The sequence below is a fragment of the Butyrivibrio sp. AE2032 genome (assembly GCF_000702965.1).
The window spans coordinates 788,187-845,857 of sequence record NZ_JNLF01000005.1 but is presented as its reverse complement, the minus strand read 5'-3'; the positions used below and the strand labels follow the sequence as shown (position 1 = coordinate 845,857).

Here is a 57,671-nt window from a genome sequence, read left to right as displayed (position 1 = left end):
GAGCAGGCAAATCCCGGAAGCGTGGGTCATTCGATATCTGTAACGACCAGAGCACCGAGAGGACAGGAAAAAGACGGCGTCGAATACTACTTCAGGACTACGGAAGAATTCGAGCAGATGATAAAGGACGGAAAGATCGTAGAGTACGACAAGTACGTCGACAATTACTACGGAACACCGTCTGAGCCTCTGGCAGAGATGGTCGGAAAAGGACAGGACGTTCTTTTCGACATCACGATAGAAGGAAGCCTTGCGCTTAACCGCAAGTTCGATGTGGACACGGTCACGATATTCATCCTTCCCCCTTCGATGGAAGAGCTCGAGAACAGACTGAGGGGCAGAGGCACCGAGACCGAAGAGAAGATAAAGAAAAGGCTCGAGCAGGCAAGATGCGAGATAAAGCGTGCGGGTGAATTCGAATACCTGGTAACGAACGACGATCTTGAGAAGGCAGCAAGAGAGATACTTGCGATAATCACCGCTGAAAAGCTTAAGGCTTCGAAGAATATAAAAGCAGTTAAAGAACTTGAATAAAAGGAGAAGAGAGGTAAGAAAATGTTAACAGATCCTTCAATCGAGAAACTCAAAGAAAAATCTGCAAGCCCTTACGACCTTACGGTACTCGTAAGCAAGCGTGCCAGAGAACTCACAGACGGCGCACAGCCGATGATCGACGATGCCAATGCGGCAAATGTCGTATCTCTTGCATGCCGTGAAGTTGCAGCCGACAAGGTTGTAGCCGTAAAGGGCGATGTCGAGGATGAGGCAGTCATCCCGATCACAAGAGAAGAGAAGATCAGAAGAAGAGAAGAAGCCGAGAACAAGAGAAAGATGATGGAAGAAGAGAGAGCCGAGAGGATGTCTGTTGCAGGCGGCCTCAACTCCAAGGGTCTTGATGATCTCATCGATGCGCTTGCAGGCGGCGAGCCCTCTGACGAGGAATTTGTTGAAGGCGAGTCCGAGGACGAGCCCGAAGACGAGGAATAATCGCAAAGGGAGAATTAGTACAGTATGGCAGTAGAAAAAACAATGGATAAGATAGTCTCTCTTGCAAAGAACAGAGGCTTCGTATATCCCGGTTCTGACATCTACGGCGGTCTCGCAAATTCATGGGACTACGGCCCGTTAGGTGTTCAGCTTAAGAATAACGTTAAGGCAGCATGGTGGAAGAAATTCGTTCAGGAGAGTCCTTACAATGTAGGACTCGATGCTGCGATCATCATGAACCCCAAGACATGGGTAGCTTCAGGCCACGTAGGCGGATTCTCGGATCCTCTCATCGACTGCAAGCAGTGCAAGGCGCGTCAGAGAGCAGACAACCTCGTTGAGGACTGGAACAAGGAGAACGGAATCGATAACGTACCTGTTGAGGGTATGAGTCCTGAAGAGATGGTAGCTTACATCAGAGAGAAGAACATTCCCTGCCCGGTATGCGGCGGCCACAACTTCACAGACATCCGTAAGTTCAACCTCATGTTCAAGACATTCATCGGCGTTACCGAGGATTCAACTTCTGAGGTTTACTTAAGACCTGAGACGGCACAGGGTATATTTGTTAACTTCGCAAATGTTCAGCGTTCTTCCAGAAAGAAGATCCCGTTCGGCATCTGCCAGATCGGTAAGTCTTTCAGAAACGAGATCACGCCCGGCAACTTCATCTTCAGAACACGTGAGTTCGAGCAGATGGAATTGGAGTTCTTCTGCGAACCCGGCACAGACCTTGAGTGGTTTGATTACTGGAAGACATTCTGCCATGACTGGCTGATCAACCTCGGCATCAAGGAGTCTGAACTCCGTACAAGAGACCACGCTAAGGAAGAGCTCGCTTTCTATTCCAGAGCAACGACAGACTTCGAGTTTGCTTTCCCGTTCACTGACTGGGGCGAACTCTGGGGCATCGCTGACCGTACAGACTACGATCTCAAGCAGCATATGGAATTCTCAAAGCAGGATCTCACATATTTCGATCCCGCTAAGAACGAGAAGTATGTTCCTTACGTTATCGAGCCTTCGCTCGGTGCTGACCGTGTAACTCTCGCTTTCCTCTGCTCTGCTTACGACGAGGAGGAGCTCGAAGGCGGCGATGTAAGAACAGTCATGCATTTCCATCCGTTCCTCGCGCCCATCAAGATCGGTGTGCTTCCTCTTTCCGCTAAGCTCACGGACAAGGCTCAGCCCATTTTCGAGTCGCTCTCGAAAAAGTACATGTGCGAGCTCGACGACCGTCAGAGCATCGGTAAGCGCTACAGAAGACAGGACGAGATCGGTACTCCTTACTGCGTAGTTTACGATTTCGATTCTGAGACGGACGGATGCGTTACGATCAGGGAAAGAGACTCCATGAAGAATGTCGAGTACGAACCCGGAAACATCAGATTCCCGATCGACAAACTCGATGAATTTTTCTCAGATAAGTTCGATTTTTAAAGACCTTATCTGATAAAATAAACTGATAAGTTTTTAGCAGGCTAAAAAGCCTAATGAGAAACAAAATTGAAACCAATAAATGAAAGGCGGATAAAAGAATGACAAAGTACGTTTACCTGTTCACCGAAGGCAACGGAAACATGCGCGAACTCCTCGGAGGTAAGGGCGCTAACCTTGCTGAGATGACAAACATCGGTCTTCCTGTTCCTCAGGGATTCACGATCAGCACAGAGGCTTGCACAAAGTACTACGAAGACGGCCGTCAGATCAATGACGAGATCATGAGTCAGGTCATGGAGTACATCGTAAAGCTCGAAGAGATCACAGGCAAGAAGTTTGGTGATCTCGAGAACCCGCTCCTCGTATCCGTAAGATCCGGTGCAAGAGCTTCCATGCCGGGTATGATGGACACGATCCTCAACCTCGGTCTCAACGAGCAGGTTGTTGACGTTATCGCAACAAAGTCCGGAAATCCCAGATGGGCATGGGACTGCTACAGAAGATTCATCCAGATGTATTCCGACGTCGTTATGGAAGTCGGCAAGAAATATTTCGAAGAGCTCATCGACAAGATGAAGGCTGACAGAGGAGTTACACAGGACGTTGAGCTCACAGCTGACGACCTCAAGGAACTCGCTTCACAGTTCAAGGCTGAGTACAAGGCAAAGATCGGTTCCGATTTCCCTACAGATCCTAAGGAACAGCTCGTAGGCGCAATCAAGGCCGTATTCAGATCATGGGACAACCCGAGAGCAAACGTTTACAGAAGAGACAACGATATCCCTTATTCATGGGGTACGGCAGTTAACGTTCAGTCCATGGCATTCGGTAACATGGGTGACGACTGCGGTACAGGCGTTGCTTTCACACGTGACCCTGCCACAGGTGAGAAGGGCCTCTTCGGTGAGTTCCTTACAAACGCACAGGGCGAGGACGTTGTTGCAGGCGTTCGCACTCCTATGAAGATCGCTGAGATGGAGCAGAAGTTCCCTGAAGCATTCGCTCAGTTCGTAACAGTTTGCGAGACACTCGAAAAGCACTACAGAGACATGCAGGACATGGAGTTCACAGTTGAGCACGGTAAGCTCTACATGCTCCAGACAAGAAACGGTAAGAGAACAGCTCAGGCTGCCATGAAGATCGCTTGCGACCTGGTTGACGAAGGTATGAGAACACCTGAGGAAGCAGTTGCAATGATCGATCCCAGAAACCTCGACACACTCCTTCACCCTCAGTTCGATCCCGCTGCCCTCAAGGCTGCAGAAGCAATCGGTAAGGGCCTTGGCGCTTCTCCGGGAGCTGCTTGCGGTAAGATCGTATTCACAGCTGACGATGCAGTTGCTTGGCACGACAGAGGAGAGAAGGTAGTCCTCGTAAGACTCGAGACATCTCCTGAAGATATCACAGGCATGAAGGCTGCTGAGGGTATCCTCACAGTACGTGGCGGTATGACATCACACGCTGCAGTTGTTGCACGTGGTATGGGTGAGTGCTGCGTATCCGGATGCGGCGAGATCGCTATGGACGAAGCTAACAAGAAGTTCACTCTTGCTGGCAAGACATTCCAGGAAGGCGACATCATCTCCCTCGACGGTTCCACAGGTAAGATCTACGACGGCGCTATCCCTCAGGTTGACGCTGATCCTAACAATGGTTACTTCGGCCGCATCATGAAGTGGGCTGACGAGTTCAAGAGACTCGAAGTACGTACAAATGCTGATACACCTAACGATGCCAAGAAGGCTCGTGAGCTCGGTGCTGAAGGTATCGGTCTCTGCCGTACAGAGCACATGTTCTTCGGTGAAGGCAGAATCGATGCATTCCGTGAGATGATCTGCTCCGATACAGTTGAGGAGCGTGAGGCTGCTCTCGAAGTTATCCTTCCTATGCAGCAGTCCGACTTCGAAGCTCTCTATGAAGCTCTCGAGGGACATCCCGTTACTATCAGATTCCTTGACCCGCCGCTCCACGAATTCGTTCCTACAGAAGAGGCTGACATCAAGGCATTAGCTGACAAGAAGGGCAAGTCTGTTGAAGACATCAAGACATTGATCGCTTCACTCCACGAGTTCAACCCCATGATGGGTCACAGAGGATGCCGTCTCGCAGTTACATATCCTGAGATCGCAAAGATGCAGACAAGAGCAGTTATCCGCGCTGCTATCAACGTCAATGCTAAGCATCCCGATTGGAACGTAACACCTGAGATCATGATCCCTCTCGTATGCGAGATCAAGGAGCTCGTAAACGTTAAGAAGGTTGTCGTTGCAGTTGCTGACGAAGAGATCAAGGCTGCAGGCGTTGACATGGGCTACAAGGTAGGCACCATGATCGAGATCCCGAGAGCTGCTCTCACAGCTGACGAGATCGCTAAGGAAGCTGAGTTCTTCTGCTTCGGTACAAACGACCTTACACAGATGACATTCGGTTTCTCCAGAGACGACGCAGGCAAGTTCCTCACAGCTTACTATGAGTCAAAGATCTTCGAGTCCGATCCGTTCGCCAGGTTAGACCAGAACGGCGTTGGTAAGCTCATGAAGATGGCTATCGAGAACGGTAAGGCAGTACGTCCTGACCTCCACCTCGGTATCTGCGGCGAGCACGGCGGTGACCCGACATCCGTAGAGTTCTGCGATGAGATCGGCCTTGACTATGTATCCTGCTCACCTTTCCGTGTACCGATTGCAAGACTTGCTGCTGCACAGGCTGCTATAAAGCATAAGGCTTGATCGATAATTAACTTTAAGCAATAAAGCATGGAGCTATCTCAAAGTAAATGAGGTAGCTCCATTTTTTTGGAAACGTGACTGAAGTCATACACGAGGAGCCATGAAGTGGCTCATAAAAATGTAAATCTTGTTGAAAAGTGGCTCATAAAAATGTAAGATTGGAATAAAAGTGGCTCATAAAAATGTTGGCCGTCGTTGATTTCTTTGTTGGAGTGAAGCTGTTGGAGGGCTCTAATTATGTATTTGAAGCGCAAAGCAGATGAATATTTGGAGGCTTGGTATAAGAATCCGGACAGAAAGCCTCTCATTGTTAAAGGTGCGCGCCAAGTTGGAAAGACTAAAACAATTAGAGAATTTGCCGGCAAACACTACGATAGCATTATAGAAATAAACTTCTTTACACATCCGAATTATAAGGGAATAACTGAAGCGGGATATTCAGTTTCTGATATTGTTAAGATCATAACGAGGATCAATCCTGAGATTAAGATCGTACCAGGTAAGACGCTTATCTTCTTTGATGAGATTCAGAGTTTTCCTGAAATCACAACATCGCTTAAGTTTTTTAAGGAGGATGGGAGATTTGATGTTATATGTTCGGGATCACTCTTGGGGGTGAATTACAACAGAATCGACAGTATCAGCGTCGGATATAAGACTGATTATGATATGCGCTCTATGGATTTTGAAGAATTCCTTTGGGCTAAAGGTTATGGCAATGACGTAATTGGGGAGATGTTAAATCACATGGTTTCCGGAGCGGCATTCACTAGTGTTGAGAATGATCTATATTCTAATCTTTTCATCGAATTCTGTATGCTAGGCGGTATGCCGGAGATTGTTGCTTCATATATTGAGAAGGAATCTTTTGAAGGCAGTCTCGTTCTTCAAAAGCAACTGCTTAATGACTATGAGAGTGATATCCGCAAGTATTCAGAGGGATTAGATCAAGCCAGAATTGTAAGTGTTTTCAGGTCTATTCCAGCGCAACTTGCCAAAGAGAACAAGAAGTTCCAGTTCAGGAAAGTAAGAGAAGGCGGTCGTTCCAAAGACTACATGGGATGCGTAGATTGGCTTAAAGATGCGGGAATTGTAAATGTGTGCAATTGTCTGTCTTTCCCTGAGCTGCCACTAAAGGGTAACGAAGATCCAAGCAAATTTAAAGTATATATGGCTGATACGGGACTTTTGGTTGCTTCTGTTGATCCTGAAGCACAGACTGATCTAAGGGCCAATAAAAATCTAGGTATCTATAAGGGTGCTCTATATGAGAATTTCGCAGCCGAAGCTCTGGTGAAGCAAGGTTATGATTTATACTATTACAAGCGCGAGAATTCCACTTTGGAAGAGGATTTCTTTGTAAGGTCTGCTGATGATCTAATTCCTGTTGAGATCAAGTCGGGAAATGATCAGTCGAAGTCAATGAAAGAACTGATCAATAATGATAATTATCCGGATATAAAATACGGCATCAAATTTATATCCGGTAAAATAGGTATTACTGATAAGGTGAAAACATTCCCTCACTTCTGTATGTTTTTGTTAAAAAGATATATCGAAGAGACTACATGACATAATAGGCAGTAAATTGGCCCTTCAGGCTGCTGTATATCATCAGTAACTTTGATGAACCGGCTCTCTTGCCGGTTTTATTTTGTGTGACCGGAAACCATTTTTAGACAATTTCTTCCATTTGTCCTAAATGTGCAATCTGTTACGTCTAACCCGAAGCGGTTTATGCTATACTCCACGAAAGAAAATGGTTGATGGCAGCGGAAGGGAGGGCTGTTTTTGAAGATCGATCCGACAGTAAAAAAAGAGACAATATATGTATGTGTTGTCACTCTGATACTCAGCATGCTGATGGAATCGGTATTCCTGATCTTAAGGCAGTGGCATCTTACTGTTCTGCTCGGAAATCTTGTAGGAGCAGGCACAGGCATCCTTAATTTCTTCCTTCTGGGCCTGTCTGTTCAAAAAGCAGTCAAAAACGAGGAAACGAGGGCAAAAGAGATCCTTCGTGCATCCCATGCCCTGAGATACGCGCTAATGGTTATTCTTGTACTGATAGCCATACTTATCCCGTCCGTATTTAATATGTGGGCTACACTGATATCCCTGCTTTTTGCGACCATCGCTGTCTATACGAGAGCAATATTCAATAAAGATAAGAAAACCGGTACAGCTTCTGCGCCGGCTGCTGCAGATAATGCTGATAACGGAGGGGACGGGGAAGAATGAGCATAGTGTTCCTTATTCTCAGCATCCTCTCGATGGCGGCCGCCATAGCCGTTAAGGTTATGTTTGTCCCTGCATCTGACGGTATCGACATATCGGGTGCACATGTATTCTTTACCATCAAAATGCCGATACAGGATCTCCCGATAACTGAAGCACAGGTCAATTCCTGGTGTGTGATCCTTGCAGTTCTGTTCCTGTGCCTTTTTCTTACGACGGGTCTAAAGACACGTAACATATCCGTAAGGCAGATGGTCGCAGAATGGATCGTGGAGAAGGTGACAGGTCTTGTAAGGACAAACATGGGAGAATACTTTGAAGGTTTTGCTCCTTTTATAGCTGCGATCTTAGGATTATCAGGTTTTTCGAGCCTCTCATCGCTTTTGGGACTCTTCCCGCCGACATCCGACATCAATATCATCGCCGGCTGGGCAATACTGGTATTCTTCCTGATCACATACTATAAGATGAAGGCCGGCCCCTGGATCTATCTTAAGAGTTTCGGTCAGCCACAGCCTCTCCTGGCTCCTCTTAATATCATCAGTGAGGTTGCCACTCCGATATCCATGGCATTCAGACATTACGGAAATGTCTTATCCGGTTCGATAATTTCGGTGCTCATAGCAGTGGGACTCACCAAATTGTCTAACAGCCTGTTCTCATTCCTGCCGGGAGCACTTGCCGACTTCCCTTATCTGAGGATCGGTATTCCGGCTGTACTGTCGATTTATTTTGATCTGTTCTCAGGATGTCTCCAGGCGTTTATCTTCGCCATTCTTACCATGCTGTATGTGGCAGGCGGTTTCCCTGCTGAGGAATATGCCGCAAGGAAAAAGAGAAGACAGGAACGCGTTGCAGCCAAAGCCGCACGTTCACAGACCGCTGGAAAGCATGCGGATAATTAATATATAAACAACATACGGAGGTATTTAAATATGTTGGAACTTGCAATCGGAATCATCTTAGGAGGATGCGCTCTTGGTGCCGGCTGCGCCATGATTGCCGGTATCGGTCCTGGTATCGGAGAGGGACATGCAGTTGCTAAGGCCTGCGAAGCTATCGGCAGACAGCCTGAGTGCAAAGGTGATGTTACTTCAACAATGCTCATGGGATGCGCTGTTGCAGAGACAACGGGTCTTTATGCGCTCGTTATCGCCATCCTCTTGATCTTTGTTGCACCGGGAAGATTCGTGGATCTTCTCATGACTACGATCGGCGGCTGAAACGGAGTCTGACACATGCAGGATCTGGATATTATTTCAGTAAATATCTGGCATATAGTCATCTCGCTCGCCAATCTCGTAATACTCTTCCTTATACTCAAAAAGCTTCTTTTCAAGCCTGTAAAGAAGATCGTTGATAAGAGGCAGAAAGAAATCGAGTCTGAGTATAAAAAGGCTGAGAAGACGCAGGCTGAGGCTGATGCGATAAAGGCTGAATGGGAAGGTAAGATGGCAACAGCGGAAGCTGAGGCCGATAAGATCATAAGTGATGCAGTCGAACGTGCGGACAGCCGTAACGAGGTCATGCTCTATGAGTCCCGTGAGAAAGCTGATCAGATCATCCGTAAGGCAAAGGCCGATATCGAACGTGAGAGGAAAGATGCAAGAGAAACGATCAAGAAAGAGATCGTTGACGTATCTCAGACCCTTTCCGAGCAGATCATCGGACGCGAGATCAACATGGATGACCATCGTGACCTGATAGATAAAGCCATTGATAAGATAGGTGAAGAGCAGTGACTAATGTAGGAAGAGAATATGCGATCGCATTATTCGAAGCCGCCTATGAGGACGGTTCACTGGATGCTGTAAGAGAAGATCTTACAGAAATCAGAAAGCTCCTTAAAAAGGAGCCGGATTACATCTCTTTCCTGATGAATCCGGGAATCCCCAAGGAAGAGAGGCTCGATTCATTATCCGAAGCTTTCGAGGATAATGTCGAAGACCTTCTGTATTCATTCCTTGCGGTAATGGTCACAAATAACCATATGAACGAATTCTTCACTGCTGCGAAAGAATTCGAAGGGATGTATGAAGACTATAAGAAGATCAGTTTTGCCGTTATTACCAGTGCGGTCAAACTGACTGATGAGGAAAAGAGAAAGATCGTGACACGCTTAAGAAAGGTTACCGGCAAAGTCATCTCGCCCATATATAAGGTCGATGAATCGATCATCGGCGGAATTACCGTAACCTGTGACGGAAAGTTCTTTGACGGAAGCGTTGTCAGGAACCTTAAGAACATAAAGGAAGTGATATCGTAAATGACAGGAAAACCTGAAGAAATAAGCAATATCATTAAAGAGCAGATCCGCAATTACAAGACCCGTGTCGATATGGGTGAAGTCGGAACTGTTGTATTGGTCGGTGACGGCATTGCCTCCGTATACGGACTCCGCAACTGCATGTCAACAGAACTTCTGGAATTCGAAGACGGTTCAGTCGGACTAGCCCAGAATCTTGAGAATGACACTGTCTCGGTTGCGATACTTTCCGATAAGTACGATATCAGGGAAGGAACAAAGGTTAAGCGTACAGGAACGGTTCTCTCGATCCCTGTAGGCGAGAGTTTCTTAGGAAGAGTAGTAAATCCTCTGGGTGAGCCTATTGACGGCAAAGGTCCTATCTTCGGTGAAGCCAGAAGACCTGTTGAGGCTGAGGCTCCCGGCATTATCGAGAGACAGAGCGTATCAACACCTCTGCAGACCGGTATCAAAGCCATTGACTCCATGATCCCGATCGGACGCGGCCAGCGAGAGCTCATCATCGGTGACCGTCAGACAGGTAAGACCGAGATCGCAATCGATACGATAATCAATCAGAAAGACAAGAATGTCATCTGTATATACGTTGCCATTGGCCAGAAAGCTACATCAGTCGTATCCCTGGTCGCTGATCTCGTAAGAGAAGGCGCAATGGCATATACGATCGTTGTGTCTGCAACTGCCGCTGAGAGTGCACCGGTCCAGTACATAGCTCCTTATTCGGGTTGTGCCATGGCTGAGTATTTCAGAGAGCAGGGCAAAGACGTTCTCATCATTTACGATGACCTGTCAAAGCACGCTGTCGCATACAGAGCTCTGTCACTTCTTATCAGGAGACCTCCGGGAAGAGAAGCTTATCCGGGCGATGTATTCTATCTGCATTCAAGACTTCTTGAGCGTGCGGCATGTGTTTCACCGGAATTCGGCGGCGGTTCCATTACCGCGCTCCCTATTGTCGAGACACAGGCAGGTGACGTATCCGCCTATATCCCGACAAATGTTATCTCCATCACTGACGGACAGATCTTCCTTGAGACAGAGATGTTCCACAGCGGCATTATTCCTGCGATAAATCCGGGTATCTCAGTATCCAGAGTCGGAGGATCTGCGCAGGTCAAGGCTATGAAGAAGGTTTCCGGCGAGTTAAAGCTTTTGTACTCGCAGTACCGCGAACTTCAGGCTTTCGCGCAGTTCGGTTCGGATCTTGATGCTGATACACGCGCAAGACTTCATCTTGGCGAACGTATCGTGGAAGTGTTAAAGCAGGACCGTAATGCACCGGTTCCTGTCGGAGGCCAGGTTGGAATCATCTATGCGGTAATCAACGGTTATCTCAACGATGTTGCACTTGATGATATCAAGGATTATCAGGAACGTCTGTATGAGAAACTCGATCACGAGCATAAAGCCTGGATGGTAAGGATCAGCCAGGGATCCTGGACTGAAGAAGATGAAGAGGAGCTTAAGGGCGTCCTTAACAGGATGAACAGGAAATAAGACATGGGCAAGGATATAAAGTCTTTAAGGACCAGGATCAAGAGTTTTGATTCCACATTGCATCTTACGGGTGCAATGGGTCTTGTTGCTTCATCAAAGATAAAACGCGCATATGATGCCATGGCTGCCGGCCGTGAATATTCAGCTGCCATATCTGATGTTACGAAGAGACTTGCTTCATGTCCTGAATGCAGTAAGAGTCCTTATTTCGGCATTAACCGTCCCAAGCCGGAAGAAGATACTGAAGATGGTTCTGTCTCTGCAAAGAGTTTTACAAGACTTATCATAATAGCCGGTGACAGAGGACTTTGCGGCGGATATAACGCCAATATTTTCAGGACTGTAAGGGATATGGAATATGTTGACATCCATCCTGTCGGAAAGAGGGCCTTTGCGAGATACCGTCCTGAGACTGAAGAGGAACTGAACGATGATGAGGAGCCTTTATATCAGTCTTCTGAATACTATACATATGAGGAAGCCGAGGCTGAAGCAAAGCTCTGCTGCGAGGATTTCCTTGCGGGAAAGATCGACCGTGTCGGTATCGTATATAACAGATATGTGTCGATAATCAGCCAGGAACCGGACGTTTTCTGGATCCTTCCGATGGAGAGAGGAACGGAAAGATGTGTTGATACGGGTGTTTTCGAGCCGTCACCTGAGGAACTGTTCGGGAATATCGTTTTGAAGTATTTTGCAGCCAAATTATATGCACTCGTAAAAGAGAGTTTTGCGTGTGAGGTCGCTGCGAGAAGAATGGCGATGGACAGCGCTAAGAAGAATGCACAGCAGATGATCGATGATCTGACGCTTGAATATAACAGAGCCCGTCAGGGTACGATTACTCAGGAGATCACTGAGATCGTAGCCGGTGCGGGAAAGTAGGAGGTTCGTAATGGACAGTAATAAAGGAATGGTCGCGCAGGTAATGGGCCCTGTCGTGGACGTAAGGTTCGCTGAAGGGCGTCTGCCTCCGATCAACAATGCTCTCGAGATCATGATAGGCGAGAGACGTCTCGTGGTCGAGGTCGCCCAACATATAGGAGACAGTACGGCAAGATGCATCGCAATGTCTTCTACTGACGGTCTTAAGAGAGACTCCGAAGCAATCGATACAGGTAAGCCTATAAGCGTTCCTGTTGGACGTGAGACACTGGGAAGAATATTCAATGTCCTGGGTGAGCCTACTGACTTAAAGCCGGCACCGGCAAATGCTCCCCGTTGGGACATTCACAGACCTGCGCCCGAATATGCTAATCTCTCATCAAATAAAGAGATCCTCGAGACCGGAATCAAGGTTATCGACCTTTTGTGCCCTTATTCCAAAGGCGGTAAGATCGGTCTGTTCGGAGGTGCGGGAGTAGGTAAGACCGTGCTTATCATGGAACTTATCAACAATATCGCCAAAGAGCACGGCGGCCTTTCCGTTTTCACCGGTGTAGGCGAGCGTACACGTGAAGGAAATGATCTGTTCAATGAGATGAAGCAGTCAGGAGTTCTTGATAAGACCGCCCTGGTATATGGTCAGATGAATGAACCGCCGGGAGCACGAATGCGTGTTGCTCTGTCAGGCCTTACAATGGCTGAATACTTCAGAGATAACGAGGGCCAGGATGTGCTCCTGTTTATCGACAATATCTTCAGATTCACGCAGGCAGGTTCGGAGGTGTCAGCACTTCTCGGAAGAATGCCTTCAGCTGTAGGATATCAGCCAACACTCGCTAATGAGATGGGTGCTCTGCAGGAGAGGATCACCTCGACCGTAAACGGATCCATCACATCTGTCCAGGCTGTATATGTTCCTGCGGATGACCTGACCGACCCTGCGCCGGCAACGACATTCGCACATCTTGATGCCACTACGGTATTGTCCAGAAGCATCGCTTCACAGGGTATCTATCCTGCCGTTGATCCTTTGGAATCCACGAGCCGCATCCTGTCACCTGAGGTCCTTGGCAGGGATCACTATGAGACTGCAAAGGAAGTTCAGCGTATTATCCAGCGTTATACGGAACTCATGGATATCATCGCGATCATGGGTCTTGATGAGTTGTCAGATGAAGATAAGGTGCTGGTAGAACGTGCGCGTAAGATACAGAGATTCTTATCACAGCCTTTCCATGTATCCGAGAAGTTTACCGGTATCGAAGGCACATATGTGCCGCTGTCTGAGACCATCCGCGGTTTCCGCGAGATCATAGAGGGTAAGCACGATGATCTTCCCGAATCGGCATTCCTCTTCGTCGGAACGATCGATGAGGCTGTGGAAAAAGCTGCAAAAAGCGGTAAGAAGTAATGAAAACATTTGAACTCAAAGTCATAACGCCGAAGGGCGCTGTTATCGACAAACAGGTATCAGGTCTTTATCTCCGCGGCAGTGAAGGTGATCTTGCCATATTTGCAGGACACATACCTTTTGTAACAGCTGTCCGTGAAGGCAAGTGCACCATAGTCTACGATGATGCATCAGATGATACTGAAGCGGAGATCGGAGCAGGTATGCTCAATGTTACCCGTGATAATGTAACGCTTATTACCGAGACATGGAAAGCTTGAGCTGATTTTAATAAAATCCTGAAAAGAAACCTGCTAACAAAAATCAATAGCCAGTTTACAAATAAACAGATAGCAGATTTAAGCATGGCAAACAGATTTTGATATAGTCAGACTGTAATGTTAGAAGGTTTTTCACACAATTATTCTAACAATAAACGGGCCCTTCGGGACCCGTTTTCTTTTGCAATAAGATAGGGGCTATCTCTTTTGTTTTGAGACAGCCCTTGTTGGTTTATGTTAACGGTTATGTCAGACTTCGCCGACCGAACCGCTCTTGTAGATAAATTTCTCTCCGGAATGGGCAGCAGAGTAAGCCTTTGCAGATTCAAACACTGCTTTCGCCCTGTTTAACTGTTCGATGTTATCCTCATCAAGGATACTGCAGATTTCTGATATGCCCTCGTTATTGAAACGGTTAAGGCCTGAATCAAGTTTTCCTGCACCATCGCGGAGAAGGAGGATCCCTTTAGTGAATTCGGGAATGCTGTCCTGAAGAGTAACGATACCATTGTAGAGTTCCGTTGCTCCGCTGCTCAATCTGTCCGCACCGTCTGCCAACTGTACGGCACCGCTCTTAAGGGCAGAAGCACCCTGAGCACACTGGTCAACTCCGTCGGTATAGCTCTTAAGACCGATATAGAAAGTATTGTAACTGTCCAAAGATGCCTTAAGAGAGATAAGACTCTGGGCGCCTTCAGATGCTGCTGTTAACTTGGACTGTACGGTATCACTTGCCATGGCCTCGCTGATGGCTTTGTCGATCTGCTCATCGGTGTTCTTATCTATCAGTGCCTTGATCTCGTCACCGGACATCTGCTCATCAACTTTTTCCGCGATCAATGCCTGAACGGCATCGCCGGACATCTGGATATCAGTCTGTTCTGATACTGCCTGACGTATCTGTTCACTGTCTTTCTGCAGTTCCACCTGTTCGCTGATCATTGCTTTGATCTCGTCTGATTCCATCTGTTCATTTACTTTGGCATCAATAAGTGAACATATCTCCTCTGTGGCCATCTGCTGCTCTATTGCATTGTTTATCTCAGTTTTCGTGCTGTCATCCAGAGCATCGAAAGTGTCTTCGTCCAGACCTTCTGCAGCCAATACCTGAGATCTGACCTGATCTTTTACTGCAGATGTTACCTGCAGTGTGACCTGTGATCTGACAGCTGATGTAACCTGATCTGTTACTGCCGGCTCTGCCTGCTCCCAGACAGCATTTTCGACCTGTGATTCAACTTCGGCTCTAACTGCTTCGGTTACTCTTGAGGTGATATTATCTTTAACGGCACTTTCTACCAACGCATGAATCTCGGCTCTTTTTGCTTCGACTGCAGCCGTGACTTCGGATAAAGCCTGTGTATATACGGCGTTGTCATCAAGGGAAGAAATCAATGAGTTTAATTCTTCCTGATAGTTATCGATGGTGAGGTCAGGACAATCAAGACCCGCATCACGGATCTGCTTGGTTGCTGTGTCGAGCAGTGCATTGAAAACCTGTACTGCGCCGCCGACGATATCATCACTGTATGAAGATAATTCATTAAGACCTGAACTTAATGAGTCAGCGCCTGCGCTTAGATCGTTTGCGCCTTTATCAAGTTCAACGGTGCCGTTCTTTAATTCCAGTGCACCGTCCGCGAGTTTATCAGTTCCGTCTGACAGTTTGCCGCATCCGTCGTAAAGTGTGTCAAGGCCGCCGCAGAGAGCATCGGAGCCGTCGAGGAGCTGTTTCATTCCATCTGAGAGCTTATCTGCTGATCCGCTCAGTTTTTCCGTATCTATATCAACATCATCTGTAATGTCGAATTCCGAGAGAAGATCCGGCATTGCGACAGACATTGTCATATCGAGTGCAAAATCTTCCACATCAGCGGTGATCTCCACATAATCCGTGAGTTTGTCTTCTATTTCTTTGATGTTATCGTTTGAACTGTCAGGATCTATCGCATCCTTAAATCCCGGGACGGCAAGGCCTACTACAAAGAATCTGCTGCCGTCATCAGTAACCTTGCCTGAGTTTACGGTGACATTGGAGAATTTTTCCTTATCGAGAACCATTCCAGACATCATGGTGACGGGAACTGTGATCTCTTCGGTCTTACCGTTGATGCTGATATTTGTTTTGACATGGTTGTCATAATCAAAACGGATGGTAACCTTTCCGCTCTTGCCTGCAAGATCTTCAGGCTTTATCCGATTGCCGTTAAGGTAATAACTGATCTTTACGCTGACGGGGATATCGGATTCTTCGCATCCGCTGAGCTCTTTAATGTTTCCTTCAGCATCGGAGATCACATAGAATGTCTCGCTGGTATTAACGGGTTTTCCGAAGTCGCCTGAATATGCGATCGTACTTGTGCCGTATTTGGCTATCGGATCAGCATCTTTGACATCATCCGTGGTGAATGCGCATCCGGCGATGTTTGCCGACATGGTCATTACAAGTAATAATGACAATGCTTTTTTCTTATCAATATTGTTTTTCATATTAATATGCCTCCTGATGTTTAACTTTTACTTTTTTATTCATTCCCAACGTTGTCGCGCATATGACTCTGTCAAAGACATAGAGCAGCGGAGGGAGTATCAGTATTACCGCGAGGACGGAGATAACGGCACCTCTTGCCATCAGCATGCACATGCTGCTGATTATGTCTATTTCAGAGTAAACTGCTACTCCGAATGTCGCTGCGAAAAGTCCTGAACCGGATACCAGAATCGACGGGATCGAAGTATAGAGCGCGGTGTGTACTGCTGTCTTTTTATCCTGCCCTCTGATCCTCTCGTTCTTATAACGTGTCGTCATGAGGATCGCATAGTCAACGGTCGCTCCCAACTGGATGGTGCTTATGCATATCGGCGCGATGAACGGCAGGCTCTGACCAAGATAGTGGGGAAGACCTAAGTTGATGAATATCGCGAATTCGATGACGGATATAAGTATCATCGGAAGGCTTATGCTCTTTTCTGCGAATGCGATGATGATGAAGATGGCGACGATGGATATTATGTTGACGACTCTGAAGTCCTTATCGGTAGTCTCGATCATATCCTTCATGCAGGGTGCTTCACCTATAAGCATTCCGGTGGGATCGTAATGCTTTAATATCATGTTCAGATTATCTATCTGATTGTTTACCTGATCTCCGGCTACTTTATATTCGGAGTTGATAAGGAACAGTTCCCATTTATCGTTCTCGAGGACACTCTTTAAGGAGTCCGGAATAATGTCTGAAGGAACGTCAGAACCTAACAGGCTCTCGAATCCGAGTATTGTTTTGACACCGTTAACTTTTTCCATCTCACGGATCATCTCTCTCTTGGTTCCTTCATCCAGAGAAGAGTCGACCAGGATCATGTGTGTTGAAGCGATATCATACTCGTCACGGAGTTTGGAATTCGCGATAACATATTCCATGTCTTTGGGAAGGCATTCGCCCATGTCATAGTAAACTTCATTCTCCGTCTTTTTGTAACCGTAGAATGCAGGCGGGATAAGAAGCGCGAAAACAATGAGAAATACAGGGAACACCTTGATCAGGTGTCCGGCAAACTTTCGTGTGTCTGGAATAAGGGAACGGTGTGATACTTTGCTTAACGGTTTATCCAGCATCAGTATCAGAGCAGGGAGGACCGTAACGCATCCGATGACTCCTAATATGACACCCTTGGCCATGACGATGCCGAGATCGCGTCCCATCGTGAAAGTCATGAAGCATAGCGCCACAAATCCCGCAACGGTCGTAACCGAACTTCCCAATACGGAAGTCAATGTCTCATTGATAGCCTGAGCCATTGCTGCTTTGTGGTCTTGGTTCAGGGTTAACTGTTCATTGTAGCTGTGCCAGAGGAATACCGAGTAATCCATTGTTACTGCAAGCTGCAGTACGGCAGACAGCGCTTTTGTGATGTAACTTACCTCACCGAAAAAGTAATTGCTTCCGAGGTTTAAAAGTATCATCATTCCTATGGATGCCAGGAATATGAGAGGTATCAGCCAGTTATCCAGCAATAAGATCATTGCTGCAAGAGCGAGAACTACTGCAATGCCGACATATATCGGCTCTTCTTTCTCGCACAGATCCTTAAGATCTGTGACAAGGGCTGACATGCCTGCCACAAAACACTGTTTTCCGCAGATGCCGCGGATCTCACGTATGGCATCCATGGTAAGATCATCAGACGTCGATGTGTCAAAGAAGACAGCCATCATAGTTGAATTGTCTGTGTTAAAAGCGTTATAGAGTCTGTCCGGCAGCATTTCCATAGGAACTGACATGTCTGCAAAAGAATCGTACCAGACAACAGAATCAACATGATCGACCTGTTCGATCTCAGCCTTTAACCGGCTGACATCTTCAGGAGCCATGTCCTCCAATATGATCATAGAGAATGCGCCTTTACCAAAATTGGATAAGAGTTCGTTCTGGCCCTTAACTGTTTCCATGTCTTCCGGAAGGTAGTTGAGCATATCATAGTTGATACGCGTGTTTACCATACCGAGTACGGCGGGAATCATTAACAGTAATGTCAGGATCAGTACCGGGACACGGTACTTAACGATAATCTTTCCCGTTTTCATTCACGTTACTTCCTTTCTTGCGGGCATTAGCCCTTTATCGATTGGAAGTATCGTATTTATTTCATACGGAATGAATGGTCATTAGACCGTGAGTATACAAAAATCAGACATTTTGCGTTTTTTGTTCGAAAACCGGTCAGGTGTTTTTGGCTCTGTCGAGCATCATCTCGGCAACACCCGAACGGAGTTCCAGAAATCTGATGAGTCTGTCACGTTCATTGGTCTTCATGCCGCGGTTGATCCATCCCATAACTTTGCCGAAGCATTCATCTTCATAAGCGTGAAGGATTATCATGCGGTCTTCTTCTGATATATCGTCAGCTTTGAAGAGTGCTTTTCCGTATTCTGAGATAACATATTCGCATATGCGCCAGAGATGCAGCTCAAAGAGTGCTCTGTCTGCCGAACTGCAGACATGCCATATTATCTTTCTGTTCTGTTCAGCGAATTCCATGATAGCGAGCATGGCTGAATTGATTGAATCAACAGAAGGGTACCTGGCGATCAGTTCATCCGCTTTCTGTTCCACGATGTATTCTATAAGAGCCGGAATATCTTCAAAATGGTAGTAAAAAGTATTACGGTTGATATTACATTGATCAACTATGTTCTGAACGGTGATCTTGCTGACCGGTTCGTTCTCCAATAAAGTCATGAAAGCATCACAAATATATTGTTTTGTTCTGACTGCCATGATGAGCACCTCTGTTTTTTATTAATTATAATACAGAAAAAAAGTCTTATGTGTCTACTTTCAGAAATGAATCAGGACAAAATATATCACCGGTGTCTACCGGCAGAAAAAGAATTAAAGAAATATTTTTGGTGTCACTTTTATTGACAGGTACAAATCAGCTTTGTGCTTTTGACAAAACACGTCGAAAGCAATTTGTATTTTTGACAAAAATGCTTATTATTACATTGTGTTTTTGACAGCAGCCTTAACGCCGGCGGCATATATGAGAATGCGGTTGCCCAACAACTGAAAGCCTCCGGTTTTGAAATCTATTACTACAATTCCAACCGACTTGGCGAACTTCGATGCATTATAAGAAAGGCGGAAAGAGCCTTCAAGGCGGAGTTTGGAATACAGATCACCTGCCCATTCACGTATCTCGAGATTCCAGCTTTGTTCAGAGCAAAAGAGCGGCTGGCCGATCAGGTCTTTAGCTTTGATGCTCTTTTTCTTTGAAAGAGGATGGCTGTTCAGCATAACGGCGCCCCAGCGGTCAGTGGACGGAAACGGAAGATACTCGTATTTTTCTCTGTTTGAAAGCATCAGGATTATCCACAAAACGGTGAAAAGATAAAGAAGTTCGTTGAAGAGATTTCCGGGAAGTAATAATTTATCTTTTTTAATCTTCGAAAGGCATAAAAACCTGCTAACAAAAATCAATAGCCAGTTTACAAATAAACAGATAGCAGATTTAAGTATGGCAAACAGACCGGTTGATTCCGGTCTGTTTTTCTTTTATGCGACTATTGAAGTTGGACGATTAAAAATGAGTATAAGGACTGATTCCTTGCCTGATTGGTTTATTTTATTGAACTTAAACTGGCAAAATTAACTGGGCTCGCAATGGCTATTTTAAGCGGGCTCAACAACTTTACCCGGATGATATAATTATCATGTCTGAGGGAGCGATCCCTTAGAAAAACAGCAGGATAATAAACTGTTATGAAATGACCTTCGTCAAGTAGTATTTTTTCTTCATATCAATACCTTTCATCTAACAACATTTGGAAAGAGCCAATATAACAGTCTCCGACAAGTAGCCACTCTGTTATTCGTGGATTGGTTACCGACAGGCTAATGGTTTCGTCGAGAGCCTTGCTATCTAAGATCGTGGATCACCTGATCAGGTGCGCACATAGTTCGTCCGCAACTGGCTCAACCGTCATGTGTTTTTGGCTCCTTCCAAATATCGTCAGCTATGTTTCTCATTAAGCTACCCTTTCTTCAATGTTATCTGTCATCATTCCCCAAACAAAACAGGCAAGTTCTCTTGCTATGGCTGCTATCGCGACATTTTTCTTCTTTCCATGCCGTATCAACCTATAGTACTTACTGCGCATTCGGTTGTTTGCCCTATCTGCGTACGATATAACTTGAACACTGTTTCCTTGTTGGCGTTTTTTCAAGTCCTTTGATTTGTACCCGATATTACCTTTACATATTCCCCAAGCAGCTTCTACAAGAAGCCTTCGCAGATTACTGTTCCCTGCCTTGGTGATCCCAAGTCGATTTATCTTATCGGAGCTTGAATGTTCACCTGGTGCCAGACCAAGATATGCTGCATAAGCATTACCCTTTGCAAATCTTTTGAAATCTCCAGTCTCAACTATCAGAGATAATGCGACATGTGTTTTAACACCAATAAAACAACCGAGTTTCTTTACCTTATCCGCATACTTTTCCTGTGCAGCTATTTCCTCGATGCGAGTGTCGTATTTTTCTATCTTGTCAGTCAATTCAAAATATGTGGCCATATACTCATCAAGAGTTTCCTGATATAAAGGTGGCAGTTTTATTGCTGATAGCCAGTCCAAATGCATCTGAGTCCATTTACCTTGAGGATAGTAGTATCCGTGACGAAGACAGAATGCGTTTATCTGTTGCTTGATTTTTTTCAGGGCAAGTTTATGGTCATCACGCATTCGCAGGTATTCCTTCACGGAATCGTCATCTTCTGTAGGAATATACACAGGATGGTATCCGCCATACGATAGGCATTGTGCAATCATTAATGCATCTCGTTTATCTGTTTTAGTCCTCTTTCCTTGTTGGGTAAGCATCGTAGTAGGGGCCAAGATTACGCATTTGACACCTGCGGAAGTAAGCTGATTGTACAAGGTATATCCCAAGCATCCCGCTTCGTATCCGCATTCAATGTCATAGGTATCGTAAGGATCAAGTTTCTGTTTCACTTTCTCTATAAACATCAATATGTTCTTATAATCCGGTGCGACCTGAATTTTGGCATAGATCCTATCGTCAGCTCCGAATACAGGTTCCATTGCGCATAAGGTGTAATTTGTGCTGTGGACATCCATTCCTATCTTTAGTATTCTGTTCATAGTGACCTCCTTTGTATGTGGTAAATCCCATAGCTTTAGCATCAACTTTAAGCATATAGGTAAATCCACGATGCTACAAATGTGAGGTCATTTCATATTATCTAAGACAAATCGGGATCTGTAGAGACTTGAGGTTTTCCGGTGAAGAAACTGACAGAGAATATGATTCGTTGGGCTGAAAGCAAACTTGGCAGCACAGAATATGCAGGTTGGTGTCTTGCGTTTATCGAGGACTATTTGGCAATCGAAAAGTTAACAGCTCTGACCGGAGATCATCCGGAATATCTGGGCTGGGTGACGCTCAAACGTGTGTTGGATCAAAAACCATATTAGGGACGTGGCAGGGAATAAAAATCTCGTACAAGACAGTTGGGAGAAGTGGGATGCATATTGTCAAAGCAGAGGAAAATCAGATAGAAAAAATCGTAGATATGTCTGTCAGAGCTTTTGAAACAGATGTAAATGTTGGCGGAGTAAAAGGAGACTGTCCGCCTGAATTTGATTCAGTGGAATGGCATAAACAAATGGCCCGGGAAGGGCATTTGTATCAGGCAATGATAGGAAAAGATCTGGTAGGGGCAGCCATTTTATTCCAGGATGAAACAAATAACAGCGTATACATTGGCAGGATATTTATTGACAGCATCTATCATAGAAAAGGTTACGGAATTCTTTTGATGGAATGCATAGAAAAGGAATATCCATGTGCTGCTGAGTTTAATCTGGATACTCCATGTTGGAATGAGCGGACAAATGCTTTTTACAAAAGATTAGGTTATCGTATCATAAAAACTGAGGATGGATTCGTCTTTTACCGGAAAAGAAAAAGTGAACCCGATCAGGAATGCTGATAGTCTATAAAAATCATCAGTTATAAAGGCTTAACTAAACAATGATCAACAGGATGATGAAAGACAGCGGCAATAAGGCTTATATCAAGGATCTGGGACGCCTTGACCAAAGCGCATTGTCATCTGAAATAACAACGATCTCAGATGTGAGTTACATAGCTGATGATGACCCCGAACAAACGCTGGACATATATTTCCGTAACGATGGCATTGTTAAGCCGGTACTGATAGATATTCACGGCGGGGGCTTCATCTCACACGATAAGAAGATAGACGGCGTGTTTGCCAATGTGATGGCACAGAACGGCTTTGTGGTCTTTGCGCTGAATTACAGGCTGGCATATCCGGAATATACTGTTTTTGACCAGATAGAGGATATAGATAAAGCCACGCGCTGGATATATAAAAATGCTTCCTCATATGAAGGCGACGCAGGTGATCTGTACCTTGCAGGTCATTCGTCTGGCGGCGTAAATGCCGTCGCTGAAAGTTTGCTGAGTATTTCGCCGGATATGCTTTCTGATTACGGATTCGAGAAGAGGGACTATATGTATAATGGTCTGCTGCTTGATTGCGGACTTATGCATTTCTATAAGAACAGTGTTGCATATAATGGAATGCGAGGCATGGTCTTCCCGAAAAGGTATAAGAACGACGTGCGTTACAGGCATCTGGTGTTTGCGGAAAACAGCGAAATAAGCAGGCTCCCGAAGACTGTGATCATTACTAATGAGTCTGATGAATTGAAAGATATGTCACTTTATTTCGACGGGCTGTTGAAGAACAGAAATGTTGAACATATACTTTTCGAAAACGGTTCGAAAGGACATATGGGAGTGATCTTTGAGCCTAAAGCCGACGGGATGAGACTGTTAGGTGAAGTGTCGGAGTATTTGAAAGGATAGCAGTACTGTAAATCGTCAAGATAAATAACTTAGGTAAATCAGAATTTGCAGGGAGAATCATTTTGAGAAAAGGAATACACATCTTATATTTTATTACTGTCGTAACAAGTGCTTTAGTGGGACTTTGGCATTTCTTTGTTCCGTGGATGTTTCAATGGTATGATTATCTCCCGACACAATATGAGAATCTTATAGTGGGGATAGATTATACCAACTATTGTTTTTCATTGTTGCTCTTTGGATTAAGCCTTATGCTTATATTTTTAGGTAAAAGAGCGTTAGCCATGAATCGTGAAGTGATTTATTTCTATTTTTTCCTCACAGTGGTCTGGATATTCAGAGCGTGTCTTGCCAGCTTTATTGAACCATGGCCGCTGCAGCCGATCCCTGCAGCTGCGATCGGACAGTTAGTTGCTTCAGATGTATTGGCGGTAATGATGATAGTGGTTAGTGTATGTTTCATTAAAGAACTTCGACATAAATAAGCAGATTCAGTTTTGTCGTGATGTTAGGAATCAGCAGTTATTTCTTTTGAGGATACGCACGGTATCCGTCAAATAATGGAGCTGTCTCAACATTGAGTTTCACCAAAACGTCACGAAAATGCTCACTTTCGTGACGTTTATTTGTAAATGATCCAACGATTCCATTAATCTATTCTAATTGTTTGAAAAAACAGCCTTCAATTGTTATCATAAATTAAACGCGTTCAATAATAGGAGAGGCATATGAAAAAGACTTCACGGACGGGGCTTTATCTGATCCTGATCGTATTATGTGTAATCGGTGCAATAGCAGGAAGTTTCTTTGATCTTCCTGTATCGAAGGCGCTCTATTTGGGAGATTCTCTTCCTGCAAAGATAATCAGCTTTTCTACAGTCATTATCTTTTTTGAGTCATGCATTTTATTCTTGGGAGTTCTATTCAGGCAGTTGTGGGTAAGGTACAACCGGATTTCGCGCAGAGTGATCATAGGTCTGATCTTTTCTTATCTTTTCTGTTCGACTGCGACTTTGGGTGGTGCTAAGATACTGAATGATCCTTTGATTGCGGGGCGTTATTCTGATCTGGCAGGCACTTTGTGGGGCAGCTTCATCGTCGGCTCTGTATTCTGCATTACTGTCTTTTTGTTCGGATTTTTTATAAACGGCAACAGATATGATGCTGATAAGATAAAAGTACTGATCAGACTTATATTAGTCTTTACTATAGGCTTCTTGATTGCACACTATCTGAACTGCATGATCGATCGTCAGTCCTATTCATTGCTCATAGCAGAAGGAAACCTGGAAGGCTATATGCCTTGGTACAGCCTTCCTAAAGGCAGCAGGCTCCTGATGTCATTGTCAGATCTCATATCCGCACACCAAGGCTCCTTTGTCAGCAGTCATGCTTTATATGCAGTCCTGTTTATAATCATATTTCCGTCGTATTCGCTTGTGTTTCCTGCATTAAAGAAGTTTGAGAAGCATTTGATTGTGCTTGCAGGAATCATATCTGTAACAGTGATCCTGATAAGAATGTTGTCGGGAAATAATTATCTGACTGATATATCATTCGCCGCACTATACAGCTTGAAATTCTGCATGTCTTATAATGGCGTCGAAAAGACGAAAAAGGCCGGTAAATTGGCTTCGCGGTTCCATATCGTATAATGGTATGAAATATCATCAGTAATATGAATGGGGAAAAGAATGGAAAGTTGTGATTGGTGCAACCTATCTGAAAAAGACAAACAGTTCCAGGTGTACGAGGGTAGATTATGGTTTGTTTTCCTTTCAGATGAACAGGATTATATTGGACGATGCATTTTGGTATTAAAGCGACATTGCAATTCAATGTCTGAGATGACAGATGATGAATGGGAAGAACTTCGCAATCTGGTTTGTAAAGTGGAGACATGTTTAAAGGCTGTTTTAGGAGCAACGCTATTTAATTGGAGTTGCCTGATGAATGATTTCTATAAGGAGGCAGCTCCTGATCCTCATCTGCATATTCACGTAAGGCCGAGATATGATAAGCCCGTAATACTTAACGGGAGCACTTATACTGACAGCGAGTTTGGCCATCATTATGCGTTGAAAAAGAGCGGGGATATATCCCCTGAAGATAAGGAAGAAGTGTTTATTCGACTAAAAGAATGGCTGAATCGCTAAATTCCGAATATTCTTAACTACATAAACGAAGTCCCCGGAGATGTGAGCTCCGGGGACTTTATTTTTCTGTTTTTGTTTTGCTTAATGAGGAATATCCAAGTAAAATCTAAATGAAATTGCATATTCGATGGGACTGCCAAGCCCGATAGATGTATCAGTTTAGTATCGTGAAAGGAGCAAACGGTATGAATAAGCTAATAGAAGAAAAGGCAAACAGCGTTTTAAAGCTTATGGATGAAAAGAAAGAAGAGTTCAAGGATGCCAAGGAAATGAAGGAACTTATCGATTATATCGATTGCACGAGGGTTGATGTAGTACTGAGATTCCACGCAGATGATCTTGATGAGGGATGGCTTAAAGCAGTCGAAGCCGACATCAGTAGGCTCGAACGTTCGTGTAAGGGAAGGGCAGGTCTTCTGGCCCCGAAAGACCAGGAAGCTTACGACAACTTCAGGAAATTTTTCCTGGGACCGTGCGATCTTCCGCCGGAAGTGCAATAAATACAAGGCAGATAAAGGGACCTGAGATTGGTATCCCGCTTCCAGGACAGAATCCATAAAGGAAGTTATCTTACTGCTTTCAGTGAATTATACAGAGGGCTTTGGAATGAGAATTCCGGCCCTCTTTCTTTGTTATTCAACATGGCTTATCAAATGTGTTGATTAATCAACGGAACGGCTAAGCATTACTGATTGTTTGATGTAATGCCGCCAGTGATAATGAAGCCATAAAACAAAGCATTATCAACAGGAGGACTACAAAAATGAAAAACACAGATATGACTGAGCTCGATATGTTTCAGCTCGATACGGTAAACGGCGGTACTATAGGTCAGGTAACCTGTGACAGCGAACTTCTTCACAAACTTGGTCTTATGGATGAGGAGTTCCTGACCGCTGAGGTTATGTTCGACTGGACAAACTGTTCTGACAAGGTCGATAAAGCCTGGGCAAAGATCGGTATTACTTGTGACAGTTATTATAACTACAACAATTATTACTATTATCAAGGCAAGGGCATTTCCTGGAATGAAGCACAAAAGATCGCAAAAGACAAAATGATCCAGGGACCTAAGATCGGCCCTTTACACGCATGACGCAAACCACGGCTAAAATCACGGCTGCTGCCGTGGTTTTAACCTGCTTTTTGAAGTTTTGAATTCAAACCTCGGCTAAAACCCCGGTACACGCTGGGGTTTTAACCGTGCTTTTCGATAATGAAGTGTCTCAAGTCTGAGTAATGCAGCTCGGCTTTAAAATGATTCGGCAATTATTGATGCTGCTCTTTTTCGAAAATTATTCGGCAACTATGCGGCAGTGCCGAATCATTTGCCGTATTTTTCGAGCACTAACTTGGAAAAATCTTGCAAAAATAAGGCAGAGCCGAAACTCTGCCGATTTTTTTAAGCCCTGAAAATGCCATGAACACATTCCTGTGCCAATGAGCAATGCAGGCTGGCACTGTCGATTAGTAAACATTACGATGCCGAAATGTTGAATTCAGACAGATTTTCTGCAGGTAGATGTATACTGTAACAGGGGTGCATATGCGTAACGAAGACATCATTGAGATAAATAAGAATTACTGGAACGGACATGCGGATCTCTGGTTCGGAACGACCGCGCTGCCAAAGTACGGCGTCTGCTTTCCGACGGAGGATGACCTTAATCTTTTCGGTGACGTGAGCGGTGCAAAGATGCTCGAAATATGCTGCGGGAGCGGTCACTCTCTGCTCTACAACGCGGCGAGAGGCGCGGGCGAATTATGGGGCATCGATCTGTCTCAAAAACAGCTGGACAACGCCTCGAAACTTCTGGATGAAAACGGATACAGGGCAAAGCTGATATGCGCGAAGATGGAAGAGGATATAGACATCCCGAAGCAGTATTTCGACTTTGTATATTCTATCTACGGCATCGGCTGGACCACGGATCTGCAGGGAACCTTAGACAGGATCGCCTCATATCTGAAGAAGGACGGCATATTCATCTTCAGCTGGCATCACCCGCTGCATTACTGCATCGCATGGTCATGTGACGAACGGAAAGATGTCTTTGAGGATGATAAGTTCGTGATGACGAAGAGTTATTTCGATGAGTCTTATTTTACGATGCCCGTTCATGACAGCGAGATCGTCCTGCGCAACCGGAAGATGTCCACTTACATTAACGCTCTGGCTAAAGCGGGGTTCTTCATCGAGCAGTTCATTGAGGCGAGCGATACGGGAGCGGCGGATGCGGCGGACGTGAGTGATAAAAGGGTCAGAAAGGCCGGGATGCTGCCGATCTCATTCTGCATAAAAGCCAGGAAGATGTGAGATGTTATAATCTTATAAGGATGCGATCTGTTGAAGATCACGTTAGTGTTTATGGGGGATAACAGGTGCAGCAACTGATACTGCAGGCGCGGATAGGGATCTCAGGATACATCAGGATCTGACGGACTGGAGGGATAGATATGGGAAGACATTATCACAAGGCGATACCGATGAGGCCTGCTTATGATGAAAAACTCATCAGCTTTTCGTCATCTTTGGGAGATGCCATATGCAAAGGCAAGCCCATTCCTTATGCGGATAATGATGTCACATATATGCTCGATCTGCAGCATAAACGCATAAAAGAAAAGAATATCGAGATGGATTATGAAGTCTTTAAGTGGACCAATGATTCAGGTTTAGGAAATGCTTTCTTTGATGGAGAGGTCTGGTATGACGAGCATTATATAAGCACCGTGGGATTATCATTTCTCGGGATCAAAAGACGGATCAGGAAAGATGATCAGGTGATTTACCAGGATAAGCACAGGCGTGATTTTTACGCGACGATCACGAATATCATCTCAGGCTCTCAGCCTGATGACGACAGTTATGTCTGCCCGAACTGCAGTGCCGTCAGCACGATATCAGAACTGATAAACGGATGCCCTTACTGCGGAACACAGTACAAGATGGACGATCTTTTCCCGAAGATCACCGGCTATTATTTCTTCGATTCGCTCCGCTTGACAAAGAAGCAGGTGCTGATAGGCTGGCCCGTATGCACGGCTGCCTGCGCTCTTTTCGTATTGTTTTGCCGTCCTCTTATTGAATCTATTCCGGATGTCGCGGAGATCTTGCAGAGCTATTCTGATCCCGGCTATGCCGCATTCATACTCTATGGTCCGATAGCATGCATTGTTTGGGGAGGCTTTTTCTTCCTGCTCCTGCATTTGCTGTCCAAGTTAGCCAAAGTGATCGTCGACAGCGGGAGGATGGGTACTGCTAAATCCAGAGAGCACTTTGAACAAAGGATGCAGAATATAACTCCAGGTTTTTCTTTTGAGTATTTTAAGAACAAGGCGATATCTCTGATCAAGACGGCCGTTTATTCCAAGGATGAGAGCGAGCTTCTCTGCTACAAAGGAGAACCGCTTCCCTCTGAATTCAAGGATATTATCGATCTGAATTATGCCGGAACTTTCGGCCTTAAGGAATTTAACGAAGAAGACGGTATCATCTCGGTAATGACAAAATCGTATTTCGACGTGCTCTCCATAAAAGATAACACGGTAAGCCTGACACAACCTGTCATCAGCGCGACTTTCCGGAGAAGGACGGACATACCTGTCGACCTGAACTTCTCGATGACCAAGATCAACTGCCCCGCTTGTGCCAGGAGCTTCAATCCCGTTAAGAACAAGTTCTGCCCCAGCTGCGGCAAGGAATACGAACTGATCTCCGATGACTGGGTACTGGTAGATCTGAAGATGGAGAAGTGACCGGATGATCTGCGAAAAAAACGGCGGTTTTAGCGCGTTTTTTAAGTCGCGAACGATACAGCAAAAAAATCTTAAAAATTTTTTTCTCGACCAGCGAACAATTCGCATCTGTTAATCGTTAAGTAGATAGATGCGGATAGAAAGAAGGCAAAAGAGATGACCAGAGAAGAACTCGAGCAGATCTACAATGACGCTTATAAAGCCGTCTACTGGACAGCCATGTCACTCCTCAAGAATGAGGCTGACGCTGAAGATATCGTCCAGGATTCGTTTATCGCATTCATTGAATCTTATCCGGATATCAAGGATACGACAAAGGCAACCGCGTTATTGAAAAAGATCGCTGCAAACAAGTGTCTTGACCGCATTAAGCTTGCGAAAACAGATACTGTTGATGAAGAGTTCTTTGAAGACGTTGAAGCAGTCCCTGAAGATTTCCTTCCCGATTCCATAGTCGAATCGGAAGATGCAAGAAGGATCATCATGGATATCATCGAAAACTCATTGTCTGAGGATATAAGGAGAACACTTATCCTGTTCTACTTTGATGAGATGAGCACCAGAGAGATAGCTGAAGCGCTTGGCGTTCCGGAAGGAACAGTCCGCCGTCGTCTTAACTTTGCCAGAAACAAAATCAAGAAGGAGGTCGAGAAGTATGAAAAAGATAACAAGACGAAGTTGTTCGGTATGGCTCTGCCGTTCCTGAGCAAGCTTTTCATGAAAGAAGCCGAGCAGGTGCCTTTCAAGGCAATGCCCGCAAAACTTATATCTCTGTCCGCATCAGCACAGGCTTCCCATGCGGGAGCCGCAACAAAGATCGCTGCCTCAGCAGCAAAGAAAGGAACAGGGATAATGATCAACAAATATGTAGTCGGAGGCATAGCCTCAGCAGTTGCCGTAGGAGTTACAGCCGTAATCGTTCTGAATATAGTAAACAAGCCGGGTAGACCGCCTGAGACAGCTGAATCCACAGTGAACTCAGAGAATGAGGAAGTGAAGGATACATCTGTGAATACCGGCAGATCAACATCCAGAACTACTGACGGAAAAGGGTATTATGATGACGATGATGAAGCATATTACTACGTTCAGGATATGACTCCTGAAGAGATAGCGGATCTTTGTGTCTACTATTATGACAGTGCTCATAAATGCCCGGCGGACAACGTTGGCGAGTTTGAGCAATATCTTCTGGTAAAGCCGTATAAATTCAAGATAGACGATGATCACGATTCGGCGTATGCCTATTATTCGTCATATGTCAGAGACGGGATCGACCATATTTCCTATATGGATATAAGCGGCTTTGACCTGAAGAATGAGATCGATCTGGGCATTGATGTCATTGTCTTAGATAAGGACAGGGCGGTGGCAATTGTTGAAGCTATAAAGGATCACTATGCTGCTGCCGGAGCAGAGTACAAGGATTACGATTCGAAAATGTATGATGGCGGATATAAGATAGAGCTCGAGGATAAACAGACTTTGTACCTTTCTTATTCTGAGCTTGAATTTGATGGAATTACTTATTACGAGATCCGATTCTCAGTTACGTGATCCGGATTGAAGGAGATAAATATGAAAAAGAAGATATTATCAGTTTTACTCGTTGCAGCAATGGCTCTGTCAGGCGCAGCATGTGTCGAGGGTAAAGACATAGACAGAAATGGTGGAGGCAGGGATTCTGCAGCAGTTAAGTCCGGAGACATTATGGAGAATTACAGAGTTGACGGAAAGGGTAAGCTTTCCGGTTTGTCCGACAAGGGCATGAAAGCGGATACACTTGTTGTTCCTGCCGGATATGAGATCCAGGTCCGCTTCGATTTCGGTGTGGTCAAGCACATTACTTTCGAGAGCGATGACGACATAGATGTTACATATAGTTTTGCCAACTGCAAGGAACTGGAGACCATCGAGCTGCCTGCAAACCTGACAAAGCTGCCTTCTTTCTCGAGTGACGAGTCTTTGCAGGAGATAACGATACCCAAGAATATCACGGAAATACCGTATTACAGCTTTTCCGGGTGCAAATCACTTGAGTCGGTTACTATCTTGGGCGATGTAACGTCGATCGGCAGAGCTGCGTTTATGAACTGCAAGAGCTTAAAGACTATCAAACTGCCTGATTCTATTACCTTTATCGACCATCAGGCTTTTAAGGGCTGCGAGGTCTTGACCGAGATCACTCTGCCTAGCGGACTCAAGGAGATCGGGCAGCTTGCTCTGGCAGACATCGGCCTGGAAACGATAATCGTCCCTGAAGACATGGAGCTGGATAAGTGGGACACCAGTGCATTCGGCCAGCTCCATCCTTATACGGTCAAGGTCAAGGAAGGTTCCTGGGCAGATGTTCATTTCGATGAGGTTTTTACCAAGATGGCAGAAAAAGAGTATTATTAATTGCTTAATGTCATTTATGATCTGGTTGAAGATGTTCGAAGAGAAGACTCAAGGGGTTGTCTCAAAACAAAATGAGATAGCCCCTTATTGTTTCAGCAAGTGTGGCAGTTGCAGTTGATTGCAGAATTCTGACCTGTCTTTTCGACAGGTATCGAAATCGAAGTGATTATCTGCGTTTCGATACCTCGACTTTTGAAAGGTGAGATCGAAATTATCCCAAGATGAGGGTTTCTTGCGATTTGGGATAAAATTCGGACCGCAAATTATCCCAAGTGAAGCATATTTAAACTTTTGGGATAAATTCACCTCTGAAAATTATCCCAAGTGAAGCATTTTTAAGCTTTTGGGATAAATTCACCTCTGAAAATTATCCCACGGAGGCAATAATTCACGGTTTGGGATAAAATCGCCTGCAAGGAAAGCTACGATATCGTTTTCAGGAAAAAGTCTTCAAAAACGATATCAGCGGGAGATCAAAGATATCGTTTTCAGGAAAAAGTCTTCAATAACGATATCTGCGGGAGATCAAAGATATCGTTTTTAGGAAAAAAACTTCTAAAACGATATCAGTGGAAGATCAAAGGTATCGTTTTCGGAAGAAAAATCTCAATAACGATATCCGCGGTTCAGCCGAGGTATCGAAAACAAAGGATTTCCCCGGATTTCGATACGTTGAACTCCCGACAGGTATCGGAAACGGAAGTTTTTTTAACATTTCGATACTTTGGCCTTCCGGCAGACATGGCTGGTCATTAGCACATCCACTTCAAGGGGTCAGTTTTTCGCCGTTTACACGGCAGAAAAGCAGGTATTGGGCAAATGCCAGCCAAAAAGCGAAAGTAAGGGGCTGTACCGGCATTTTGATACAACTCCCTTTTTTCTAATCTGCAACATCTGAGCACATCGAAACTGAAATTGAGCCGTATCATCATATATGTTAAAATTTGCTGACAATTACCGTGGAGGAAATTTCATGAAACGGATGAAACTAAAGAGCTTAGTCTGCATTTCGGCATCGATTGCCGCCATAATATCGTTCACTGGTTTCGCACTGGCAGATGAGATAACGGAGAATGAAGATATCGTGGTCGCTGGAGATACCGTGGTCGCTGGAGATACCGTGGTCACAGAAGATACCGTGGCCACTGAAGATATCGTGGACGCCGAAGATATCGCACCCGCCGAAGATATCTTTGTTATCGAAGACAGCGAGGAGATCGAGATCAGCAGAACTGAAACTGATGCGAAGGAAGGCTGGTCACACGAGGGTGCTTACTGGTATTACTATGTTAACGGTAAGTATCTTACGGGACTTCAGAAGATTGATAATAGCACTTATTATTTCAATGTTGCCGGAAGGATGTGTACGGGACTTCAATATGTGGACGGACATTGCTATTTTTTCAGTGACAGCGGCAAGAGCCTTAAGGGCTGGCAGCAGTGTAACGGCAAATGGTATTTCCTGGACAGCAACGGTTATGCCTTAAAGGGCTGGCAGAAGATTGATAATAACTGGTATTACTTTGATGAATACAGGGAGAACGATCCCTACATGAAAGCTGATACCATCTATACCGATGCTGATGGCAATTCTTTTTATTTTGATCTCAAAGGCAAGATGTATTCCGGATGGCTGACCATAGGTAATAAGACATATTACTTCGGCAGCAACGGAAAGATGGCAAACGGCTGGACGGAGATCGGCGGTAAGTGGTATTACTTCGATACTGAGCTGACCCTTCATAATATGTATAAGGATGGTCTTTGTACCATTGACGGCTCCCTGTATCTTTTTAATTCCAATGGTTCAATGCATACGGGTTGGAAGGAGATCAACGGCAAATGGTACTACTTTGGAACCAACGGCAAGGCAGCAGTCGGAAAGACCAAGATAGGAACAAAATGGTACTTCTTTCATGAGCCTTCCTATTCCTATGAAACTTTAGATCCTTACATGCTTGCCGGTGTCAGCGGTTCTTTCGGAGGGAAGTTTTATGTCCTGGACGGAAACGGTGTCATGCAGCTGGGCTGGTACAAGATGGAATCCGACTTTTACGGAACCAGGTATTATTACCTGACGACGGAAGGTGGCGCTACAGGCTGGACCGAGATCGGTAAGAAATGGTACTATTTTGCTCCTTATACAAATGATCCGTATCTTTATGTATCCCAGTATTTTTCTATAGATAACAACTACTATTATGTGGATGAAAACGGCGTTATGCAGACCGGATGGATCAGTTATAATGGCAACTATTTCTATGGCAACAGCAATGGCGTGTTACACAACGGATGGCTTAAGTCGGGCGGTAAATGGTATTACTTTACCCCGAGCAGCTGCTCCGCTCCTACCATGCAGATCGGGATCAGAAGCATTGACGGAGATTTCTATTTCTTTGGAAAAGACGGTGCCATGGAGACCGGATGGCAGAAAAGGTACGAGACCGGCGATAAATATTATTATTTCGGTTCTGACGGAAAAGCTGTATACGGTTGGCAGAAGATAGACGGAAAGTGGTATTACTTCAACGAGCCTTCCGGTTCATATAAGGATCCCTATATGTTCAGAGGGAAGAAATACATGGACGGCAAGTGGTATTTCTTTGAGTACAGCGGTGCACTGGGATCCGGATGGGAGAAGGAAACAGACTCTAAAGGAAAGACCAGTTGGTATTATCTGAATTCCAGCGGTGTTATGGTGACAGGCTGGCAGAAGATCGGAGATAACTGGTATTACTTCTCCGAAACGGTCGACAGCTATTACACGCCTTACATGTATACGGATACTTTGATGCCCACCGAAAAGGGTGATAACGGCAACTATCTCAAGTATTTCTATTTCGATAAGGACGGCAGGATGCTCGCCAACGAATGGCACTACGATGCGAAATACGACTACTGGTTCTACTTCGGGAAGAATGGCGTGGCTGTAACAGGCTGGAATAAGATCGGTGGTGAATGGTACTACTTTAAGGATCCGTCCACCGGTTGGGACCCGTTTATGTTCAAGGACGGAGTAAAAGAGATCGACGGTGAGTATTATCTCTTTGACAGTAAAGGAGTTATGCAGACCGGATGGGCGCAGTATAAGAACAAGTGGTATCTTTCTGACAGCAAGGGCCGCCTTTCCTGCAAGACATGGAAGACCATAAATGGTAAGCATTATTATTTCGACGATAAATGCTGCATGGCAACGGGTTATTACAAGATCAATGATAAGCTCTATCACTTCGATGATAACGGCGTCTGCCTGAACTATGATGATTGACTGTATGTTTGTATGAAAAAAGACGGACTATTGATATAATCATTTCTGCTTATGACGTGAGGGCCGGAAGTTCTTTGTGAGGCGCTCGTTGAAAAGGGGATAGAAATGAAAAAGAGATTTGTATTATTAATGCCTGTAACATGGCTTGTTTTTATCGCGCTATATTTTATCGACAGAAGACTGATGGCCGTTCCTCTGGCGGCAAGCATAATTGTGTCGCTGGCCATTCTGATGATCAATGCATTTATTGTTATTAAGGTCAGCTCGGGCAAAGGACTTAAGATCACGATGTCCGTGTTGTCTCTTTTGGCTGTGCTGATCTACAGTCTGGCTGGCATTGTCTGCAATCCCTACTGGAATTCCATAACCGGATATGCAAACAGACCGTATGCTGATTCGTATGAGAATACCGTAACTTCCAAAGAAGCCATCGAAGATCTTGATTACATGATGAGATTTCTGAAGAAAGATCATCCGGCCTTGCTTAACGGAATGCCTCAGGAAGTGGAGGATAGATATAAGACTGTCAGAAGTGAACTTGAGAGCATCGATACGATAACCGTAAACGAGTTGTGCAGGAAGACCGAATATGTGCTCAATTGTCTCCACGACGGACATACGTATACTTTCCCGAAATATGATTTCCACTATCTTAAGGACTGCTTTTCGGAGGAGCTTGCAGGTTATAAGACCACATCAGTAAACGGCCTTACGATAGACGAGCTTGCGGAGCAGAGCAGGGATATCATAAGTTACGAAGCAGAGAGCTGGGAGATATCAAGGATAAGAAGTCTGTATTTTACTCTTGAAGGATTGGATTTTCTCGGCCTTGATAATACGGAAGTCACTTATGTGTTCGAAAAAGACGGCGATAAGACCACCAGAACGTATACTCAGGAAGATTATGCGCTCCTGGATGAGATAGAGATGAAGACCGAAGATACTGCTACGGAATCTTTCGTAAGTTATGAGATCGATGAGGAAAACAGTCTTGCCATAATGACACTGACGGAGTGCAATGCAAATGCGGAATACAACAAAGCCGTCAGGGATATGTTCACAGAGGTGAAAGAAAAGAATATTCAGCATGTGGCCGTTGACATCCGCGGCAACGGCGGCGGAAATGATGCGGTAATAAGCGAGTTCTTCAGATATCTCGATATCGATGAATATAAGACCTGCGGACTGGAATGGAGACTGGGATTTTTCACGGTTCCGTATCCTGCCAGATCTGTAAAGAACGAGAAAGCCGATGAGCTTCTTTTCAAGGGCGATTTCTATCTCCTTACATCTTCGGGAACTTTCAGTTCCGGCATGTTATATGCCCAGTATGTTAAGGATAATCACATCGGAACGATAATCGGTGAAGCGCCCGGCAATGATCCCAACGGATATGGCGAAGTCGTCTTCTTCAGTCTGCCAAACTCGAAGATATTCATGTCTGTCTCGACAAAGCATTTCGTCAGGGCGGATGCAAATGCCGGAACATATCTGGTCGAACCTGATATATCATGCGATTATTCGGAAGCAAAAGAACGGCTTTATGAGGCGATCGGTTAAAGATACCATGAATATTGGCGGTGGCCTGAACGCATCGAAATGATGACCGCACTGACATAAAACTGATAACGTTTGGCAGCATAAAGGACCGCATCTGTAGCCTAAACATCAGAACGCTCATGTATTACCGATTGGCCGGTTTACAGTCTCTTGTGATAATGAATACATAAGGTAATAATCAATCACAGGGGGACTTTTAAGATGACAATTTTTATTTTCAAGATAATCGCAATGATAACGATGACATCAGATCACCTCGCAACGGGATTCTTTGATGGCATGCCCGTGATGAGGATCATTGGAAGGATCGCTTTTCTGCTCTATGCTTTCATGATCGCGGAAGGCTACTACCACCTCAAGGACAAGCCCGAAAGGCTCAAGGCACACATTATCAAGCTCGGCGCGCTTTGCGTCATCTCGGAATTCGCATACGACTTTTTCGAGACGGGAAAACTCATCGACTGGAGTTCCCAGAGCGTTATGCCGGTGCTCTTCTTAGGCTTCATCGGACTTATCATCACCGAAAAGTTTTCGAAGCAGCCCTGGATCGTAGTCATCTACTACGCGGCATCAGCCTTTATCTCATATTTCGCGAAATTCAACTACAAGTTCGCAGGCGTGCTCCTCATATACGCATTCTATTTCTTCATCAAGTATGCGGGTAAGAAATCCATCATCAAGAAGTTCCTTATCCTCTCGGCAATGATATCGGTCTATTTCTGCATCTATGTGTGGGCAAGAGCAAGCTTCGGCGGTCCATCCGCATGGCTCGAGGCATTCATGAAGATCCGCTTCTGGCTCGTCGGCCACTATGCCGCAATGCTCCTCATCGCTACTTATAACGGCAAGAAGGGCCCCGGAAACAAGGCGTTCGGCGTGATCTATTCTATCTACTATCCGCTTCATCTCGCGGTGCTCGGACTGGTTGAGATGATAATGAAATAAGCACTTTGCAGCTTTGGCTGTCCGGTGCGTGGAGAAATCACGATGATATGAAAATGTGAATATGCCGCCGTTTCCGCACTGTGACTGGAGATTGGTGAGACCGGTGCTAAAATGAAAATATAAGCTTTTCGTGAGGCGGCATCATATGGATAAGTTTTTTGATAAAGTGCTCGTAAACATTGCTCTCGGCGTCCCGCCGGCAATTGTATATCTGATAAGCGTTGTCAAAGAGGGCATCAGATACGATTACAATCCTGTGTATTGGCCTGCCAACAAACTGTAACAGCTAAAGGGCAGTAAAAGAGATAACTGCTGATTGAGTCAGGGCGCAGGAATCACCGACACCTGGTCTGGCTTCAGACTTGATTGGTTTTAATTAGTGGAAGGTATCGAAAACGGAGGGCTTTCCTAGTTTTCAATACCTTTGATTTTCGGAGGTATCGAAATTGAATGACTTCGCCAGGTTTCGATACCTTGGCTTCTTGGCGGATATCGTTTTTGGAAACTTTCTCCCGAAAACGATATCTTGCCCTTCCGCCCGATATCGTTTTTGGAAACTTTCTCCCGAAAACGATATCTTGCCCTTTCGCCCGATATCGTTTTTTGCAACTTTCTCCCGAAAACGATATCTTGCCCATCCGACTGATATCGTTTTAGAAGACTTTCTCCCAAAAACGATATCTTACCGCCCAAAGCATACTCCCAATAATTCCGAGCCCCGGATAATTTCAGGCAACAGACAGTTAATGATATAGTATAAGGCAGAACAGTTTTCAGAATAAAAACAAGGCGGTATTTATATGGATTCAGTTGACGTATACGCGATCGCGGGACTTATCGTAGGACTCATAGGTCTTGCAATGATCATTGCAGGCTTCATCATCCTGATACGCTCCATTATCAGCACCATCAAAAAGAAGAAGCGTATAGGGGGAATAGTCGGAGGAGCGCTGCTCATAGTCTTCTCGCTTGTGGCGTTTTACGCTGCGATGGTGCTCATGCTCCTGAACGGAATCGCGATGTCTTAGATCAAGGAGGCATTATGAAGGTCAAGTCTGTTGCAGCCTGTCTGCTCGCGGCGGTGATGCTCACGTCCTGCAGTTTGCTCGAAGATCTTTCCAAACCGAGATCTCCAGAAGCCGTCAAGGTGCCGGAGCTGGCCGAACTTCATGCCAGAGAAGGTGTAATGATGTATGTCTCATCGAGCAACGTCTATATGGCGAATTACTACGATGATGAACTGTCTGGCATCGGCTACAGCATCGATTGGGACGGGACAGTGACCAGAAACGTGTACTACAGCATCTCGGACCCCATGACGTCCACGGCGGTATTGGGCAATGCGGATTTCGAGAAGTTCTACAGATTCGGTGAGTACTGCAGGTATAACGATCCGTATAAGGACTATTCGGAAAAGGTCTATGACGGCACGACTTACTCCTTCCATTATTACTATGACGCAAATGAACAGCCGTTTGAGATCTACAGGGGTTACTGTTATCAGGTTGACGAACTGCAAGATATAGAGAAAACATTGTACTATCTGTTCCCGGAGCCGGATTCTTACGGACCTAACAGGCAGACGGGCTGACGGTTCAGGAGAATAAGAACGTGGAGCAAAAGATCATATTGGAAACAGAGCGCCTTTATCTGCGCGAAATGAACATGGACGATCACGCGGCATTATTCAAGGTCCTCGGAGATCCTGAGATAATGCAGCATTATCCGTATTCGTTCGATGAGCAGCGGGTCTGTGAATGGATCGAAAGGAACATGAACAGGTACCGCGAGAACGGTTTCGGTCTGTGGGCTGTATGCCTGAAAGATACCGGCGAGATGATTGGCGACTGCGGGCTGACGCTCCAGAACATCGAAGGCGAGATGCTCCCGGAGATCGGCTATCACATCCGCGCTGACCAGCAGCGAAAAGGCTATGCCAAAGAAGCCGCTGCGGCCGTCCGCGACTGGGCGTTTGCCAACACGTCATACCCGGCGCTCTATTCTTACTGCAAATACACGAATACGGGTTCATACAAGACCGCCGAATCAATCGGCATGCATTTCGCGAAAGAATACCCCGATCCGGACAACGAGATAACTCATGTATCGGTTATCTTCCGAGATGAGATGTGAATAGCTGACTGAATAAGTATCATATGAGAACGATTCCGGGTCTTATCGCAGGTGTAAGTCTATGGCCCTCTCGCAGATTCAGGTACGCTTATGCCTCTTGCACTTCTGAGGGTTTTGCTGCGATCGGCGGCGGTGCAACGAAGAGGTTGTTCCACTATATAGATCTTTGGCGGAGATATTATCGCCACTGCATCTGATTGGCCTGCCGGTATAGTAGCTTCAAAACATCAGTCATTTTCAGAGGGGCGATTTTATCCCAAAAGTTCAAAAATGTTTCACTAGGGATATTTTTCAGAGGTGATTTTATCCCAAAAGCTTAAAAAAACTTCACTTGGGATAATTTTCGTCCCGCATTTTATCCCAAACCTCAAGAAAACTTCATTTAGGGATAATTTTGAACTCAATTTTTATCCCCAAATGCAAGAAAACCTCATCTTGGGATAATTTCAAGCTCACCTTCCCAAAGTCGAGGTATCGAAATATTGAAAAGACGTTTGCTTTTGAGGCAGTCTTTAGTTTTGCGAGGAGTTTTGTTTCTTGATGGAAACTATGAAGAACTATAAAAGAACACAAAAACTATAAAGAACGGCGAATTTTCAAGTCAAGTGCAACGTGGTTGAATAGAAGACCTCGTAAGGTGTTGCATAGCCCAGACACTTTCTTGGCCTGGTGTTCAGATTATACACGACCTGTTCGACTAATTTATCTGTCATTTGTGTTATGTCCTTTCCTTTTGGAAAATATTCTCTAAGTAAGCCGTTGGTATTCTCGTTTGTTCCTCTAGCCCAGGGTTGGTGAGGTGCCGGAAAGTAGAATTCAATGCCGGTTTCTTTAGTGATCTCAGCATGTCTGGCAAATTCTTTGCCTCTATCTAAGGTCACGGTGAATACCGGTTGTCCTTTCAGGAGAGAGGACATAACTTCATTTACGTCATCTGACAACTTGGATCTGGACTTCTTACTAAGCAAGAATCGGCTGCGTCGATCTGTAAGTGTTACCAGACAAGACTTGTTAAATACACCAGCTACGGTATCACCCTCCCAATCACCGATTCTCAGACGTTTATTGGCCTCTTCAGGACGATCCTCTATTCGGTTGGAGATTATAATCTTTCCACGCTTTTCAAATTTGCGTCTTACATTTTTACCTTTACGCCTAAGCTTCAAGATCAGACCTCTGCCGTATTCACCTTTTCTGTTAAACACTTTCTTGTGCAGTGCACGGTAAATCGTGCTGTAACTTATTGAGTATTCTGAGTTCTCATGTTTGAGACGTCCTGCAATCTGTTCAGGGGACCATTGGTACACTTCTATCTTTTCTCTTACAGTCTCTTTCAAAGCCTCATTAGAGAGCTTGGGCTGCATCCGGCAAGTCAATCTTCTTGTTTCATACTTTCCTTGGGCAGTAGAAGCTCTATAGAAAGTTTGATATGAATTTCTTTTTATCTCACGTGATATGGTTGACTTGTTACGTCCCAAATAATCTGCAATAGCTGTAACACTCCAACCGTGTGATAGCCACAGCATTATCATTTCCCGTTCCATTAGTGTAAGATGATGGTAGTTGCTCATAAGGTGCTCCTTTGATGTTTTTTGTTTAGCAACACCATTATATCAAGGGCCCTATGGGCAATTCTTATTTACTGCGGTTGCACTTGACTTGAAAATTCGCCACTATAAAAACGGCTGCAAACTATAAAGGAATATAAAAATGAAGAAGACAAATCCCTATTCCCTTACATTCGGCAAGGAGCCTGTCTGTGTAATCCCCAGAACAATACAGATCAATACTGTATGCGATATGTTTATGGCGGAGAATCCACCCCAGCAGATATATATGATCACCGGCGTAAAAGGTGCCGGGAAGACAGTCTTTATGTCTGAGATACAAAAGACATTGGCAAAACAGGATAACTGGATAACAGTGGAATTAAACCCGGCAAAAGACCTGCTGGTCTCACTGGCCGCAAAACTCTATAACGATCAGAAACTGACGGCGCTCTTCAAAAATGCAAAGATCAACCTGTCTTTTTACGGAATAGGCGTGGAGATAAGCAACACGGATCCTATTACCGATATAGAGACAGCATTGACGAGGATGCTCGAGACTCTTAAGAAGAAAAAGAAAAGGATCCTTATTACGATCGATGAAGTCACATCCACTGAGAACATGAAGATCTTTGCAAGTGCATACCAGATATTCGTTCGTAACGAACTGCCTGTATTTCTTCTTATGACAGGACTTTATGAGAATATCCATGCGCTTCAGAACGAGGACATGCTTACATTCCTGTATCGTGCACCGAAGATCACTCTCGGCTCGCTCAACATTTCAAGCTTTGCCGAGAATTACCGTCAGAAATTCGATCTGGGAGCTAAGCCCTCGCTTGAGATGGCCAAGCTTACAAGAGGCTATCCTTTTGCCTTCCAGGTGTTGGGTTACTATACATTCGAAAATGGCGGAAATTTCAAGAAGGCCCTGTCAAGTTACAGAGCTTATCTTGAAGATTATGTATATGAGAAGATATGGTCCGAACTGTCAGCAAATGACAGAAAGGTCATGCACGCCATAGCTAATTCCGACACTGGAAAGATCAGTGATATCAGACAGGATCTGTCTATGGAATCAAATGAATTCAGTCCTTACAGGGATCGTCTGATCAAGCGAGGGTTGTTAAACGGTGACAAGCACGGATATGTGAGTTTTACGTTGCCCTTGTTTGAGGATTTTACGATAGCAAATTATTGATCGCCGAAATTATTGGAAAAAGAGATCACCAAAAGGTATGTTCTAAAAACGAAAAATCGAAAATCAGAACATAGTTCGTCTGATGTAGTAATCCTCGAAGACGTTGAGATTTCTGTGAGAGATCATGCTGCGGTGTGACCAGGCGAACGTTACTTCTCTCTCGGCAGCATTATCGACAGCGTAAACGATTCATCATCGGATTCAGCCTTTAAGATGCCGTCGCAGTCTTCCGTCGCGCGCCTGACATTCATCAGGCCGAAGCCGTGATGCTCCTTGTCGGATTTGGAAGTGTATCCCGAAGAACTCAGGAGCTTGCCGATGTCGACTTTTTTACTGGCTGAATTCGTGATCTTGATAACGAAGAACTTATCCGTTCTCTTTATGTTCAAAGATACATAGGGCTGCTTGCACGAGGAAGCGGCCTCTATCGCGTTGTCCAAAGCGTTGGCGAAGATGCTGCACATGTCCATGGGCTTCATGCCGAGGCCGCCGTCGGCGACTCCGTCGAGCGTGAAGCGGATGTTCATCTCTTCCATCCTGTCGGCTTTCATGGAGACGATGAGGTCGAGCATCTCGTCACCCGTGACGTATTTTGGGGAGAGGGAACTGACGTTGCCGAGCATGTCCCTTACGTGTTCACGGGCTTCATCGACGTGGCCCTCGTCGAGCATCATCTGTGTGAGGGCGAGGTTGTTCTTTATGTCATGCCTGAACTGCTGGGTCTCGACCTGCTTTTTCTTGTACTGGCCGATGTATTCGAGCTCTGCTGCGATGTATGTTTCCTGTGATTTGTTCTTCTCCTTCAGGGCTCTCTCGGTGGTCGATACTATCACGAAGACCGGCATAGCGAGTCCCAGTATTATCACACCAATTGCGAACAGAAAGCTCATGACCATATATCTGTCATCGATGGTATATTCATCGGCAGGCATGGCTGCGGGTACGCTGGGTAATACGGTAAATATCGCGACCCAGATCACAAAGACGATCCTGTAGGGAATCCCTATGACGAAGTATTTCTTTCTTCTGTAGAATCCCAGATATACGATCACGAAGAGCGCCACCGTAACGATCAAGCCGACTGAAGATACCAGTAACCATTCGGTTCCCTCACCAAGATTCTCGTAAAAGATATCCATGAGCACATCGTCGGTCCCGCCAAGGAAATAGACCAGTGTCAGCTGGGAGAAAGAGCCTATGTACGATGTGAAAAGATAGAAGCATACCGTCGATTCTATCGCGCGTAAGATGCGTTTTTCCTTATACGCAAACAGATAGAATACGAATGAGTAGACGAATATGGCACCCGTCAGTATGCCGTTCAGTACATAATATGTGTCGCTGTCAGGTTCTTCACTGAAGCAAAGGGTCATGATGACAGAGCCGATCACGCTGATCGCGAGAACTCCGAAAGATGAGAATACGAGCTTTCTTGTCAGCACGATATATCTGCCGAGGAAGCACGCCGCCACGAGCACCACCGTCAGCATAGCGACGATGAACTGGAGATTGCTCAGAAGGGAGATGAAGGCGGCAAACGCATAATCCCAAAATGTTTCGCTCATGTCAGAAAGCCGATCCTTCCACGTAAGAATAAAGAGCTTCTTTCAGCGCCTTTGTGTTGCTGCGGCTGACGGGAAGGGTGGTTCCGTCCTCCATCAGTACGTCGTTCTTCACGAGTTTCTTTACCTTCGACAGGGATATCAGATAGCCTCTGTGGATCCTGAAGAAACCGTCGTTCTTGAGTTTCTCTTCGAAGTCGCCGATGTTGTATCTGATGACGTGCTCGCCCTTTGAGGTCACGATCCTGACGTTCTGGTTCATGGCTTCCATGTAGATGACGTCGCCGATGTCGATCAGTATCTCTTCGCCCTCTTCTCTGATTATTATCTGCCTGTCGCCGCCCTGTTTTTCCTGGACATACCTGATGACTTCCTTGAGCTTGTTTATGTCGACCGGCTTGGTGAGGTACCTCAAAGCGTTTACCTCATAGCCTTCCAGGGCATATTCGATGTGGCCCGTGAGGAAGACGATGAATACGTTCTCCGATACCAAACGGAGCTTTTTGGCCAGCGTGATGCCGTCGATCGCAGGCATCTCGATGTCGAGGAACACCAGATCGTAAGGTGATGAAGTGAACTCTTTTATGAGAATGTTGCCGTCGTCGAAAGTATCAATGTCGTAATCCACATTGATCAGAAGTTTATCGAGGAGAGTCTTTAAGTCTATCCTGTATCTTTCCTCATCATCACATACCGCTATACGCACGAAAAGCACCTGCCTGTATTGATTATCTAATGATTCTATATTAACTGAACTGCGCTTTGCAAGAAATACCGTTTGCGACAGGATTTATACCATTCGCACCAAACCGGAAGACAGGACCTTTTCCTTTGCTACAATCCCCGTGGATCAAATAACGAAAGGGGTTATCAAAATGAAGAAGGTATTAGCAGCAATAGGAAAGGCACTGGCGTATTTCGCAGTCTATCTGCTCGCATCCAACGTCGCAACTTTTATCATATCGGCGATATTCGGTTATTTTAAGGGCAGGGAGTACAGCGCGGCAGGTTACAGTTATGAAGAGGGTCAGGCCCTATACCAGAATGACGTGGCAGCCATGACGGGTATCTTCCTCATGGCAGGTGCGCTCCTCACACTCCTTACATATTTCATTATCGAGAAGGTCAAGAAGTCGAGCCTTGCGAAAGAGGCTGACATCAAGAAGGTATCCGGAAAGCAGCTCGGCCTTACAGTGGTCGGCGCTCTCGGAGGAATGTTCTTCATGAACTTCATGCTCAGCATCCTTCCGATCCCCGCAGAACTAATGGGCGGTCTCTCTTCGGGCATGAGCAAGCTCACGTCCTATCCGTTCTGGCAGGCGATCCTCGCAAATGCCCTCCTCGTTCCCATCATGGAAGAAGTCGTATTCAGAGGTTACATTTTCAACAGGCTCGAAAAAGGCATGCCCACGATCGTTGCAGCCCTCATCTCATCAGTCGCTTTCGGCATTGTACACGGCGGAATCGTTTGGGGCACATGGGCATTCTTCCTCGGCCTCATCATCTGCGTCGTTAGGATCAAGTCAGGATCCATCGTCCCGGGCATCATCTTTCACATCATCATGAATACATTCGCCATGGTCGTCTCATATTTCCCTGTTCTCGATAAGCTCTCGACAGCAGGAGTGTACATCCTTACCGCAGTAGGCGGCATCCTCGTTGCCGTATATGTAGCAGGCATTCTCATGGACAAGAAGGCTCTGACAGCCGATTCCAAGAAACCCGAGGTAGTCGTCACATCATCAAAGAGCTAAGCTCTTAATTTGCTTTAGGGAAAAACAGGTAATAGATTAAGGTATGCGCTGCCGGCGGAGAGGTTTGATCTCTGCCGGCAGCTGCCTGTATGGGCGTGTCGATGGGCGTGAAAAAGAGCAGGAAAGGCATGTGCACAGAAATGTCATTCTTATTATCCATATACTCATTATATACCGACAGATGATGTCTCAATAGCGGCTCTAACCTACCAAAAACAAGAAAAACCTGAAACTATTCAAGAAAAAAGCGCGAAAAACATGAAACACTTCATGAAATTTGCGTTTTTGACCTCCTGCTGATAAAATCAAAAGTAAGACGGGAGGCAGATAATGTATAGAAAATTTCTTCGCGTTTTAGAATCGTGGGAAGACGGAAAGGTTAAGGAACCGCTTCTCATAACAGGTGCCAGACAGGTTGGCAAGACCTGGCTGATCAAGTCATTCTGTGAAGAAAGATATGACGATTATATCTATATAAACCTTGAAGAGCAGAAGTCGGTCGCATCCGTGTTCGAGGGCGATCTTGATCCCGAAACGCTTTTAAGGAATATCGGAATGCTCCTCGGGCGAAAGGTCGACAGTAAGACTGCGATCTTCATTGACGAGATACAGGTCAGTGAAAGGGCGATTAATTCCCTTAAGTATTTCTGCGAAGCAAAAGAGAATTACAGGATCATATGTGCCGGCAGCCTTCTCGGCGTAAAGATCAACAGGTTTCAGTCTTCTTTTCCAGTCGGTAAAGTTTGCATAGAAAAGATGTACCCGATGGATCTTGAAGAATTCCTTATCGCATGCGGAGAGGAACAGCTCAGAGACGGAATAAGAGCTGCATATGACAGTATGACCGCATTCCCGGAAGCCGTTCACGGGAAAGCTTTGAAGCTTTACCACGATTACCTGATAGTTGGTGGTATGCCCCAGGCTGTGTCAGATTATATAAGAAACGGAAAAGATGTCATGGCATTCAACAGAGATCTGTTGGAGTATATTATGCTTGCATATAAAGCAGATATGGCAAAATATGTCTTCAGTTCTGCTGAAAGCACAAAGATATCTTCCGTGTATGACAGTATCCCAAGACAGCTTGCCAGAGATAACCCGAAATTTAAGTACAGTGAGATAAAGACCACGGCAAACAAGAGAGATTACTATGCCCCCATAGACTGGCTCCGTTCATCCGGGATGGTCTATAAGATCGATTCTCTTGATGCCGTTTCTGCTCCGTTGAAAGCATATGAGAATGGATCAAACTTTAAGATATATCTGTCTGATGTCGGACTGCTCTGCCGTATGACCGGGTTAGGACCTGCCGATCTTATGCCTGACAGAGATAACATGTTTAAGGGTGCGGTGGTTGAGAACTATGTCTTTGAACAACTGGCTGTTACACATGCAGATCTGTATTACTTTAAGCCGTCGGAAAGTATGGAGATAGATGTGATCCTTCAGGTATCAAATGACATTATCCCGATCGATATAAAGTCGGGCCGGCACAAGAGATCCATAAGCCTTAAAAACTATATGGAGAAATATAAACCTGAATATTCCGTTAGATTGTCCGAGAATAACTTCGGAATGACGAACGGTATCAGGTCGGTGCCGCTTTACGCGGTGTTTTGCATTTAATAAACGCGTAATGCCCGGAAGCTTAACGAAGGAGCCATGCTTCATCGAAATACAGGATAAATACAGAGACTGCAGAAGCGGGGAAGGAATATGAGTAAAAAGATCAAGATCCCGTTGATAATAATTCTGGCTATAGTGGGAGCATTCCTGCTCGGAAGATTCGGCTTAAAGCTCGGATCCAGGCAATACGATTCTTATGAGAAGTTCAGAGAAAACGCATATCTGAGGTTTTCCGTTGACATCCCCGCAGGAGCTTCCGACCAGAGGTTTTTCACTAACAACATAGGCATAGGCAAATATTCGCTCTATGCATTTACACTTGATAAAGAAGAGTACGATAAACTCATCAGTTCCTTGGTCGCGAAATATGATCTCGAATGCGATCCTGAAGATGACAATGCGAAATACGGCAGTGCCAGGTTTTACATGAAAAAAGTCAGCGAAGTTCAGAATCCCGATTCATATGGCGACAGCTTCCCGATTAATCTGAAATACGATAAGGTGATAGACGATGACATCAATTCCTATGACGTCATCTATTTCTATCCAATGTACACCGGATCGAGTACATGCGGTCTGGTCGCGAATCCTGATACCGGACGCATCGTGGTAATGAACAAAGGGAATATTAAGTGAGATAAACCGACACTTCCTCAAACATCTGTTGCTTAAACAACATACAGAGCAGACATTACTGATTGTCTGCGTATCCTAATCCCTTGATAATGAAGTCATAAAAGATAAATATCAAAGGAGGACAGAAAGATGTTCGGAAAGAGATTTACAGGAAAATTAGCAGCCGCGATCCTGGCGGGCATAATGGTCATCGGAGCCGGCATGACGGTTTTGGCAGATGAGAAGATCGTAACGGTAGAAGAAAAAGAATTGTTATTCAGAAGCTATTGTCCAGAACAGACATTTGAATTCATCCCGGAATATACAGGCGAGTATATATTCAGATCCGGATGTGATGCTCCGACATCCAACCGCATCGTGGATCCCTGGATAAAGGTAGAGCAGGGAGATAACACCTGGTATGACTTTGACAGCGCACCCGACGGTTTCAATTTCAAGTTAAGAGTTCACTTAGAAGCAGGAGTTCCCTGTGAGGTACAGGTCCAGTGCCAGGGATATTTCACCAAATACTACATGCCCGTCCTGATCAGCCGTGTCGAGACGGAGCCGGAAGAAAACGCAGTTCCCGAATTAACGGAAGAACAGATCGCAGGAGCAAGGTTTTATCTTAAAATATTTTTCCACATCGCATACGCTGATGAGGATGTGACCTGGGAAGAGATCGATGAAGCAATAGACGCCCTTACAGTTGAAGAAATAATCGATATCTGTGAGGAGATCGGATACAAGTTCTGACGATACCGATAACAATCATAAACACAAAAGATCGGGTTGCTATTTAACGACAACCCGATCTTACTTTGAGTCGGATTATTAATATGCGAAAAAGATTTAAATTGGTTATCTAAAACTCATCATCCGAAATCCCAGAATCCTGATCCTGTTTCTTCGTTATACATTCTGCCTATCTTGCCACCGATGACGGGTCTCAGTTCGATCTCTGCAGTGTAGAGGACCGTGAGAGATTTGATGTGGCCGCCCGACATATGATGTCCGTTCTCATCCTTGTAAGCAACTGCGGCATGTGTGTGATGGTAGTAGTTCATGTCGTCGTCGGTAATGACGTTGCCTGTAAGTGATACCAGTTCGAGCATTCCTGTTAGTGTGTCTGTCTCGAATTCTCCCTTCTCGGGTATAAAGGTCTGGATCTCAGCTTTGGACAGTCCGCCTATTCCGCTGAAGATGCAGGATGCGATGCCTTCTTTCTTGCACAGATCCAGGATGCATGAGATGATCTCGTCTCCTCTGTCCATTCGCACATAGTAAGTGTCTGAGAATTTTCTGTAATCCATACCGCCATCCTCGCTTTTCTTCAGTTGTCTTCTGTTAACTAATTATATCACCCCGAAAATTGTCCTGATAAGTGAACTTTCCGGTCGGTAGAAGAACCAGAAAACTTGGTATAATTAAAAGATCAGGAAAGGAAGCTTTCTATTGACTTAAACGAGGTTCTTTATGGGTCTGATCAAATGTCCGGATTGCGGGAATATGGTATCTGACAGGGCGGCATTCTGTCCCTCGTGCGGCTGCCCCGGTGACGTGATCAGGGAAGAATACGATAAGGAAAATGATCCCCAGAGGCTGACATACATTTTTCTCATGTTCAATCTTCTGAAGTGTGCCGACCGCAAGGACCTGGTGCTCGCAAACGACTGCTTCATGAATGAACTGAAGAAAAGATTTGATGTGGGATATCCCGTTACCTTCATCGGCCGGGACAACTTCGATGAGCACCTGAAAAAGATAACCGATAAGCAGTTCGAGTTTCCTTATGTGTTGATATCTTCTTCATTCAGATATGTGCTCGATTACAGGAAGTTCACCGTCACGAGGAGCGACAGGACTTCCTATCAGCTTTACTACGATCCCGAGACTCTCCCGAGCGATTACGCTCCGAATATAGAAGTGTTCTCCGACAAACCTGAACAGGTCGAAGAGATAGTTGCAAAGATAACGGAACTCCTCGGTACCACCATGTCATACTGGTCGCCGTACCTGGCAGTAAAGGATGGTTTCTTAAGTTTTACCGACAAGATCGAGAAAACAGAAGGACCCTTAGTGCTTGTAGATATCAACGATACCAAACTTTTCTATGGTTCAATAACACTGAAGCTGAGCCCGTGGGCAAGCTACATCAACGATGAAGTAAATCCTGTCAAATACGATTCGCTCCGCACATTGCGAAATGTCCAGCTCGCGCAGTTCTGCCTGCACTATTTCCTTTTGAAGGACGACTGCGATAAAGAGATCGATCTTTACAACTGTCTATTTAAGTCCGAAGTAGATTCCGATTATCAGAATCCTTCCAGCGAATACAAGTCGTTGAAATACAAAGTCGTTTCAGGTGATCCGATCCATTCTGAACTTGTCGACAAAGCATTTCCTAATATAAGTCTCATCTACCACGATCTTCCAAACGACATATGCGACAGGACACCTGACGGGGAAGTGAAGCAAAAAGTCTTTGAGGTGATCGCTCAGTATGAGAACACCTGGAGGAGGATCTGTGACGGATTAAATCTTCCTGAAGAGATAAACGTTCCCGACTGGAATTATTCCGGATACAGCAATAACATGCGGAGCATCCAGGGACTGGGATTCATAATCGAAGCACTCACTGCCAACCATGTGAGGAGCATCGAAGACATAGTAAACGAATATACCGAGATGCTCGCCGTCCTTGGCGAAGAAGGCAGGATAAGTAGCGATGAGCAGTACGAGGAATTCATGGAAATGTTCGAGTCCGGCAGACGCAGGAGAAGGGAATTTACCAGAGGCGTGATTAGGACTGCCGCAGGTGTCGCACTTGGGAACAAGATAAGCGACATGCTCCGTAACAAGGATTGACGAAAATACAAAGGCAACGAAAAAGTAAATGGATACAAACCTCATTGAAGAAGCAAAGAGATACATAACCAAACTGTTCGAAGGTCACTCTGACGGACACGATCTGAACCACAGCTTAAGGGTATATGAGAATGCCGTGAAGATAGCAAAGGAAGAGCACGGCTGCGATATGGAAGCGGTTGCTCTTGCATCACTCCTCCACGATGTTGATGACCATAAACTCTTCGATACAAAAGACAACGCGAATGCAGCCGGTTTTTTGAAAGAACACGGTGTGGATGCTGAGCGAATCACATTCATTGTCAGCATCATCAACTCGGTCTCCTTCAGCAAGAACAAAGGGAAGACTCCCGATACTTTGGAAGCAAAGATAGTGCAGGATGCGGACAGACTCGATGCCATGGGCGCGATCGGCATTGCGCGCACATTCGCATATGGTGGCAAGAACGGAAGGTCTTTAGAAGAGAGCATAGAACATTTCCACGACAAGCTCTTGTTGCTCAAGGACGGACTGAATACTGAAACGGCAAGGAAGATGGCTGAGGAAAGACACAGATTCCTTGAAGAATTCCTTGTGCATTTTGAAGATGAAAACCCTCTCGTATGAGCAGACAAAATATATGCAGACTATAACCAGACAACAGGCAAGACAGTTTATCCTCTCCAAGCAGGGGCTCATAGGATCACACCGCTTCACCGGAAAAGACGGAGCGTATGCTTATGTCCGTCAGGCAGGATGCATACAGTACGACCCGGTTGACGTATGTGGCAAGAATGCTGAACTCACACTGCAGTCCAGAGTAAAGGGCTTTAAAAAGACGATGCTCCACGACCTTCTCTATAAGGACAGAAAGCTCGTCGACTATGCAGATAAGGAACTCTCCATCTGGCCTTCCGAAGACTGGCCTTATTTTTCATCATACAGGGACAGGAGCAGGAAGCTCGGAAGGACGTTCAAGGGACTTAAGAGACTGGAGAAACAGGCAATCGAATACATCGAAGCAAACGGTCCCGTATCGAGCGATTCCCTCCCGATAGAAGGTGAGATCTTCTGGCATTCATCTATGCACTGGAGCGGCAACTGGCAGAAGAAATCCCAGGCGGCACGATCTGTCCTGGAGCAGCTCTATACCGACGGCGAGCTCGTGATCCATCACAAGAAGGGGAGCCGCAAATACTACGATCTCGCAGGCAGGCATCTTTCCAAAGACATCCTTGAAGCGGACAATCCGTGCAAGACGGAAGAGGAGTTCCTTTGCTGGCGAGTCCTGAGACGCATCGGTGCGGCAGGCCTTCTCTGGGACAAGAACAGCACGGCATTCCTGGGTCTGGACATAAATGCCGAGAAACGCAAACAGGCTCTTGAGACACTGACAGAAGAAGGGAAGATAATTCCCGTCATGGTGGAAGGGATAAAGCAGCCTTTCTACTACAGGGCAGAAGACGCTAATCTCATGAATGCGATCCTTGAAGGTACAGCCGATCTGAAGCCCAGGATGTCATTTATCGCACCCTTAGATCCTCTGATGTGGGACAAGTCCCTTATCCTCGCATTATGGGACTACCAGTATTCTTGGGAGATATACACGCCTGCTGTAAAACGCAAATACGGTTATTACGTTCTGCCCGTCCTCTTCGGCGACAGATTTGTCGGACGCATCGAAGTCGTGCCCGACAGGAAGACCGGAGTCCTTGAGGTAAGGAACATCTGGTGGGAAGAGGACGTCCGTCAGACCAAAAAACTGAATGCGGCACTCGAGAAGACAGTTAAGGACTTCGCGAAGTTCAACGACTGCGAAGAGATAGAATATCTGTAAGCAAAATAAAAGACAGCCGGTCGCAACTCCGGCTGTCTTTATCAGGGGGTAAATATCAGGAAAAACGGTCCTTAATCCTTCTGATCACCTGTGCGTGAGTCAGTGGCTGACCTGTTATCTTGTCCTTGTAAGTGTTTGGGTCTGAACTGATGCCCAATCCGCAGAACCCCAGATCTATGTCGGCGATTACGCCGAAATCATGCTCGAGCACCTCTTCCATTGCACCTGCACTTGCGTAGTTCAGACCGGGCAGATGACCACCGACAAATGTAATGGGGTCTCCGGATGTTGATACCGTCATGTAAGCTCTCAAAAGCTCCTCTAATTCTGTTACCGTACCGCCTGATACGATCTCAAGCTCGTTAAGTTCGATCTCTTTGTTTATGGTCATGGTGATGTCCGCCTTTACTTCATACTCCTGATTCTCTGGAGCACCTGTTCATGTGTCAGGGGCTGACCCGTCTTCTTATCCTTGTAGGTGTTGGGATCAGAACCGATGCCTGTTCCGCAGAAGCCTAAGCTGATGTTTGCTATGACGTCGAAATCTTCCTCGAGTCTGGATTCCATAATGGCAGCGGATGCGTTGTTAAGGCCGGGTATATGACCACCTGCCAATGAAGGGAGCATTTTCCCGATTGGGGATTCGATATAAGCGTACATGATCTGCTGAAACTCCGTTACCGTTCCGCCTGATACGATCTCAAGCTCGTCCAATTCGATATCTCTTACCATTGTGTTTGTCATTTTCATTTCCTCCTAATGACTTTGTGTTTTTGTTTGATGGCTTCAGTATCGTCAAAACAGTACACACGAACAATCAGTAATGTCGGGGTGATCTGTTGATTAAGCGACAGAGCGGAGGAAGAGTGTCGGGGAAAGAGGAAAAATACTGTGTTTTGGAACGGGAAAGACGATATTTCAATTTAGTCATGATAAGTTCCAATTTAGTCATTTGGGGCGAAATGACTAAATTGGAGGTAGGGATAAACTTGAAATAAATAGTCTGGATTGCCTTTCACTTGTCTATTTAGAGCTTGTTGAGAGCTCACGGTATGCATAGGATTCTAAAATTGTCCACAAGCTGTGGACGATTTCAGCGAATGGTTACAATCTGTTGAGATAATTCTTATTGATCTCGAAATGATTGTTTGTGTGGGTTATTGAAATGTTCAAGAATGTTTGTGTTGCGTCTTTGCCTTTGGAAATTGTTCAAAGAATCTTAACCTTTCTTATATTATAATTTAGTCGTGCCCAAAAACTGTCCTATTAGTGGATGGCAATATAGTTATAATACAGTTAGCAATGCTTCAAGGAGACTTGTTATATGGCAAATAAGACGAATGCAAATATAGGATTCGAAAAACAACTTTGGGATGCTGCTTGTGTTTTGTGGGGACATATACCTGCAGCCGAATACCGTAAAGTTATTATCGGATTGATCTTCCTCAGATATATATCTGCTGCTTTTGATAAAAGATATCAAGAACTTGTTGCTGAAGGCGACGGCTTTGAAAACGACAGAGACGCCTATACCATGGAAAATGTCTTCTATGTTCCTGAGTCAGCCAGATGGGAGAAGATATCATCTGCGGCCCATACTCCAGAGATAGGCAAAGTTATAGATGAAGCGATGCGCGCAATCGAAGACGAGAACAAAAATCTCAAGAATGTTCTGCCTAAGAATTATGCCAGTCCGGATCTTGATAAGAAAGTCCTTGGTGACGTTGTAGATATATTCACAAACAATATCGATATGAGTGACACTGAAGCCAGCGAGGACCTTCTCGGTAGAACATACGAATACTGCATTGCTCAGTTTGCTGAAAAGGAAGGTGTTGGCGGAGGAGAATTCTATACACCGGCCAGCGTTGTTAAGACACTCGTTTCTATTCTTAAACCGTTTGAGAACTGCCGAGTTTATGATTGCTGCTGTGGTTCGGGAGGTATGTTCGTTCAGAGTGCTAAGTTTATCGAAGCGCATTCCGGAAACAGAGGAAGCATAGCTGTATACGGCCAGGAAGCAAATGCGGATACCTGGAAGATGGCTAAGATGAATATGGCTATCCGTGGAATAGATGCTGATTTTGGCCCGTATCAGGCTGATACATTTACTAATGATCTGCATCCCACTCTGAAGGCAGATTTCATTCTGGCAAACCCGCCGTTTAATTATCATCCCTGGAATCAGGAGAAACTCCTTGATGATGTCAGATGGAAATATGGGGTTCCGCCTGCAGGCAATGCAAACTATGCATGGATCCAGCATATGATCCATCACCTTGCTCCTAACGGAAAAATCGGTCTTGTTCTTGCAAATGGTGCTTTGTCAACACAGTCAAGCGGTGAAGGCGAGATCCGTAAGCGGATTATCGAAGATGACCTGATTGAAGGCATTGTCGCAATGCCTACTCAGTTGTTTTATAGTGTTACGATTCCGGTTACACTTTGGTTTATAACAAAAGGTAAAAAACAAAAAGAAAAGACGCTTTTCATTGATGCCCGCAAGATGGGTCATATGGTTGACCGTAAACACAGAGATTTCACGGAAGAAGATATACAGAAACTTGCGGATACATTTGAAGCGTTCCAAAACGGAACGCTTGAAGATGTGAAGGGATTCTGTTCTGTAGCTTCTATAGAAGATATTGCTAAGCAGGACTATATCCTCACTCCGGGAAGATATGTCGGTATAGAAGAACAAGAAGATGATGGCGAGCCTTTTGAAGAAAAGATGACCAGATTAACATCTGAGCTATCAGACTTGTTTGCTAAATCTCATGAACTAGAAGATGAGATTAAGAAGAAGTTGGGCGCGATTGGCTATGATATTTGACAGTTATAGTTTCGATTATTGAATGTAATTATCATTTTGTTTACTACTGAATATGATTAATGCTAGAGGATAAAATTAATGAATGAATGGAAATCTACACCATGGGGGAAAATACCCGCTTCCTGGGGTATTACAACAATAGATGAAGCTTCAGAGCTAGTTACTGACTATACTTCAAATGGTAGTTTTAAGTCTTTAGCTGATAACGTGAAATACTATGACAAGCCTGAATATGCTTGGATGGTAAGATATACGGATTTTAGCAAAGGCTTTGTTGGACCCTTTATTTTCATAGATAAAAACGCCTATGATTTTTTGTCAAAAACAAAATTATATGGGAATGAAATATTAATTTCTAATGTTGGGATTATAGGCGGAGTGTTCAGGTGTCCTCGATTATATTCTAAGATGAGTTTGGCCCCCAATTCTATACTAGTTAAATTCAAAGATAGCGACGATTTCTATTATTATTGGCTTAAAAGCATCTACGGTCAATTTATGATGGACAGTTTGACTATTGGAAGCGTACAAAAAAAGCTTAGCAAAACCAATTTTAGGAAAATGCTTGTTCCTGTACCTCCAATTTCAACACAGAATACAATTGCAGAAATCCTTCAATCTATAGATGATAAAATATCCGTAAATAGTGCTATAAATCAGAATTTACTTCAGCAGGCTAATGCTATCCTTACATCTTATTTTATTGACTTTTCACGTTTTAACGGTTCGATTCCAAATGATTGGGAATCAGGAACACTTCAAGATATAGTTGATTTTTCAAATGGATATGCTTTCAAAAGCAAGGAACTTCTTGACGCTCCCGAACCCGGTTGTTATCGAGTGTTTAAGCAGGGACATATTAATCGTGGTGGTGGATTTAATTCAGGAGGAACAAAAAGTTGGTATCCAATAAATAAATGCAGTACTCTTACTAAATATGTCCTTCACAAGGGCGATGTGCTTATGGCAATGACAGATATGAAAGATAATGTGGCAATTCTTGGTAACACGGCACTTATGACAGTCGATAACCAATATATTGTTAATCAACGTGTTGGACTTTTGCGAAGCAATGGATATAAGAACACATCCTATGCATACATATATCTGTTAACTAACAGTTTTGATTTCTTGAAGGATTTAAGAAGCAGAGCTAACAGTGGGGTTCAAGTTAACCTTTCTTCGACAGAGATAAAGAATTCTCCTGTCTGGATTGCAAGTGAGAACATCAACGAAGAGTTCAACAGTCTTACAGAACCATTGCTTACAATGATTATGAATAACGACAACGAGAATCAGCGTTTAGCCGAATTACGAGACACACTTTTACCCAAACTAATGTCTGGCGAATTAGATGTCTCTGAGATAGATGTTTAGACCGCTAAATTATCATTTATCGACGTAGATAATAACAATTCTTAGGAAAGGAAATTAAGCGAAACAATGAGAGCTAGATATGATGAAAACGGAAATATACGTTCATATCATCAAATGATTTTCGATAATGTTCCTGATGATTACGAAATGCAAAGTGTTTTAACAGGTGAAAGATTTTCGGATTTGTCTTATGTTGGCATAATGAAGCACCTTAGAACAAAAGAAAAGATTGAAGATTTTTCCAATAATGAATACTATTCTTCAGAAGTTTTATCACATATGGCTATGGATTACATTCAATCAGCACTGTATTTACATGGAGCTATTGTAAATGATAGAGATGGAGAGACAGTTTCATATTATGTTATCCCCTGCGCATTTTCTTGTAAACATTCAATAGAACTGAAACTAAAAGAATGTCAAATAGCAAAGGGAATGGCTGAACTAAAGGGGCACAGTGTGCTTACAGTATGGAATGACCTAGACGAAAAAGATATTCCACATTCCAAAGATATCACCTCGTTTTTACAGGAAGTTGAGAAAATTGACAATAATGAAATGGCTTTGCGTTATGGAATAAGCAAAAAAGCAGAGCCATTACAAGAAACATATAAATTCGATATTGATGTCTTAATTAAGAACACAATGTTCTTGTTTAACGTTTTAGATGAACATGTGATTTGCAAGTATAGATATAAAAGCTAATTATTTATTATGGATAAATCGAAAAATTGGATTGACATAAGTTTAGAGGACGTTGCTGATTTGACTGTTGGTTTTGTTGGGAAAACCACGAATCATTATGTTAATAATGGAATTCGATTTCTCAGGTCACAAAATGTCGAACCATTCCGAATCAACTTGGCAGATGAAAGATTTATTGATGAGCCTTTTCACAGGTCGATAAAGAAATCACAATTAGAAGCCGGTGATGTAGTGATCGTGCGAACAGGGAATCCGGGTGCTAGCGCAGTTATACCAGAAAAAAACGAAGAATGGAATTGTTCTGATCTGGTTATAATTAAACCAGATCACACGAGAATTAACTCTACTTTTCTAGCTGCTTTTTTGAACTTATCATATGGTGTGATCAGTTCAAATCTGGTTGGAGCTGTTCA

At 44.8% G+C, this 57,671-nt stretch carries 56 protein-coding genes (2 of these 56 cut by a window edge); 45 read left to right on the top strand and 11 right to left on the bottom strand.

Going from position 1 to position 57,671, the window contains the following annotated elements:
• The 14 genes from gmk to BO18_RS21445 form a co-directional block, all read left to right on the top strand.
• A protein-coding gene (gene gmk / locus BO18_RS21510) for a guanylate kinase (RefSeq protein WP_034449588.1) crosses the window boundary here: on the top strand, positions 1 to 534 show its 3' portion. The gene continues 90 nt to the left of window position 1, outside the view; 534 of the gene's 624 nt are visible here — the last part of the coding sequence; its start codon lies off the left edge, out of view; its stop codon occupies positions 532 to 534.
• A gap of 21 nt (positions 535 to 555) precedes the next feature.
• Positions 556 to 987 carry a DNA-directed RNA polymerase subunit omega gene (gene rpoZ, locus BO18_RS34055; protein ID WP_066738404.1) on the top strand — a complete coding sequence of 144 codons (432 nt, stop codon included), beginning with the start codon at positions 556 to 558 and terminating at the stop codon, positions 985 to 987.
• Between the two features lie 24 nt (positions 988 to 1,011).
• The gene (locus BO18_RS21500; RefSeq protein WP_034449586.1) at positions 1,012 to 2,427 is read left to right on the top strand and encodes a glycine--tRNA ligase; all 1,416 of its coding nucleotides are present in this window, start codon (positions 1,012 to 1,014) and stop codon (positions 2,425 to 2,427) included.
• Between the two features lie 98 nt (positions 2,428 to 2,525).
• On the top strand, positions 2,526 to 5,156 hold the full coding sequence (gene ppdK / locus BO18_RS21495) for a pyruvate, phosphate dikinase (protein ID WP_034449584.1): 2,631 nt from the start codon (positions 2,526 to 2,528) through the stop codon (positions 5,154 to 5,156).
• Between the two features lie 237 nt (positions 5,157 to 5,393).
• Positions 5,394 to 6,728: an ATP-binding protein gene (locus BO18_RS21490; RefSeq protein WP_028507843.1), complete on the top strand. Its 1,335-nt coding sequence runs from the start codon at positions 5,394 to 5,396 to the stop codon at positions 6,726 to 6,728.
• Between the two features lie 219 nt (positions 6,729 to 6,947).
• The gene (locus BO18_RS21485; protein WP_034449583.1) at positions 6,948 to 7,397 is read left to right on the top strand and encodes an ATP synthase subunit I; all 450 of its coding nucleotides are present in this window, start codon (positions 6,948 to 6,950) and stop codon (positions 7,395 to 7,397) included.
• Positions 7,394 to 8,299: a F0F1 ATP synthase subunit A gene (locus BO18_RS21480; RefSeq protein WP_066738401.1), complete on the top strand. Its 906-nt coding sequence runs from the start codon at positions 7,394 to 7,396 to the stop codon at positions 8,297 to 8,299. The genes BO18_RS21485 and BO18_RS21480 overlap by 4 nt, the downstream gene beginning before the upstream one ends.
• 30 nt (positions 8,300 to 8,329) lie before the next feature.
• Complete coding sequence (atpE, locus tag BO18_RS21475; RefSeq protein WP_028507845.1) at positions 8,330 to 8,617, top strand: ATP synthase F0 subunit C; 288 nt, start codon at positions 8,330 to 8,332, stop codon at positions 8,615 to 8,617.
• A gap of 15 nt (positions 8,618 to 8,632) precedes the next feature.
• A complete protein-coding gene (atpF, locus tag BO18_RS21470) occupies positions 8,633 to 9,136 on the top strand; it encodes a F0F1 ATP synthase subunit B (RefSeq protein WP_028507846.1) in 504 nt (167 codons plus the stop codon).
• Positions 9,133 to 9,660 carry an ATP synthase F1 subunit delta gene (atpH, locus tag BO18_RS21465; protein WP_034449580.1) on the top strand — a complete coding sequence of 176 codons (528 nt, stop codon included), beginning with the start codon at positions 9,133 to 9,135 and terminating at the stop codon, positions 9,658 to 9,660. The genes atpF and atpH overlap by 4 nt, the downstream gene beginning before the upstream one ends.
• On the top strand, positions 9,661 to 11,157 hold the full coding sequence (gene atpA, locus BO18_RS21460; RefSeq protein ID WP_034449578.1) for a F0F1 ATP synthase subunit alpha: 1,497 nt from the start codon (positions 9,661 to 9,663) through the stop codon (positions 11,155 to 11,157).
• Positions 11,158 to 11,160: 3 nt separating this feature from the next.
• Positions 11,161 to 12,042 carry an ATP synthase F1 subunit gamma gene (gene atpG / locus BO18_RS21455; protein ID WP_034449577.1) on the top strand — a complete coding sequence of 294 codons (882 nt, stop codon included), beginning with the start codon at positions 11,161 to 11,163 and terminating at the stop codon, positions 12,040 to 12,042.
• Between the two features lie 10 nt (positions 12,043 to 12,052).
• On the top strand, positions 12,053 to 13,453 hold the full coding sequence (gene atpD, locus BO18_RS21450; RefSeq protein ID WP_034449575.1) for a F0F1 ATP synthase subunit beta: 1,401 nt from the start codon (positions 12,053 to 12,055) through the stop codon (positions 13,451 to 13,453).
• Positions 13,453 to 13,713, top strand: coding sequence for a FoF1 ATP synthase subunit delta/epsilon (locus tag BO18_RS21445; protein ID WP_034449573.1), 261 nt, complete (start codon positions 13,453 to 13,455; stop codon positions 13,711 to 13,713). Before atpD ends, BO18_RS21445 begins: the two co-directional genes overlap by 1 nt.
• 249 nt (positions 13,714 to 13,962) lie before the next feature.
• Here the strand turns inward: BO18_RS21445 and BO18_RS21440 are convergent, their stop codons facing one another.
• The 5 genes from BO18_RS21440 to BO18_RS21420 form a co-directional block, all read right to left on the bottom strand.
• On the bottom strand, positions 13,963 to 16,203 hold the full coding sequence (locus BO18_RS21440) for a hypothetical protein (protein WP_051689032.1): 2,241 nt from the start codon (positions 16,201 to 16,203) through the stop codon (positions 13,963 to 13,965).
• Between the two features lies 1 nt (position 16,204).
• Entirely contained in the window at positions 16,205 to 18,298 is a 2,094-nt protein-coding gene (locus BO18_RS21435) for an efflux RND transporter permease subunit (protein WP_034449571.1), read from the bottom strand.
• A gap of 136 nt (positions 18,299 to 18,434) precedes the next feature.
• Positions 18,435 to 18,992: a TetR/AcrR family transcriptional regulator C-terminal domain-containing protein gene (locus BO18_RS21430; RefSeq protein ID WP_034449570.1), complete on the bottom strand. Its 558-nt coding sequence runs from the start codon at positions 18,990 to 18,992 to the stop codon at positions 18,435 to 18,437.
• Between the two features lie 222 nt (positions 18,993 to 19,214).
• Positions 19,215 to 19,577, bottom strand: a complete 363-nt coding sequence (locus BO18_RS21425) for a hypothetical protein (protein WP_034449569.1) — start codon at positions 19,575 to 19,577, stop codon at positions 19,215 to 19,217.
• A gap of 665 nt (positions 19,578 to 20,242) precedes the next feature.
• Entirely contained in the window at positions 20,243 to 21,376 is a 1,134-nt protein-coding gene (locus BO18_RS21420) for an IS110 family transposase (RefSeq protein WP_034447655.1), read from the bottom strand.
• A gap of 141 nt (positions 21,377 to 21,517) precedes the next feature.
• Here BO18_RS21420 and BO18_RS21415 point away from each other — a divergent pair, with 141 nt between their 5' ends.
• The 19 genes from BO18_RS21415 to BO18_RS21325 all read left to right on the top strand — a co-directional run bounded on the left by BO18_RS21415 (position 21,518) and on the right by BO18_RS21325 (position 39,353).
• Positions 21,518 to 21,709 (top strand): hypothetical protein, encoded by a 192-nt coding sequence (locus BO18_RS21415; protein ID WP_034449568.1) that lies wholly within the window; start codon positions 21,518 to 21,520, stop codon positions 21,707 to 21,709.
• A gap of 50 nt (positions 21,710 to 21,759) precedes the next feature.
• Positions 21,760 to 22,227 (top strand): GNAT family N-acetyltransferase, encoded by a 468-nt coding sequence (locus tag BO18_RS21410; protein ID WP_034449566.1) that lies wholly within the window; start codon positions 21,760 to 21,762, stop codon positions 22,225 to 22,227.
• Between the two features lie 41 nt (positions 22,228 to 22,268).
• Positions 22,269 to 23,132 (top strand): alpha/beta hydrolase, encoded by an 864-nt coding sequence (locus BO18_RS21405; RefSeq protein ID WP_034449565.1) that lies wholly within the window; start codon positions 22,269 to 22,271, stop codon positions 23,130 to 23,132.
• 62 nt (positions 23,133 to 23,194) lie between these two features.
• Positions 23,195 to 23,617 carry a hypothetical protein gene (locus BO18_RS21400; protein ID WP_034449563.1) on the top strand — a complete coding sequence of 141 codons (423 nt, stop codon included), beginning with the start codon at positions 23,195 to 23,197 and terminating at the stop codon, positions 23,615 to 23,617.
• A 243-nt stretch (positions 23,618 to 23,860) separates the two neighbouring features.
• Positions 23,861 to 24,787, top strand: coding sequence for a hypothetical protein (locus BO18_RS21395; RefSeq protein ID WP_034449561.1), 927 nt, complete (start codon positions 23,861 to 23,863; stop codon positions 24,785 to 24,787).
• Between the two features lie 39 nt (positions 24,788 to 24,826).
• A complete protein-coding gene (locus BO18_RS21390; protein WP_034449560.1) occupies positions 24,827 to 25,288 on the top strand; it encodes an HIT family protein in 462 nt (153 codons plus the stop codon).
• 185 nt (positions 25,289 to 25,473) lie between these two features.
• A complete protein-coding gene (locus BO18_RS21385; protein WP_034449558.1) occupies positions 25,474 to 25,788 on the top strand; it encodes a hypothetical protein in 315 nt (104 codons plus the stop codon).
• Positions 25,789 to 26,051: 263 nt separating this feature from the next.
• On the top strand, positions 26,052 to 26,384 hold the full coding sequence (locus tag BO18_RS21380; RefSeq protein ID WP_034449557.1) for a hypothetical protein: 333 nt from the start codon (positions 26,052 to 26,054) through the stop codon (positions 26,382 to 26,384).
• Between the two features lie 450 nt (positions 26,385 to 26,834).
• Positions 26,835 to 27,605 (top strand): class I SAM-dependent methyltransferase, encoded by a 771-nt coding sequence (locus tag BO18_RS21375; protein ID WP_051689031.1) that lies wholly within the window; start codon positions 26,835 to 26,837, stop codon positions 27,603 to 27,605.
• Between the two features lie 140 nt (positions 27,606 to 27,745).
• Positions 27,746 to 29,047, top strand: a complete 1,302-nt coding sequence (locus BO18_RS21370) for a hypothetical protein (RefSeq protein WP_034449554.1) — start codon at positions 27,746 to 27,748, stop codon at positions 29,045 to 29,047.
• 156 nt (positions 29,048 to 29,203) lie between these two features.
• Entirely contained in the window at positions 29,204 to 30,604 is a 1,401-nt protein-coding gene (locus BO18_RS21365) for an RNA polymerase sigma factor (protein ID WP_034449552.1), read from the top strand.
• Between the two features lie 21 nt (positions 30,605 to 30,625).
• Positions 30,626 to 31,447: a leucine-rich repeat domain-containing protein gene (locus tag BO18_RS21360; protein WP_034449550.1), complete on the top strand. Its 822-nt coding sequence runs from the start codon at positions 30,626 to 30,628 to the stop codon at positions 31,445 to 31,447.
• A gap of 973 nt (positions 31,448 to 32,420) precedes the next feature.
• Positions 32,421 to 34,715, top strand: a complete 2,295-nt coding sequence (locus BO18_RS21355; RefSeq protein WP_034449548.1) for an N-acetylmuramoyl-L-alanine amidase family protein — start codon at positions 32,421 to 32,423, stop codon at positions 34,713 to 34,715.
• A gap of 105 nt (positions 34,716 to 34,820) precedes the next feature.
• Positions 34,821 to 36,275 carry a S41 family peptidase gene (locus BO18_RS21350; RefSeq protein WP_034449546.1) on the top strand — a complete coding sequence of 485 codons (1,455 nt, stop codon included), beginning with the start codon at positions 34,821 to 34,823 and terminating at the stop codon, positions 36,273 to 36,275.
• A 201-nt stretch (positions 36,276 to 36,476) separates the two neighbouring features.
• Positions 36,477 to 37,220: a TraX family protein gene (locus tag BO18_RS21345; RefSeq protein ID WP_034449544.1), complete on the top strand. Its 744-nt coding sequence runs from the start codon at positions 36,477 to 36,479 to the stop codon at positions 37,218 to 37,220.
• 145 nt (positions 37,221 to 37,365) lie between these two features.
• Positions 37,366 to 37,503, top strand: coding sequence for a hypothetical protein (locus tag BO18_RS35020; RefSeq protein WP_185752542.1), 138 nt, complete (start codon positions 37,366 to 37,368; stop codon positions 37,501 to 37,503).
• A gap of 517 nt (positions 37,504 to 38,020) precedes the next feature.
• The gene (locus BO18_RS21335; RefSeq protein ID WP_034449538.1) at positions 38,021 to 38,248 is read left to right on the top strand and encodes a hypothetical protein; all 228 of its coding nucleotides are present in this window, start codon (positions 38,021 to 38,023) and stop codon (positions 38,246 to 38,248) included.
• Between the two features lie 14 nt (positions 38,249 to 38,262).
• Positions 38,263 to 38,811: a hypothetical protein gene (locus BO18_RS21330; RefSeq protein ID WP_034449537.1), complete on the top strand. Its 549-nt coding sequence runs from the start codon at positions 38,263 to 38,265 to the stop codon at positions 38,809 to 38,811.
• A 20-nt stretch (positions 38,812 to 38,831) separates the two neighbouring features.
• Positions 38,832 to 39,353 carry a GNAT family N-acetyltransferase gene (locus BO18_RS21325; protein WP_255350972.1) on the top strand — a complete coding sequence of 174 codons (522 nt, stop codon included), beginning with the start codon at positions 38,832 to 38,834 and terminating at the stop codon, positions 39,351 to 39,353.
• A gap of 596 nt (positions 39,354 to 39,949) precedes the next feature.
• Here the strand turns inward: BO18_RS21325 and BO18_RS21320 are convergent.
• Positions 39,950 to 40,924: an IS30 family transposase gene (locus BO18_RS21320; RefSeq protein ID WP_034449535.1), complete on the bottom strand. Its 975-nt coding sequence runs from the start codon at positions 40,922 to 40,924 to the stop codon at positions 39,950 to 39,952.
• 139 nt (positions 40,925 to 41,063) lie between these two features.
• Between BO18_RS21320 and BO18_RS21315 the strand changes: the two genes are divergently transcribed.
• Complete coding sequence (locus BO18_RS21315) at positions 41,064 to 42,101, top strand: ATP-binding protein (RefSeq protein ID WP_034449534.1); 1,038 nt, start codon at positions 41,064 to 41,066, stop codon at positions 42,099 to 42,101.
• Between the two features lie 149 nt (positions 42,102 to 42,250).
• Here BO18_RS21315 and BO18_RS21310 read toward each other — a convergent pair whose 3' ends face one another.
• Positions 42,251 to 43,666 carry a sensor histidine kinase gene (locus tag BO18_RS21310; RefSeq protein ID WP_034449532.1) on the bottom strand — a complete coding sequence of 472 codons (1,416 nt, stop codon included), beginning with the start codon at positions 43,664 to 43,666 and terminating at the stop codon, positions 42,251 to 42,253.
• Between the two features lies 1 nt (position 43,667).
• Positions 43,668 to 44,369 (bottom strand): LytR/AlgR family response regulator transcription factor, encoded by a 702-nt coding sequence (locus BO18_RS21305; RefSeq protein ID WP_034449529.1) that lies wholly within the window; start codon positions 44,367 to 44,369, stop codon positions 43,668 to 43,670.
• Positions 44,370 to 44,538: 169 nt separating this feature from the next.
• Between BO18_RS21305 and BO18_RS21300 the strand changes: the two genes are divergently transcribed.
• The 4 genes from BO18_RS21300 to BO18_RS21285 all read left to right on the top strand — a co-directional run bounded on the left by BO18_RS21300 (position 44,539) and on the right by BO18_RS21285 (position 48,414).
• Positions 44,539 to 45,417 (top strand): CPBP family intramembrane glutamic endopeptidase, encoded by an 879-nt coding sequence (locus BO18_RS21300; RefSeq protein ID WP_034449527.1) that lies wholly within the window; start codon positions 44,539 to 44,541, stop codon positions 45,415 to 45,417.
• A 330-nt stretch (positions 45,418 to 45,747) separates the two neighbouring features.
• Positions 45,748 to 47,043 (top strand): ATP-binding protein, encoded by a 1,296-nt coding sequence (locus BO18_RS21295; RefSeq protein WP_034449524.1) that lies wholly within the window; start codon positions 45,748 to 45,750, stop codon positions 47,041 to 47,043.
• A gap of 90 nt (positions 47,044 to 47,133) precedes the next feature.
• Positions 47,134 to 47,679 (top strand): hypothetical protein, encoded by a 546-nt coding sequence (locus tag BO18_RS21290; RefSeq protein ID WP_034449522.1) that lies wholly within the window; start codon positions 47,134 to 47,136, stop codon positions 47,677 to 47,679.
• Positions 47,680 to 47,808: 129 nt separating this feature from the next.
• The gene (locus tag BO18_RS21285) at positions 47,809 to 48,414 is read left to right on the top strand and encodes a hypothetical protein (protein ID WP_034449520.1); all 606 of its coding nucleotides are present in this window, start codon (positions 47,809 to 47,811) and stop codon (positions 48,412 to 48,414) included.
• A 119-nt stretch (positions 48,415 to 48,533) separates the two neighbouring features.
• On the opposite strand, the gene BO18_RS21280 is transcribed toward BO18_RS21285, so the two are convergent.
• Positions 48,534 to 48,971: a PPC domain-containing DNA-binding protein gene (locus tag BO18_RS21280; RefSeq protein WP_034449518.1), complete on the bottom strand. Its 438-nt coding sequence runs from the start codon at positions 48,969 to 48,971 to the stop codon at positions 48,534 to 48,536.
• A 163-nt stretch (positions 48,972 to 49,134) separates the two neighbouring features.
• Between BO18_RS21280 and BO18_RS21275 the strand changes: the two genes are divergently transcribed.
• From BO18_RS21275 to BO18_RS21265, 3 genes are read left to right on the top strand one after another with little or no spacing between them, the layout of a single operon-like run.
• Positions 49,135 to 50,526 carry a zinc ribbon domain-containing protein gene (locus tag BO18_RS21275; protein ID WP_034449516.1) on the top strand — a complete coding sequence of 464 codons (1,392 nt, stop codon included), beginning with the start codon at positions 49,135 to 49,137 and terminating at the stop codon, positions 50,524 to 50,526.
• Positions 50,527 to 50,554: 28 nt separating this feature from the next.
• On the top strand, positions 50,555 to 51,133 hold the full coding sequence (locus BO18_RS21270; protein WP_034449514.1) for an HD domain-containing protein: 579 nt from the start codon (positions 50,555 to 50,557) through the stop codon (positions 51,131 to 51,133).
• Between the two features lie 13 nt (positions 51,134 to 51,146).
• A complete protein-coding gene (locus BO18_RS21265) occupies positions 51,147 to 52,343 on the top strand; it encodes a winged helix-turn-helix domain-containing protein (RefSeq protein ID WP_034449512.1) in 1,197 nt (398 codons plus the stop codon).
• A gap of 55 nt (positions 52,344 to 52,398) precedes the next feature.
• Here the strand turns inward: BO18_RS21265 and BO18_RS21260 are convergent, their stop codons facing one another.
• Both BO18_RS21260 and BO18_RS21255 read right to left on the bottom strand, forming a co-directional pair.
• Positions 52,399 to 52,734 carry a hypothetical protein gene (locus tag BO18_RS21260; protein WP_034449509.1) on the bottom strand — a complete coding sequence of 112 codons (336 nt, stop codon included), beginning with the start codon at positions 52,732 to 52,734 and terminating at the stop codon, positions 52,399 to 52,401.
• A gap of 14 nt (positions 52,735 to 52,748) precedes the next feature.
• Positions 52,749 to 53,087: a hypothetical protein gene (locus tag BO18_RS21255; protein WP_034449505.1), complete on the bottom strand. Its 339-nt coding sequence runs from the start codon at positions 53,085 to 53,087 to the stop codon at positions 52,749 to 52,751.
• Positions 53,088 to 53,667: 580 nt separating this feature from the next.
• Between BO18_RS21255 and BO18_RS21250 the strand changes: the two genes are divergently transcribed.
• From BO18_RS21250 to BO18_RS34470, 4 genes are all read left to right on the top strand, one after another.
• On the top strand, positions 53,668 to 55,176 hold the full coding sequence (locus tag BO18_RS21250) for a type I restriction-modification system subunit M (RefSeq protein ID WP_034449504.1): 1,509 nt from the start codon (positions 53,668 to 53,670) through the stop codon (positions 55,174 to 55,176).
• A gap of 78 nt (positions 55,177 to 55,254) precedes the next feature.
• The gene (locus tag BO18_RS21245; protein WP_081861185.1) at positions 55,255 to 56,553 is read left to right on the top strand and encodes a restriction endonuclease subunit S; all 1,299 of its coding nucleotides are present in this window, start codon (positions 55,255 to 55,257) and stop codon (positions 56,551 to 56,553) included.
• A 66-nt stretch (positions 56,554 to 56,619) separates the two neighbouring features.
• Positions 56,620 to 57,258, top strand: coding sequence for a hypothetical protein (locus BO18_RS21240; protein WP_034449502.1), 639 nt, complete (start codon positions 56,620 to 56,622; stop codon positions 57,256 to 57,258).
• A 9-nt stretch (positions 57,259 to 57,267) separates the two neighbouring features.
• Positions 57,268 to 57,671: the 5' portion of a restriction endonuclease subunit S gene (locus tag BO18_RS34470; protein WP_081861184.1), read on the top strand. The gene runs 760 nt beyond the window's last position; 404 of the gene's 1,164 nt are visible here — the first part of the coding sequence; its start codon is at positions 57,268 to 57,270; the stop codon falls past the right edge of the window.

Bases quoted from the DNA above. Each gene is read 5' to 3' on its own strand.
- ppdK (WP_034449584.1), top strand. From the start codon at position 2,526: ATGACAAAGTACGTTTACCTGTTCACCGAAGGCAACGGAAACATGCGC.
- atpA (WP_034449578.1), top strand. From the start codon at position 9,661: ATGACAGGAAAACCTGAAGAAATAAGCAATATCATTAAAGAGCAGATC.
- atpG (WP_034449577.1), top strand. From the start codon at position 11,161: ATGGGCAAGGATATAAAGTCTTTAAGGACCAGGATCAAGAGTTTTGAT.
- BO18_RS21430 (WP_034449570.1), bottom strand. From the start codon at position 18,992: ATGGCAGTCAGAACAAAACAATATATTTGTGATGCTTTCATGACTTTA.
- BO18_RS21310 (WP_034449532.1), bottom strand. From the start codon at position 43,666: ATGAGCGAAACATTTTGGGATTATGCGTTTGCCGCCTTCATCTCCCTT.
- BO18_RS21405 (WP_034449565.1), top strand. From the start codon at position 22,269: ATGATCAACAGGATGATGAAAGACAGCGGCAATAAGGCTTATATCAAG.
- BO18_RS21435 (WP_034449571.1), bottom strand. From the start codon at position 18,298: ATGAAAACGGGAAAGATTATCGTTAAGTACCGTGTCCCGGTACTGATC.
- BO18_RS21250 (WP_034449504.1), top strand. From the start codon at position 53,668: ATGGCAAATAAGACGAATGCAAATATAGGATTCGAAAAACAACTTTGG.
- BO18_RS21500 (WP_034449586.1), top strand. From the start codon at position 1,012: ATGGCAGTAGAAAAAACAATGGATAAGATAGTCTCTCTTGCAAAGAAC.
- BO18_RS21375 (WP_051689031.1), top strand. From the start codon at position 26,835: ATGCGTAACGAAGACATCATTGAGATAAATAAGAATTACTGGAACGGA.
- BO18_RS21440 (WP_051689032.1), bottom strand. From the start codon at position 16,203: ATGAAAAACAATATTGATAAGAAAAAAGCATTGTCATTATTACTTGTA.
- atpE (WP_028507845.1), top strand. From the start codon at position 8,330: ATGTTGGAACTTGCAATCGGAATCATCTTAGGAGGATGCGCTCTTGGT.
- BO18_RS21245 (WP_081861185.1), top strand. From the start codon at position 55,255: ATGAATGAATGGAAATCTACACCATGGGGGAAAATACCCGCTTCCTGG.
- BO18_RS21490 (WP_028507843.1), top strand. From the start codon at position 5,394: ATGTATTTGAAGCGCAAAGCAGATGAATATTTGGAGGCTTGGTATAAG.
- BO18_RS21345 (WP_034449544.1), top strand. From the start codon at position 36,477: ATGACAATTTTTATTTTCAAGATAATCGCAATGATAACGATGACATCA.
- BO18_RS21480 (WP_066738401.1), top strand. From the start codon at position 7,394: ATGAGCATAGTGTTCCTTATTCTCAGCATCCTCTCGATGGCGGCCGCC.
- BO18_RS21240 (WP_034449502.1), top strand. From the start codon at position 56,620: ATGAGAGCTAGATATGATGAAAACGGAAATATACGTTCATATCATCAA.
- rpoZ (WP_066738404.1), top strand. From the start codon at position 556: ATGTTAACAGATCCTTCAATCGAGAAACTCAAAGAAAAATCTGCAAGC.
- BO18_RS21300 (WP_034449527.1), top strand. From the start codon at position 44,539: ATGAAGAAGGTATTAGCAGCAATAGGAAAGGCACTGGCGTATTTCGCA.
- BO18_RS21255 (WP_034449505.1), bottom strand. From the start codon at position 53,087: ATGACAAACACAATGGTAAGAGATATCGAATTGGACGAGCTTGAGATC.
- BO18_RS21285 (WP_034449520.1), top strand. From the start codon at position 47,809: ATGTTCGGAAAGAGATTTACAGGAAAATTAGCAGCCGCGATCCTGGCG.
- BO18_RS21260 (WP_034449509.1), bottom strand. From the start codon at position 52,734: ATGACCATAAACAAAGAGATCGAACTTAACGAGCTTGAGATCGTATCA.
- BO18_RS21420 (WP_034447655.1), bottom strand. From the start codon at position 21,376: ATGAACAGAATACTAAAGATAGGAATGGATGTCCACAGCACAAATTAC.
- BO18_RS21385 (WP_034449558.1), top strand. From the start codon at position 25,474: ATGAATAAGCTAATAGAAGAAAAGGCAAACAGCGTTTTAAAGCTTATG.
- BO18_RS21320 (WP_034449535.1), bottom strand. From the start codon at position 40,924: ATGAGCAACTACCATCATCTTACACTAATGGAACGGGAAATGATAATG.
- BO18_RS21335 (WP_034449538.1), top strand. From the start codon at position 38,021: ATGGATTCAGTTGACGTATACGCGATCGCGGGACTTATCGTAGGACTC.
- BO18_RS21390 (WP_034449560.1), top strand. From the start codon at position 24,827: ATGGAAAGTTGTGATTGGTGCAACCTATCTGAAAAAGACAAACAGTTC.
- BO18_RS35020 (WP_185752542.1), top strand. From the start codon at position 37,366: ATGGATAAGTTTTTTGATAAAGTGCTCGTAAACATTGCTCTCGGCGTC.
- BO18_RS21280 (WP_034449518.1), bottom strand. From the start codon at position 48,971: ATGGATTACAGAAAATTCTCAGACACTTACTATGTGCGAATGGACAGA.
- BO18_RS21330 (WP_034449537.1), top strand. From the start codon at position 38,263: ATGAAGGTCAAGTCTGTTGCAGCCTGTCTGCTCGCGGCGGTGATGCTC.
- BO18_RS21270 (WP_034449514.1), top strand. From the start codon at position 50,555: ATGGATACAAACCTCATTGAAGAAGCAAAGAGATACATAACCAAACTG.
- BO18_RS21265 (WP_034449512.1), top strand. From the start codon at position 51,147: ATGCAGACTATAACCAGACAACAGGCAAGACAGTTTATCCTCTCCAAG.
- BO18_RS21425 (WP_034449569.1), bottom strand. From the start codon at position 19,577: ATGCTTTCAAACAGAGAAAAATACGAGTATCTTCCGTTTCCGTCCACT.
- BO18_RS21410 (WP_034449566.1), top strand. From the start codon at position 21,760: ATGCATATTGTCAAAGCAGAGGAAAATCAGATAGAAAAAATCGTAGAT.
- BO18_RS21295 (WP_034449524.1), top strand. From the start codon at position 45,748: ATGTATAGAAAATTTCTTCGCGTTTTAGAATCGTGGGAAGACGGAAAG.
- BO18_RS21380 (WP_034449557.1), top strand. From the start codon at position 26,052: ATGAAAAACACAGATATGACTGAGCTCGATATGTTTCAGCTCGATACG.
- BO18_RS21290 (WP_034449522.1), top strand. From the start codon at position 47,134: ATGAGTAAAAAGATCAAGATCCCGTTGATAATAATTCTGGCTATAGTG.
- BO18_RS21350 (WP_034449546.1), top strand. From the start codon at position 34,821: ATGAAAAAGAGATTTGTATTATTAATGCCTGTAACATGGCTTGTTTTT.
- BO18_RS21370 (WP_034449554.1), top strand. From the start codon at position 27,746: ATGGGAAGACATTATCACAAGGCGATACCGATGAGGCCTGCTTATGAT.
- atpF (WP_028507846.1), top strand. From the start codon at position 8,633: ATGCAGGATCTGGATATTATTTCAGTAAATATCTGGCATATAGTCATC.
- BO18_RS21365 (WP_034449552.1), top strand. From the start codon at position 29,204: ATGACCAGAGAAGAACTCGAGCAGATCTACAATGACGCTTATAAAGCC.
- BO18_RS21445 (WP_034449573.1), top strand. From the start codon at position 13,453: ATGAAAACATTTGAACTCAAAGTCATAACGCCGAAGGGCGCTGTTATC.
- BO18_RS21395 (WP_034449561.1), top strand. From the start codon at position 23,861: ATGAAAAAGACTTCACGGACGGGGCTTTATCTGATCCTGATCGTATTA.
- BO18_RS21275 (WP_034449516.1), top strand. From the start codon at position 49,135: ATGGGTCTGATCAAATGTCCGGATTGCGGGAATATGGTATCTGACAGG.
- BO18_RS21360 (WP_034449550.1), top strand. From the start codon at position 30,626: ATGAAAAAGAAGATATTATCAGTTTTACTCGTTGCAGCAATGGCTCTG.
- BO18_RS21355 (WP_034449548.1), top strand. From the start codon at position 32,421: ATGAAACGGATGAAACTAAAGAGCTTAGTCTGCATTTCGGCATCGATT.
- atpD (WP_034449575.1), top strand. From the start codon at position 12,053: ATGGACAGTAATAAAGGAATGGTCGCGCAGGTAATGGGCCCTGTCGTG.
- BO18_RS21315 (WP_034449534.1), top strand. From the start codon at position 41,064: ATGAAGAAGACAAATCCCTATTCCCTTACATTCGGCAAGGAGCCTGTC.